Source organism: Micromonospora chalcea (genome assembly GCF_028768405.1).
Classification (GTDB): Bacteria; Actinomycetota; Actinomycetes; order Mycobacteriales; family Micromonosporaceae; genus Micromonospora; species Micromonospora chalcea.
The window spans coordinates 595,001-652,193 of record NZ_CP118233.1 but is presented as its reverse complement, the minus strand read 5'-3'; the positions used below and the strand labels follow the sequence as shown (position 1 = coordinate 652,193).

53 protein-coding genes, 1 tRNA gene, 2 rRNA genes and 1 pseudogene (2 of these 57 cut by a window edge) are annotated in these 57,193 nt (G+C 71.8%); 16 read left to right on the top strand and 41 right to left on the bottom strand.

Annotation, left to right across the window (positions count from 1 at the left end; genetic code table 11):
- The 5 genes in view from PVK74_RS03045 to PVK74_RS03025 are tightly spaced (at most 50 nt apart) and all read left to right on the top strand, a layout consistent with a single transcriptional unit that may run on beyond the window.
- Positions 1–840: the 3' portion of an SDR family NAD(P)-dependent oxidoreductase gene (locus PVK74_RS03045; RefSeq protein ID WP_210872147.1), read on the top strand. It extends 36 nt beyond the left edge of the window; 840 of the gene's 876 nt are visible here — the last part of the coding sequence; the start codon falls outside the window, past its left edge; it ends in the stop codon at positions 838–840.
- Positions 837–1,973 carry a TIGR03617 family F420-dependent LLM class oxidoreductase gene (locus PVK74_RS03040; RefSeq protein WP_219996741.1) on the top strand — a complete coding sequence of 379 codons (1,137 nt, stop codon included), beginning with the start codon at positions 837–839 and terminating at the stop codon, positions 1,971–1,973. Before PVK74_RS03045 ends, PVK74_RS03040 begins: the two co-directional genes overlap by 4 nt.
- Positions 1,970–2,860, top strand: a complete 891-nt coding sequence (locus tag PVK74_RS03035; RefSeq protein ID WP_274478103.1) for a TIGR03619 family F420-dependent LLM class oxidoreductase — start codon at positions 1,970–1,972, stop codon at positions 2,858–2,860. Before PVK74_RS03040 ends, PVK74_RS03035 begins: the two co-directional genes overlap by 4 nt.
- A gap of 50 nt (positions 2,861–2,910) precedes the next feature.
- Complete coding sequence (locus PVK74_RS03030; protein WP_274478102.1) at positions 2,911–3,429, top strand: nuclear transport factor 2 family protein; 519 nt, start codon at positions 2,911–2,913, stop codon at positions 3,427–3,429.
- Positions 3,430–3,433: 4 nt separating this feature from the next.
- Positions 3,434–4,303 carry a TIGR03619 family F420-dependent LLM class oxidoreductase gene (locus PVK74_RS03025; protein WP_274478101.1) on the top strand — a complete coding sequence of 290 codons (870 nt, stop codon included), beginning with the start codon at positions 3,434–3,436 and terminating at the stop codon, positions 4,301–4,303.
- A 48-nt stretch (positions 4,304–4,351) separates the two neighbouring features.
- Here the strand turns inward: PVK74_RS03025 and PVK74_RS03020 are convergent, their stop codons facing one another.
- The 6 genes from PVK74_RS03020 to PVK74_RS02995 all read right to left on the bottom strand — a co-directional run bounded on the left by PVK74_RS03020 (position 4,352) and on the right by PVK74_RS02995 (position 8,275).
- Entirely contained in the window at positions 4,352–5,182 is an 831-nt protein-coding gene (locus PVK74_RS03020; RefSeq protein WP_043324845.1) for an SDR family NAD(P)-dependent oxidoreductase, read from the bottom strand.
- Complete coding sequence (locus PVK74_RS03015; RefSeq protein WP_274478099.1) at positions 5,179–5,655, bottom strand: nuclear transport factor 2 family protein; 477 nt, start codon at positions 5,653–5,655, stop codon at positions 5,179–5,181. The genes PVK74_RS03020 and PVK74_RS03015 overlap by 4 nt, the downstream gene beginning before the upstream one ends.
- Entirely contained in the window at positions 5,652–6,575 is a 924-nt protein-coding gene (locus PVK74_RS03010) for an NAD-dependent epimerase/dehydratase family protein (protein WP_274478098.1), read from the bottom strand. Before PVK74_RS03010 ends, PVK74_RS03015 begins: the two co-directional genes overlap by 4 nt.
- 150 nt (positions 6,576–6,725) lie before the next feature.
- Complete coding sequence (locus PVK74_RS03005) at positions 6,726–6,908, bottom strand: hypothetical protein (RefSeq protein WP_113974442.1); 183 nt, start codon at positions 6,906–6,908, stop codon at positions 6,726–6,728.
- Between the two features lie 113 nt (positions 6,909–7,021).
- Positions 7,022–7,492: a UPF0158 family protein gene (locus PVK74_RS03000; protein ID WP_274478097.1), complete on the bottom strand. Its 471-nt coding sequence runs from the start codon at positions 7,490–7,492 to the stop codon at positions 7,022–7,024.
- A gap of 66 nt (positions 7,493–7,558) precedes the next feature.
- Positions 7,559–8,275 carry a DUF998 domain-containing protein gene (locus tag PVK74_RS02995; protein ID WP_166456569.1) on the bottom strand — a complete coding sequence of 239 codons (717 nt, stop codon included), beginning with the start codon at positions 8,273–8,275 and terminating at the stop codon, positions 7,559–7,561.
- Between the two features lie 117 nt (positions 8,276–8,392).
- On the opposite strand from PVK74_RS02995, the gene PVK74_RS02990 reads away from it, so the two are divergent.
- A complete protein-coding gene (locus tag PVK74_RS02990) occupies positions 8,393–8,995 on the top strand; it encodes a TetR/AcrR family transcriptional regulator (protein ID WP_082930948.1) in 603 nt (200 codons plus the stop codon).
- A 181-nt stretch (positions 8,996–9,176) separates the two neighbouring features.
- Here PVK74_RS02990 and PVK74_RS02985 read toward each other — a convergent pair whose 3' ends face one another.
- Positions 9,177–9,545, bottom strand: coding sequence for a winged helix-turn-helix transcriptional regulator (locus PVK74_RS02985; protein WP_104113336.1), 369 nt, complete (start codon positions 9,543–9,545; stop codon positions 9,177–9,179).
- A 64-nt stretch (positions 9,546–9,609) separates the two neighbouring features.
- Here PVK74_RS02985 and PVK74_RS02980 point away from each other — a divergent pair, with 64 nt between their 5' ends.
- Complete coding sequence (locus PVK74_RS02980) at positions 9,610–10,233, top strand: NADPH-dependent F420 reductase (protein ID WP_069090056.1); 624 nt, start codon at positions 9,610–9,612, stop codon at positions 10,231–10,233.
- 170 nt (positions 10,234–10,403) lie between these two features.
- Here the strand turns inward: PVK74_RS02980 and PVK74_RS02975 are convergent, their stop codons facing one another.
- The 3 genes from PVK74_RS02975 to PVK74_RS02965 form a co-directional block, all read right to left on the bottom strand.
- Positions 10,404–11,312 (bottom strand): zinc-binding dehydrogenase, encoded by a 909-nt coding sequence (locus PVK74_RS02975; RefSeq protein ID WP_274478095.1) that lies wholly within the window; start codon positions 11,310–11,312, stop codon positions 10,404–10,406.
- A 92-nt stretch (positions 11,313–11,404) separates the two neighbouring features.
- Complete coding sequence (locus tag PVK74_RS02970; protein ID WP_274478094.1) at positions 11,405–11,938, bottom strand: flavin reductase family protein; 534 nt, start codon at positions 11,936–11,938, stop codon at positions 11,405–11,407.
- Between the two features lie 34 nt (positions 11,939–11,972).
- A complete protein-coding gene (locus PVK74_RS02965) occupies positions 11,973–12,659 on the bottom strand; it encodes a DUF1684 domain-containing protein (protein WP_274478092.1) in 687 nt (228 codons plus the stop codon).
- A 654-nt stretch (positions 12,660–13,313) separates the two neighbouring features.
- Here PVK74_RS02965 and PVK74_RS02960 point away from each other — a divergent pair.
- Positions 13,314–14,498, top strand: coding sequence for a Cmx/CmrA family chloramphenicol efflux MFS transporter (locus PVK74_RS02960; RefSeq protein ID WP_274478091.1), 1,185 nt, complete (start codon positions 13,314–13,316; stop codon positions 14,496–14,498).
- Positions 14,499–14,647: 149 nt separating this feature from the next.
- Here the strand turns inward: PVK74_RS02960 and PVK74_RS02955 are convergent, their stop codons facing one another.
- The gene (locus tag PVK74_RS02955; RefSeq protein ID WP_274478090.1) at positions 14,648–15,577 is read right to left on the bottom strand and encodes an NmrA family NAD(P)-binding protein; all 930 of its coding nucleotides are present in this window, start codon (positions 15,575–15,577) and stop codon (positions 14,648–14,650) included.
- 92 nt (positions 15,578–15,669) lie between these two features.
- Between PVK74_RS02955 and PVK74_RS02950 the strand changes: the two genes are divergently transcribed.
- From PVK74_RS02950 to PVK74_RS02935, 4 genes are all read left to right on the top strand, one after another.
- Positions 15,670–16,254: a TetR/AcrR family transcriptional regulator gene (locus PVK74_RS02950; protein ID WP_113974451.1), complete on the top strand. Its 585-nt coding sequence runs from the start codon at positions 15,670–15,672 to the stop codon at positions 16,252–16,254.
- A gap of 231 nt (positions 16,255–16,485) precedes the next feature.
- Positions 16,486–17,700, top strand: coding sequence for an IS110 family RNA-guided transposase (locus PVK74_RS02945; protein ID WP_420800514.1), 1,215 nt, complete (start codon positions 16,486–16,488; stop codon positions 17,698–17,700).
- Positions 17,701–18,074: 374 nt separating this feature from the next.
- The gene (locus PVK74_RS02940) at positions 18,075–18,947 is read left to right on the top strand and encodes an SDR family NAD(P)-dependent oxidoreductase (RefSeq protein ID WP_064446367.1); all 873 of its coding nucleotides are present in this window, start codon (positions 18,075–18,077) and stop codon (positions 18,945–18,947) included.
- 19 nt (positions 18,948–18,966) lie between these two features.
- Positions 18,967–19,293 carry a MerR family DNA-binding transcriptional regulator gene (locus tag PVK74_RS02935; protein ID WP_274478089.1) on the top strand — a complete coding sequence of 109 codons (327 nt, stop codon included), beginning with the start codon at positions 18,967–18,969 and terminating at the stop codon, positions 19,291–19,293.
- A 403-nt stretch (positions 19,294–19,696) separates the two neighbouring features.
- Here PVK74_RS02935 and PVK74_RS02930 read toward each other — a convergent pair whose 3' ends face one another.
- From PVK74_RS02930 to PVK74_RS02915, 4 genes and pseudogenes are all read right to left on the bottom strand, one after another.
- Entirely contained in the window at positions 19,697–20,734 is a 1,038-nt protein-coding gene (locus PVK74_RS02930; RefSeq protein WP_274478088.1) for a DUF808 domain-containing protein, read from the bottom strand.
- 206 nt (positions 20,735–20,940) lie between these two features.
- A pseudogene (locus tag PVK74_RS02925) lies at positions 20,941–21,033 on the bottom strand (IS5/IS1182 family transposase); the annotation flags it as partial.
- 350 nt (positions 21,034–21,383) lie between these two features.
- Positions 21,384–21,818 carry a DoxX family protein gene (locus PVK74_RS02920; RefSeq protein WP_043324855.1) on the bottom strand — a complete coding sequence of 145 codons (435 nt, stop codon included), beginning with the start codon at positions 21,816–21,818 and terminating at the stop codon, positions 21,384–21,386.
- A gap of 375 nt (positions 21,819–22,193) precedes the next feature.
- The gene (locus PVK74_RS02915) at positions 22,194–22,823 is read right to left on the bottom strand and encodes a hypothetical protein (RefSeq protein ID WP_124778910.1); all 630 of its coding nucleotides are present in this window, start codon (positions 22,821–22,823) and stop codon (positions 22,194–22,196) included.
- A 654-nt stretch (positions 22,824–23,477) separates the two neighbouring features.
- Here PVK74_RS02915 and PVK74_RS02910 point away from each other — a divergent pair.
- Entirely contained in the window at positions 23,478–24,260 is a 783-nt protein-coding gene (locus tag PVK74_RS02910; RefSeq protein WP_043324857.1) for an IS5/IS1182 family transposase, read from the top strand.
- Positions 24,261–24,496: 236 nt separating this feature from the next.
- Here PVK74_RS02910 and PVK74_RS02905 read toward each other — a convergent pair.
- From PVK74_RS02905 to ald, 9 genes are all read right to left on the bottom strand, one after another.
- Positions 24,497–24,570, bottom strand: a tRNA-Pro gene (locus tag PVK74_RS02905).
- 159 nt (positions 24,571–24,729) lie between these two features.
- A complete protein-coding gene (gene der / locus PVK74_RS02900) occupies positions 24,730–26,112 on the bottom strand; it encodes a ribosome biogenesis GTPase Der (protein ID WP_274479242.1) in 1,383 nt (460 codons plus the stop codon).
- Positions 26,113–26,132: 20 nt separating this feature from the next.
- Positions 26,133–26,813, bottom strand: coding sequence for a (d)CMP kinase (cmk, locus tag PVK74_RS02895; RefSeq protein WP_064446391.1), 681 nt, complete (start codon positions 26,811–26,813; stop codon positions 26,133–26,135).
- A 170-nt stretch (positions 26,814–26,983) separates the two neighbouring features.
- Positions 26,984–27,754 (bottom strand): pseudouridine synthase, encoded by a 771-nt coding sequence (locus PVK74_RS02890; RefSeq protein WP_043324891.1) that lies wholly within the window; start codon positions 27,752–27,754, stop codon positions 26,984–26,986.
- Positions 27,741–28,745 (bottom strand): SMC-Scp complex subunit ScpB, encoded by a 1,005-nt coding sequence (gene scpB / locus PVK74_RS02885; protein ID WP_082930961.1) that lies wholly within the window; start codon positions 28,743–28,745, stop codon positions 27,741–27,743. Before scpB ends, PVK74_RS02890 begins: the two co-directional genes overlap by 14 nt.
- A 4-nt stretch (positions 28,746–28,749) precedes the next feature.
- Entirely contained in the window at positions 28,750–29,817 is a 1,068-nt protein-coding gene (locus tag PVK74_RS02880) for a segregation and condensation protein A (RefSeq protein ID WP_274478085.1), read from the bottom strand.
- 41 nt (positions 29,818–29,858) lie between these two features.
- On the bottom strand, positions 29,859–30,782 hold the full coding sequence (locus tag PVK74_RS02875) for a ParA family protein (RefSeq protein ID WP_013285595.1): 924 nt from the start codon (positions 30,780–30,782) through the stop codon (positions 29,859–29,861).
- 194 nt (positions 30,783–30,976) lie between these two features.
- Entirely contained in the window at positions 30,977–31,948 is a 972-nt protein-coding gene (locus PVK74_RS02870; RefSeq protein ID WP_274478083.1) for a tyrosine recombinase, read from the bottom strand.
- 11 nt (positions 31,949–31,959) lie between these two features.
- Positions 31,960–33,075, bottom strand: coding sequence for an alanine dehydrogenase (ald, locus tag PVK74_RS02865; protein WP_274478082.1), 1,116 nt, complete (start codon positions 33,073–33,075; stop codon positions 31,960–31,962).
- Positions 33,076–33,246: 171 nt separating this feature from the next.
- On the opposite strand from ald, the gene PVK74_RS02860 reads away from it, so the two are divergent.
- Complete coding sequence (locus tag PVK74_RS02860) at positions 33,247–33,618, top strand: TM2 domain-containing protein (RefSeq protein ID WP_082930962.1); 372 nt, start codon at positions 33,247–33,249, stop codon at positions 33,616–33,618.
- 66 nt (positions 33,619–33,684) lie between these two features.
- Here PVK74_RS02860 and PVK74_RS02855 read toward each other — a convergent pair whose 3' ends face one another.
- The 13 genes from PVK74_RS02855 to PVK74_RS02795 all read right to left on the bottom strand — a co-directional run bounded on the left by PVK74_RS02855 (position 33,685) and on the right by PVK74_RS02795 (position 49,657).
- Entirely contained in the window at positions 33,685–34,290 is a 606-nt protein-coding gene (locus PVK74_RS02855; protein ID WP_043324895.1) for an NUDIX domain-containing protein, read from the bottom strand.
- Complete coding sequence (locus PVK74_RS02850; RefSeq protein ID WP_043324896.1) at positions 34,287–36,017, bottom strand: CTP synthase; 1,731 nt, start codon at positions 36,015–36,017, stop codon at positions 34,287–34,289. Before PVK74_RS02850 ends, PVK74_RS02855 begins: the two co-directional genes overlap by 4 nt.
- Before the next feature lie 303 nt (positions 36,018–36,320).
- Complete coding sequence (locus tag PVK74_RS02845) at positions 36,321–38,729, bottom strand: hypothetical protein (RefSeq protein ID WP_113974874.1); 2,409 nt, start codon at positions 38,727–38,729, stop codon at positions 36,321–36,323.
- Positions 38,729–39,862, bottom strand: coding sequence for a glycosyltransferase family 4 protein (locus tag PVK74_RS02840; RefSeq protein ID WP_064446399.1), 1,134 nt, complete (start codon positions 39,860–39,862; stop codon positions 38,729–38,731). Before PVK74_RS02840 ends, PVK74_RS02845 begins: the two co-directional genes overlap by 1 nt.
- On the bottom strand, positions 39,859–41,556 hold the full coding sequence (murJ, locus tag PVK74_RS02835) for a murein biosynthesis integral membrane protein MurJ (RefSeq protein ID WP_043324898.1): 1,698 nt from the start codon (positions 41,554–41,556) through the stop codon (positions 39,859–39,861). The genes PVK74_RS02840 and murJ overlap by 4 nt, the downstream gene beginning before the upstream one ends.
- Position 41,557: 1 nt before the next feature.
- Positions 41,558–42,421 (bottom strand): hypothetical protein, encoded by an 864-nt coding sequence (locus PVK74_RS02830; protein WP_274478081.1) that lies wholly within the window; start codon positions 42,419–42,421, stop codon positions 41,558–41,560.
- A gap of 59 nt (positions 42,422–42,480) precedes the next feature.
- On the bottom strand, positions 42,481–43,419 hold the full coding sequence (locus PVK74_RS02825) for a copper transporter (RefSeq protein WP_069089175.1): 939 nt from the start codon (positions 43,417–43,419) through the stop codon (positions 42,481–42,483).
- Between the two features lie 28 nt (positions 43,420–43,447).
- On the bottom strand, positions 43,448–44,626 hold the full coding sequence (gene steA, locus PVK74_RS02820; RefSeq protein ID WP_030502674.1) for a putative cytokinetic ring protein SteA: 1,179 nt from the start codon (positions 44,624–44,626) through the stop codon (positions 43,448–43,450).
- 118 nt (positions 44,627–44,744) lie between these two features.
- Entirely contained in the window at positions 44,745–46,502 is a 1,758-nt protein-coding gene (recN, locus tag PVK74_RS02815) for a DNA repair protein RecN (protein ID WP_274478080.1), read from the bottom strand.
- Positions 46,503–47,103: 601 nt separating this feature from the next.
- A complete protein-coding gene (locus PVK74_RS02810; RefSeq protein WP_064446404.1) occupies positions 47,104–47,988 on the bottom strand; it encodes an NAD kinase in 885 nt (294 codons plus the stop codon).
- The gene (locus PVK74_RS02805; RefSeq protein ID WP_104115246.1) at positions 47,985–48,833 is read right to left on the bottom strand and encodes a TlyA family RNA methyltransferase; all 849 of its coding nucleotides are present in this window, start codon (positions 48,831–48,833) and stop codon (positions 47,985–47,987) included. Before PVK74_RS02805 ends, PVK74_RS02810 begins: the two co-directional genes overlap by 4 nt.
- Before the next feature lie 21 nt (positions 48,834–48,854).
- Positions 48,855–49,082 carry a hypothetical protein gene (locus PVK74_RS02800; protein ID WP_030502668.1) on the bottom strand — a complete coding sequence of 76 codons (228 nt, stop codon included), beginning with the start codon at positions 49,080–49,082 and terminating at the stop codon, positions 48,855–48,857.
- Positions 49,079–49,657 (bottom strand): phasin family protein, encoded by a 579-nt coding sequence (locus PVK74_RS02795; RefSeq protein WP_247301758.1) that lies wholly within the window; start codon positions 49,655–49,657, stop codon positions 49,079–49,081. Before PVK74_RS02795 ends, PVK74_RS02800 begins: the two co-directional genes overlap by 4 nt.
- 112 nt (positions 49,658–49,769) lie before the next feature.
- Between PVK74_RS02795 and PVK74_RS02790 the strand changes: the two genes are divergently transcribed.
- A complete protein-coding gene (locus PVK74_RS02790; RefSeq protein WP_043324901.1) occupies positions 49,770–50,105 on the top strand; it encodes an SCP2 sterol-binding domain-containing protein in 336 nt (111 codons plus the stop codon).
- 42 nt (positions 50,106–50,147) lie between these two features.
- On the opposite strand, the gene PVK74_RS02785 is transcribed toward PVK74_RS02790, so the two are convergent.
- Both PVK74_RS02785 and PVK74_RS02780 read right to left on the bottom strand, forming a co-directional pair.
- A complete protein-coding gene (locus PVK74_RS02785; protein WP_210872633.1) occupies positions 50,148–51,143 on the bottom strand; it encodes an HAD-IIA family hydrolase in 996 nt (331 codons plus the stop codon).
- A gap of 71 nt (positions 51,144–51,214) precedes the next feature.
- Positions 51,215–52,306, bottom strand: a complete 1,092-nt coding sequence (locus tag PVK74_RS02780) for a tetratricopeptide repeat protein (protein ID WP_420800513.1) — start codon at positions 52,304–52,306, stop codon at positions 51,215–51,217.
- On the opposite strand from PVK74_RS02780, the gene PVK74_RS02775 reads away from it, so the two are divergent.
- Positions 52,211–53,809, top strand: coding sequence for a hypothetical protein (locus tag PVK74_RS02775; protein WP_274478079.1), 1,599 nt, complete (start codon positions 52,211–52,213; stop codon positions 53,807–53,809). The genes PVK74_RS02780 and PVK74_RS02775 overlap by 96 nt on opposite strands.
- Before the next feature lie 94 nt (positions 53,810–53,903).
- On the opposite strand, the gene rrf is transcribed toward PVK74_RS02775, so the two are convergent.
- A 5S ribosomal RNA gene (gene rrf / locus PVK74_RS02770) occupies positions 53,904–54,020 on the bottom strand.
- Positions 54,021–54,094: 74 nt separating this feature from the next.
- Positions 54,095–57,193, bottom strand: a 23S ribosomal RNA gene (locus PVK74_RS02765) (it continues 10 nt past the right edge of the window).

Below are 57,193 nucleotides of genomic sequence, written 5' to 3'. Positions count from 1 at the left end.
GGCCCGCTCGCCGGCCGCGGCGCGCTCGTCATCGGCGGGGGCGGCGGCTTCGGCCGCGCCATCGCCGCCGCGCTGGCCGCCGACGGCGCCGCCGTGACGATCATGGGACGGACCGAGGCGACGCTGCGGGCGGCGGCCGGGACGATCGCCGCGGCCACCCCCGGAGGTTTGCCGGTACGGATCAGCGCCGGCGACTCCACCCGCGAAAAGGACGTGGCAGCAGCGGTACGCGCCGCCGACGAGACCCCGCTGGCCGCGGTCGTCACCACAGTCGGCGGCGGCACCTTCCGTCCCCTGCTCGCCCTCGACGCCGAGACCCTCGAACACGACTTCCGGCGCAACGTCACCACGGCGCTGCACGCCATCCGGTACGGCGGGCAGGCCCTGGCCGCGCGCGGCGGGGGTGCGATCGTGTGCACCTCGTCGAGCGCGGGCGGGCACTCCTTCCCGTTCATGCCGTCGTACTCGGTGAGCAAGGCCGCGCTCGAAGCGCTCGTCCGGGTCGCCGCCGACGAGCTCGGCCACCTCGCGGTACGGGTCAACGTGGTACGCCCCGGCATCGTCGCCACCGACGGCGAGAACCCGGGCCGGCTGCTGGCCGACCCCGAACTGGCCGCCGCGACGGTCGCCGAGAAGCCCCTGTCGCGGATCGGGCGCGCCGAGGACGTCGCCGCCGCGGTCCGCTTCCTGTGCGGTCCCGGCTCCTCCTGGATCACCGGCGCGTGCCTGCCCGTCGAAGGCGGGGCTCACCTGCGGCGCGCGCCCCGGCTGGAGAAGCTCGCCCGGATCGTCAACGGCGACGAGGTCGTCGACGCCACCCTGGCGGGCCGCATCCCGTGACGGCGTCACAGACACCCGCCACCCGGATGGAGCTGACCACGACGCTGCCGCCGACGACGGCGCTGCGCGAGGTGCCCGCGGTCGTGGCGCGCATCGAACGGCTCGGCTTCGACACCGTGCACATCCCCGAGACGACGCACGACTCCCTGGCGGTCGCGCTGCTCGCGGCCGAGCACACCAGCCGGATCACCGTACGCACCAGCATGACGCTGGCCTTCCCCCGCAGCCCGATGGTGACCGCGTACGCCGCGTGGGACCTCGCACGGTTCTCCGAGGGCCGCTTCCAGCTCGGTCTGGCCACCCAGGTACGCGGCAACATCGTCGGGCGGTTCTCGGTGCCGTGGGAGCGGCCGGTGGAGAACCTGCGCGACTACCTCGCCTCGATCCGGGCGATCTTCGCCGCGTTCAGCACCGGTGAGCCCCTGGAGCACGAGGGCAGCCACTACCGCTTCACCCGGCTGCAGCCGTACTTCAATCCCGGCCCGCTGCCGACCGCGGCCCCGGCGCTCTACACCGGCGGGGTCAACCGGCGCGTCTGCGAGGTGGCCGGCGAGCTCGCCGACGGCTTCGTCACCCACGCGACGAACTCGCACCCGAGTCACCTGCGCACGGTCGTACTCCCCGCGCTGCGCGCCGGGGCCGAGCGGGCCGGACGCGCCGGGATCCCGCGGGTCGTCGTGGTGTCCAAGTCGATCACCGGTCCGACGCCGGCCGCGCTCGCCGCGAGCCGCGACTCCGCCCGCCAGGAGCTGGCGTTCCTCTTCTCCACTCCCGCCTACCGCACCACCCTGGACCGGCTCGGCCTGGGCCGGGTCGGCGAACGGCTCGCCGCGATGGCCGCCTCCGGGCGCTGGACCGGACTCGCCACCGTCCTCGACGACGAGACCCTGGCCGCTCTCATCCCGCACGGCACCTACGCCGAGCTGCCGGACGTGCTCGGGCAGGCGTACGGCGGCATCGCCGACGGGCTCGGGCTCGGGCTGCCGCTCGACCCGGACGACGACGAGGACTTCGGCGCGTTGCTCGAACGCCTCCGGCTCATCCCGACCAGTGCCGCGGCCACCATCCCGCCCGCGAACGCCGGCCCCACCAGCGCGACGCGCGGCGTCGCCGGATCGGAGACCCTGTCATGACCGCACGCATCGGGCTGCTCACCCCGGTCGTCGTCCAGCATCCGCGCACCGCGGCCGCCTGGGAACGGGACGTCCTGTCCGGCCCCGACGTCGGCGGCGCGCTGCTGGCCGTCGCCCGCGCCGCCGACGACCTGGGCTACCACCACCTGACCTGCAGCGAGCACGTCGCCGTCCCCGCACCGATCGCCGCCGAGCGGGGCGCGACGTACTTCGACCCCGTGGCCACGCTGTCGTTCCTCGCCTCGGCGACGCGCCGCGTCCGGCTCGCGACGAACGTCGTCGTCATCGGCTACCACCATCCGCTCGCCCTCGCCAAGACCTACGGCACCCTCGACCTGCTCAGCGGCGGCCGCGTCGTCCTCGGGATCGGGGTCGGCAGCCTCGAAGAGGAGTTCGACCTGCTCGGCGCCGAGTTCGCCGGGCGCGGCGCGATCGCCGACGAGGCGATCACCGCCCTGCGCGCGGCGTGGGGCAGGGCCGTGCCGCACCACGAGGGGGCCCGGTTCACGTTCACCGACTTCGTCGTCGAACCGCACGCGCCGCGCACCACGGTGCCGATGTGGATCGGCGGGCGCACCCGCCGCTCGCTGCGCCGCGCCGTGACGTACGGCACCGGATGGGCGCCGTTCGGCCTCGGACCGCGGGAGCTGACCCGCATGTGGGAATCCGTGGAACGCCCGGACGGCTTCGACCTCGTGCTGCAGATTCCGCCGCTGGACCCGCTCGGCGACCCGGACGGCTCCCGCGCGCACCTGCGCACGGCCGACACCGTCGGGGCGACCGCTGTCAACGCGAGCCTCGTGGCCACCTCGGCCGCCCACCACCTCGAGCAGATGGCCGCGCTGCGCGAGCTCGCCCCGGAACGCTTCGAGACGAACCCGGCCTGACCGGCCGCCGACCGGTCCATCCGACGAGACCCGATCGAAAGGAACCCACCATGAGCGACTCGCAGCCCGACCGGCTCGCCCTGCTCGAGGCTCGCCTCGAACAGGCCGAACGGCGCATCGCCGCAGCCGAGGACCAGCTCGCCCTCTGGCGGATCGTGGCCAGCTACGGCCCCGCCGTGGACAGCGGCTCAGCCGAGATCACCGCCCAGCTGTGGACCGAGGAGGGCGTGTACGACACCTTCCCGGTCGTGCTCAACGGCCGGGACGCGCTGCGCGGCATGGTCAACGGTGAGCGGCACCAGGCCCTGATCAACAACGGCGCCGCCCACCTCATGGGGCTGCCGCACATCGTCGTCGACGGCGACCGGGCCGTCGTGACGAACTACTCGCAGCTCGTGCTCAGCGCCCCCGACCAGAACGGCTACCGGATCTGGCGTACCGGCTCCAACCGGTGGGAGTTCACCCGCACCGACGAGGGCTGGAAGGTGACCCACCGCTGGAACCGCCAGCTCGACGGCACCGACGAGGGCCGCGACCTCCTCGCCCGCGCCGTCGAATCCGAGGCCTGAGGCCGTGCGCATCGGCCTCAGTTCCCCGGTCCTGGCCGACTCCGGGCCCCGGCCCCCGTGGGAGGCCGAGGCCGGGGTCGCCGAGTTGCGCACCGTCTTCACCACCGCCGACCGGCTCGGGTACGAGTTCTTCACCTGCCCGGAGCACGTCAGCGTGTCACCGGGGCTGGCCCGGGGTGAACGCTTCTACGACCCGGTCGCGACGTTCTCGTACCTCGCGGCGATCACCGAGCGGATCCGCTTCCTGCCGTACGTGCTCGTGCTCGGGCTGCACCATCCGCTGGAGTTGGCCAAGCGGTACGGCACGCTCGACCACCTCAGCGGCGGGCGGGTCGTCCTCGGCGTCGGCGTCGGCAACCTGGAGGAGGAGTTCGCGCTGCTCGGGCGTCCGTTCGCCGACCGTGGGCCACGGGCCGACGACGCCCTGCGGGCGCTGCGGGCGTCCCTGTCGGTACGGCTCGCGACCTACCACGGGGAGTACTACCACTTCACCGAGCAGGTGATCAGCCCGCACGCGGTTCAGCAGAAGGTCCCGATCTGGGTCGGTGGCCACAGCAGGCGCGCCCTCCGGCGTGCTGTCACCCTGGGCGACGGGTGGGCGCCGGCCCCCGTCACGTATCGCGGGCCGGACCTGGAGACGCTGCCGCGGATGCTCGCCGAGCACGACCTGCCGGACGGGTTCGACGTCGTCATCACGCCTCCGGCCCGCCTCGACCCGACCGGCGCCCCCGAGGCCGCGCTGGACCTCGTCGGCCGGATCGGCGAGGCGGGCGCCACCGTGGTCAACCTCGTCGTCCGGCACCGTGACCTGGCCGAGTACCTCGACCAGCTCGCCGCGGCAGCGGAGCTCTTCGGTCTCGACCGCCGCGACTGAGCACTGCCGTGGACGCCGGGACCCGTCGACGAGCCCCGGCGTCCACGGTCACGCCTCGTTCGGCATGTTCGACCAGCCCTTGCGGTCGGCACGCGCGTACCAGCCCGATGCGGCCAGGGTTCCTCCATCGACGGGGATCGTGTGCCCGGTGACGAAACGGGCGTCGTCGCTGGCGAGGAACTCGACCACGGCGGCATAGTCGTCGGGCTCGCCGAAGCGTCCGACGGGGATCCACGTACGAATCAGCTCCGGGTCGCGTCCGCGCAGCATCGCCGCGGCCGGTGTCTGGGGCGTGTCGGCGAGGTCGGGCGCGATCGCGTTGACCCGTACCCCGTGGCCGGCGACCTCGACGGCGAGGCTCCTGGTAAAGGCGCTGACCCCGGCGTTGTAGGCGGAGTACGGGGCGCACGCCGGAATGCCCCGGAAGGCCTCGACTGTCGAGTTGTTGACGATGGCGCCACGGCCCCGATCGACCATGCCGGGCAGCAGCGCATGCGTCATCGCGAGCACGTGCCACAGGTTGATCTCGTAGAGCGCCTGCCACTGCTGCGGGGTCGAGTGCAGGAAGGTCTTGGCGGCCGGGCGGAAGTCGCCGACGTTGTTGACGAGCACGTCGACCCGCCCCGAGTCGACGGCCGCAGCGGCGGCGACCGCGGCGGCGACACCGTCGGCGGTGCGTACGTCGGCGAGGACCACCTCGACCTCGCCGCCGGCGCTCCGGATATCGGCGGCGGTGCCGGTGGCGGCCTCCCCGTCGATGTCGACGAGGACGACGTGGGCGCCAGCGGCGGCGAGACGGCGGGAGATGCCGCCGCCGATCCCGAGGGCGCCGCCGGTGACGACAGCGATCCGGCCCTCGAGCCTGCGGGTGGCGCTCATCTGCCGGTTCCTTCCTCGTCGGCCCGGGTCACGGAGACGCGGTGGCGTTCGATCCAGTTGACGGTCACCGCGCGACGGGTGAAGGCCCATCCTTCGCCGGTACGCGCGTACTCGTCGTCGTAGTGCAGGAACCAGACCACGTCCGAGGGCCCGTCGCGACCGGGGACCAGGTGGTGGGCCGTGCCGCGAACCCGGCCACGGGCCCCGGTCGACGTCGGCAGGTAGCGCGCCCCGGCCACCACGTGAGTCGTCGCCAGGGTGCCGGCGAGCGCCCCTAACGCGGCCACGACAGCGGCGCGGCCGACGTGGGGCACGTGCGGGCCGAGGTGCGCCGGCGGCTCGGGAACCACCAGGACGCCGTCCGGGACGAACAGCGCGCCGATCGCTGCCGCGTCGCGGTCGTCGGCCGCCGCGGCGTACGTCTCGGAGAGCGCGCGCAGCGCGGTGAGGTCGGCCGCGCCGAGGCCGGTCACGCCGCGCGAGCGGTCGCCGCGCGCACGACCTGGACAAGCTCGGCGACGGCGCGCTCGCAGTCGCCGCGGGTGTAGCCGAGCAGCGCGGTCTCGGCCGGATCCGGCTCGTAGGCGAGGACGTTCCCGCGACCCTGGACGATCATCGAGTCGGGCATGAAGGGGTGCGGCTCGTCGCGCTCGGCGATGGTGCGGTTGCCCCCGGCCGCGTCGACCAGCAGCTGGAAGAACTGCGTGAACGTCAGGTTGGCGTCACCGACGAGGTAGGCCGCGCCCGCCGCGCCACGGTCGAGCGCGCCGCCGATCGCCTCGGCCAGGGACCGGGCCGACATGTAGTTCGTGCCGCCGGCCGGGGCGTGATCGGGGATCTGCGGCTCGTTGCCGGCCGCCCAGGACACCATGCGGCGGTAGCGCTTTGCCGTGACGCCGGGGATGGCACCGATGATCGAGGGCGGGTTGAGGGTGCAGACCGTGAAGGAGTCGTCAGCCAGCGCCCGGGCGCCCTCGTCGGCGTCGCGGCGGGCGGCGACGTAGGCGCTGGACTCGGCCAGGTCGGGTCGCAGGTGGTGGTAGTAGCTGCCGACCTGGACGAAGCGGGAGACGCCCGCGCTCTTGGCGAGGGCGGCGAAGGCCGGCACCCCCGCGCTCTGGGTCTCCTTCCAGAACGTGGCCTCGTCCGCGTCCCGGGGCAGGTGACGCACGTCCTGCCCGGCCGCGAAGACGACCGCGTCGAAGGGGGCCAGGTCCTGGCGGGTGAAGGTCTGGCGGGCGTAGTCCCCGCGGAGGACGGGCAGGCCGGCGACGGGTGAGTCCGCGTCGACCGTCCCTCGGGCGGCGACGGTGACGTTGTCTCCCCGGTCCCGCAGGTGAAGGGCGGTGTGGACCCCGATCATGCCGGTTCCACCGACCACGAGTACCTCCATCGCGAGGTCTCCTTGCGTAGTGAGGCGGCTCCCCCGGCGTGCGTTTGGGAGCCGGCATGACGTCCGTATCAACCAACCAAGCGATTGGTAGGTTAGCACGAGCAGGCGCTCACCGCGCCAGGCGTCGCCGCGCCGACATCGACCTGCGACTCAGCCGCCCGCGACTTCCTCGACATCGATGCCGCCATCAGCGGCCGGTACACCCTCGACCAGCTCTGCGACCTCGCGCACGCCGCCGACGACGGATTCGACCGGAGCGTGTTCGCCGCAATGCTTCGCCACGTCGACCGCTTCGACGACGAAGACTTCACCGACTACGGTCTGGCATCGCATGAGGTCGCCGACATGCGAGCTCGCGTCCCTGCAGGGCGGACCGCCCTGCTCCGAGAAGTCGAATAGGCTCGATCAACCTGCTCTGCTGCCCCCGTCTCCTCGGCCTGTTCGACTCACGGCACGTCCGGGTCAGGGTGCTCGGTCCGGCAGCGGCTCGCGGCAGCGTCATCGATCAGGCATCTGTCGAGCAGCCAGTCAATGGCCCGGCGGGCTGCCCGAGCCTGGCGGAAGGCATGCCAGACCGTCAGCAGGTGCGGATACTCGTCGTGCAGTTCGTCCCTGAACCGACGGAAGGCACCCCTGCCTTGGACGGCCCGTAAGAGCCTGCGGCCCGCCTGCTCGTCGCTGACCCGCTGGGCGAAGTCGACCATGTCGCGGTGCCAGACGGAGGGCGACAACGCCTCGATCGGAACCAGATCGAGTTCATTGAGGTCGACCGGCGTCTTCCCGTCGATGCCGCCGTCAGCCGTCCACATCCTGATCTCCCCGCTGGCCGGATCGATGAGCCAGCGGTACTCGTACGCGCTCTGGTCCTGCAGCGCCGCGGCGATCTCTTCGAGATCGAGGTGGCGTACGTCGAGCATGATGTCCACTCCCGTTGCCGTGGTCGCCGGCGACCACGGCAGGTGCTCTTCCCTCTCGGCCGCGAACTAGAGCGCGGCAGTGTCCCGGTAGCTGCGGCGACAGATGGACACCCCTGCGGAGATGAGGCCGATGAGGATCGGGTAGACGGCGCAGCGCTCGACGAGGCCGACCAAGACGTTGGCCCCTGAGCCGGCGACGGCGAGGAAAGCCGCCGTGGAGACGAGTCCGAAGGCGCCGAGCATGACCATGGCCTTCCCGGGCTTCCTGCCGATGCGGAGGTCTCGGTACATGCGCCCGAGCACGATGATCAGAATGTTGCCGCCGACGATGGCGGCCATGGCGCCCAAACCGTGGAAGTCGACAGTGCCCTGCCGGTCGGCTTCGCCGTCGCCGGGGAAGAGCGCCAGCACGACGCCGCCGGCACCGACCAGGGTGGCCATGCCGAGCAGGACCCCCCGGCGCCAGCCTCGCAGGCCGTTGAGCAGGGCGACACCGATGAACACCAGGACTCCGAAGAGGAAGAAGCCGGTGTTCATGACCCACCAGAGGGGCGAATACATGTACTGGCCGAACGCGGTCAACGGGCCGTGGACTCCGAGGTCGCTGATGTAGTGGTAGGTGTAGCTGTAGGGCGGGCTCCGCCAGGCCGCGGCGGCGACGAACTCGAGCAGCAGAAAGATCGCTGCTGCGGCGGCGAGCGCTGCCCCGGCGGGCTGGCGCTGGCCGCTCCGGTACGCCGCAGAGACGGTTGCCTTCGGCGTTGCCTTCACCAGTTGTGTCATGGCCGGGAGCCCTTCGGCGAGGTCGGCAGGGGCAGAGGAGCCTGGTATCACTACGGAAGTGTAGTGATACCAGTTTTGGTGTCAATACCATCATGGTCAGAGTTGTACGATGACGGCATGGCAAGGGAGCCGAATCGAACTGGGCGGCGCGAGCGCAAGAAGGCCATGACCAGGGCCGCGATCCTGCGAGCTGCGCAGGAGCTGTTCCTCGAGCGCGGCTTCGACGCGGTGAGCGTGCGGGAGATCGCCGACCAGGCGGACGTCTCCCCCACCACTGTCTTCGCCCACTTCCCCCAGAAGGAGGCACTCCTCTTCCACGAGGAAGACGCGCAACGCGAGCGACTCGTCGCCGCCGTGCGCGAGCGGCCGGCCGGCCTCTCGATCTCGGAAGCGCTGAAGGCCCACTACCGCTCCGAATTCGTCGCCATGTGGTCCGGCGAGGAAGCGCCGCTCCGCCGCCGGGTCATGTCGCTGATGGAAGCCACACCGGCCCTCCAGGAGTACGCCTCCCGGATGTGGCTCCGCCATGAGGACGCACTCGTCGCAGCCATCACCGAGGATCTCGGCCTGTCCCAGCCGAGCGACGACATCCGGATCTACGCCCGGTTCGCCCTCCAGATCCAGCTACTCGTGACGAGTGACACCGATCCGATGCTCGACGCGGGATTCCGGATCCTCGATCAGGGCTGGAGTGAGCACGACCCGGCGCGAGGCACGTAGCGTCCACGCCAATGGGCGTATGGAAACCTCACGGCCCCGTCACAGTGACGGGCTTCCCGTTGAGTCCTGGCCCACGTCACCAAAGAGCGCATTGAACCGCCGGTTGAGGTCATCGCCGACCCCGACGACTCCGGGCGGTTCAGTGGGTGGGGTACGCGAACGGCCCGGGCCGTTCGCGGTGCTACGACGCGCTGAGCCGCTCCTGCGCCTCGAACAGTTCGTCGCCATGCTCGGTGACCCAGGCGCCCAGCGCCCGCATCGGGCCGTCGGCGAAGCTGCGGCCGAGATCGGTGAGCGCGTAATCGACCCGGGGCGGCGCCTGGGGGAAGAACCGCCGCTCGACCAGGCCGTTGCCGACCAGCCTGTGTACGGCCTCGGTGAGCGCCTTGTCGCTGATTCCTCCGATTCGTGCCCGCAGTGAGCGGCGGCGGAGGGCGCCCTCGGCCAGCGCGGCCAGCACGACCGCATCCCACGTGTGCGCGAACAGGTCCGTCGCCATCCGCATCCGGCAGTCAGCCACGAGTTCCTCGCAGAGGTCGCCGTCACCCATGCGCCCATCCTGGCACGCCCGACATGCACCATCCGGTGCGCGTCGGCCTGCCTAGCGTGACGGTATGCGGATCGGAATCCTCGGCACCGGCAACCTCGCCACGGCACTGGCCACCGGCTGGGCCCGGGCCGGACACGACATCATCATCGGGGGTCGCTCGACGGCCGCCGCCGAAGCGATCGCGAACCGGATCGGCGGCACCGCGCGGCCCGTACCGACGGTCGCCGCCGGCGCCGACGCGGTTCTGCTCGCGGTCCACTGGGACGGCGTCACCGAGATGCTGACAGCGGCCGGCGGGCCCGCCGGCGCATTGGCCGGCCTCGCCCTGATCGACCCGACGAACGCCGTCGAGCACGGTGTCGGCACCCTCCGGACGGAACCCGCCCGGTCGGCCGCCGGCCACATCGCCGCCCTCGCACCCGGCGCGCACGTGGTCAAGGCTTTCCATCTCTTCCCGGCCGAGCGGTGGGTGACGCCCGATGCCGGACCGGTCACGGTCGCCATGTGCGGTGACGACGAGCGCGCACTCGATGTCGTCGGGTCGCTCGTGCGAGACGTCGGTGGAGTTCCCGCGGTCCTCGGAACGCTCGACCGGGTACGACAGTTGGAGGAGGTCGCCGGCTTTGTCATCGGGCTGGCGTTCGCCGGGGTCGACCCGCAGTCGGCGATTCCGTCGGTTCCCCGCTGACATGTGTCCGACAGGCCGCTCGTGGAGGCGGACGGTCCCCGCCGGGAGCGCCGTCTGCTCTCCCACCCGTCGATCTCCCACTTGCCCGATCCGAATGTGTCCGGCGGGTCGACCTGGACCCGCTCCGGGCCGGGACCGATCCGCCGGGCACTCACCGCTGCGCGTCACAGTCAGTCCAGATCGAGCAGGACCTTGCCCGGCACCCGTCGTTCCCGCAGCGCCTCGATCGCGCCCCCGAGGTGACGCAACGATCCGCGCCAGCCGATCGGCGCCCGCAGCGCCCCCTGAGCCACGAGGTCCACCAGCAGCGCCAGATCGGCGGCCGGGGCGGTGGTGTCGCCGAAGGACCGCAGCGTCCGGGACGCGCCCGGGGCGAAGGTCGAGTTCACCGGAAAGACGGCCGGTTCACCGGAGGCCCAGCCGATGCTGTGCAGCACCCCGCCCGGCGCGAGCAGACCCCACGCGGCCACCAGGTGGGCGCCTCCCACGGTGTCCAGCACCACGTCGACCGGGCCGCCGACACCCTTCAGGCCGACCACCACCTCGTCGGCCCCCAGCGCCGCCAGCCCGTCGCCCCGGGACGCCGACCCGACCGCGGCGATCACGTACGCGCCCCCGTGCCGAGCCAACTGGACGGCAACTCGGCCCACTCCCCCGGACGCCCCGGTGATCAGTACGCGACGCCCGGGCAGCGGACCGGACTCACGCAGCGTCCGCAGCGCGGTGAGGCCGACCATCGGCAGCGCGGCAACCTCGGACAGGTCGACATCGGGGGGCACCACCGCGACGCTGTCCAGGTCGAACACCGCGAGTTGGGCCCACGCGCCCGGTCCGAAGGCGAGCACCCGGTCGCCCACCCGGGGACCGGGGCCACTCTCGGCGGCGCGCAGCACCTCGCCGGCGGCGTCGTGCCCGAGCACCTGTCCGGCCGGCCAGAGGTCGAGGTGACGGATCTCGCCGTTGTTGACGGCGGCATGCCGCACCTCGACCAGCACCTGCCCCGGCCCGCATTCGGGCTCGGGGACATCGGTCACCCGGAACCCGTCGACGGTGCCCGGAGCGGCGACGATCGCACGCATACGACCTCCTTCGGTCCTCGCCAGGTTCCCGACAGGTGGCCCACAGTGGCGACCCTGTCGACGACGACCGGCGCAAGACGCCGGCCCGATGGTCAGGCGGCGGCGCGACGGGCCGTGCCGTCCGGAGCGTCCGCGAGACCGGCGTAGCGACCCCGGTGGTAGAGCAGCGGGGAGCCGACATCGGCGTGCCGGAGCAACTCCGGCTCGGCCAGCACGACCGCGTGATCGCCGACGACCACCCGGTCGACGACCCGGCACGCCAGCCAGGCCAGGGCGCCGTCGAGGATCGGCAGTCCGTTCGGCCCGGGCCGCCAGCGGGTCGGAGCGGCGAAGCGGTCGATGCCGCTCGTGGCGAAGATCTGGGCCAGCTTGTGCTGGCCGTGTGCGAGCAGGTGCACCGCCACGTGCCGGGCCTGCGCCAGCGTCGGCCACGTGGACGAGCCGAGGTTCAGGCAGAACGAGACGATCGGCGGCGTCAGCGACACCGACGTGAACGATGTCGCGGTGAAGCCCACCGGCGGCGCACCGGGGGCGGTGACCACAGTGACGGTGCTGGCCTGGTGGCGCAGCAACCTGCGTAGCGCGTCGGCGTCGGCGTCCATCGGGTCGTCGGCGGACGAGGTCATGGGCGTTCCTCCCGAGTGGTGTGGGCGCGGAGCGCTAGGAACGGGCGGCGGGGTCGGCCGCCAGCCGCTCGTACGGAATCTTCTCCCCGGCCTCGACGGCGACCGGCAGCCGGTTCTCCGTCGGTGGCAGCGGGCACGTCGCGAAGTCGGTGTACGCGCATGGCAGGTTGACGGCCCGGTTGAAGTCCAGCGTCACCCGGCCCTGCTCGTCCGGCGTACCGACGGCCAGCGACACCGACAGGCTGCCGGACGTCACACCGTTGAACGCGGTCAGGCTCAGCGGCAGCCCGTCGACGCAGAACTCGATCCGGCCGGGCGCGTCGTAGATGTGCTGGAGCCCCTCCACGGCAGCGCCGACCGTGGTGGGCCGGGGACGCTCGAACGGCACGAACCGCCCCTGGAGCACCCACCGCTCGGCGGGCGGGAAGGTGGCGGTACCCCGGTAGCGCGTCCGCAGCGGGTGGTCGGGGCGTCGGGGTCGGAGGATGTCGCGCCCACCCCGCCGGGCCACCTCGAGGACACCACCGTCGATCTCCACGGTGATCCCGGCGCGCTCGGCAATCACCCCGAACTGATGCCTCTCCCGGATGCGCCGGCCGTCGACGACGATCTCCTCGTCGTCGGCGAGGGTCACCACCGGCCCGTCCGTCCCGGTGCGCCACTCCCCGGGCACACCGGGGAACCGCTGCGGCTCCGCGGTGAGCCAGTGCAGTCCGGCCACGGCGAGGAAGCCGTGGCGGTCCGCCCTCGCCTCCTCGTGCCGGCGGTGCCACTCCTGCCAGTCGTCGGCGAACGCGCGGGTGGGTCGTGCGGCGTCGGGGGTGCGGGTTCACTGTTCATGACGGATCCCTCTCGTTGACGTGCGGCCGCTCGGAAACGGGCGCGGAGGTGCCGGACGCGAGCCGGCGGGACGAGGACCGAGAGGCAGCGAGCGCCCGCTCAGGCCGGAAGGGTCGCCACGCGACAGAGCTGCGCGGCGACCCGCATCAGGTCGACGACCCGGCGGGAGGTGAACAGCCGAACAAGCAGCATGGATCAATTTTCCTACTGAGCGAGTAGGATTTCAAGCCCCGGAGCCACTCAGCATCGCGTGGCCATCGCAACGTCTACCGGAATGGGCCGAACCAGGCAGCTGTCGCGCGGCCTGCCTCATCGAAAATGGATGTGCGGGAGCCGGGCAGCCATCGGTAAAGTGGCGTCCATGTCGAGCCCCGAGTCGGACACTTCGGGGGCTTTCGGCCACGCCGTCAGCCCCTGAACCACTGAGGTTCCAGCCTCCCGCCCACTACCGCATACGTGTGGGCGGTTGTTCGACCCCCGGGTTGGCCGTGGTGACGAGACGCCTTCTGTCCGTTTCATGCCTCGGAGCAACTCGATGCCTTTCGCTCTCCATCTTCTTGCCCTCGCCGTCTTCGCCATGGGCACCTCTGAATTCATGCTCGCGGGCCTTGTGCCCGACATCGCCACGAGCCTCGATGTCTCCGTCGGGTCCGCCGGACTGCTCACCTCCGCCTTCGCGGTCGGGATGATCGTCGGCTCACCCCTCATGGCTGCCTTCGCACGTCGGTGGCCGGCACGGACCACGCTCCTTGGATTCGTGGCGATCTTCACTCTCTGCCACGTCGTCGCCGCGACAACCCCGTCCTTCTCCGTGCTGTTCGCAACCCGTGTCCTGGCTGCGGTTGCCAACGCCGGCTTCCTGGCCGTCGCCCTCACCACCGCGACCGGTCTCGTGGCCCCGAACCAGAAGGGGCGTGCCTTGGCGGCCCTCCTTTCCGGTACGACGATCGCTGTCGTCGCAGGCGTGCCGGCGGGCGCGCTGCTCGGCACCGCGATGGGGTGGCGAGCGACCTTCTGGGCAGTCGCGCTGCTGTGTGTCCCCGCCGCTGTCGGCATCCTCGCGGGGATCCGGCCCCGCTCGGAGCCGACAGCGGAAGGGCCCGCCGCCGGCGCGTCTCTGGCCTTCGAACTCGCGCAACTCCGAAAGCCCCGACTGCTCGTGGCAATGCTGCTCGGAGCGTTTGTCAACGGCGGGACCTTCGCGGCGTTCACCTTTCTTGCACCCGTCGTCACCGAGACCGCAGGACTGGACGAGGTGTGGGTACCGCTGGCCCTGGTCGTGTTCGGCATCGGATCGTTCATCGGCGTCACTGCCGCCGGGCGGCTCTCCGACCGGCGCCCTCGTCCGATTCTCGGAGTGGCCGCTCCCCTCCTGTTCCTGGGGTGGCTGGCACTCGCACTCGTCGCCACACACCCCGCACTGCTGCTGATCCTCGTCTTCGTCCAGGGCATCCTGGCTTTCGCGGTGGGTAGCACGCTCATCGCGCGGGTGCTCTACGCAGCATCCGAAGCGCCCACCATGGGAGGTTCCTACGCAACCGCCGCGCTCAACATAGGAGCCGCCGCCGGCCCGGCAATTGCGGCCCTGACACTGTCGGATTCCAGTGACCTCGGTCCCGTGTGGGTGGCCTCTCTCCTGACTGGGCTTGCCCTGCTCATGCTGCTTCCATCGGTGGGGCTGATCGCGCCACGGAACCGGAGCGGGGAGGTCGTCCGGTGACTCACGCGAATGCTCCGCGCAACGTCGACGGCCGTCGGCGGCTCGCCGACGATGTCGAACTCGACCGATCGCTCACGTCGCGGCCGACAAACTCGCCGACTTGGACCGGACGGCGTGTCCATGGGCGTGACAATGACCAAGCCTTGGCGTCAGCCCTGACGGAGGGGGCGCAGGTGGCGGTCGGCCCACTCAGCGAACGAGGTCAGGGGGATGCCGAGGGCGCGCGCGAACTCCGGCCGGGCCGGCTGCCCGGCGACGTTCAAGAACTCGTGGGAGGTGGTGGCCCACGGCGGCATGCCGGCGGCAAGCGCTTCCGCCTCGGTCATGTCGGGAGCGGTGCCGTCGATGCCGAGCGACTCACCGATGATCTTCGCGATTTCCGTCATCGGCAGGTGGTCGCCGGCCAGTTCGAGTTCGACGCGGTGGAAGCGGTCGGGGTCGGCGACGGCAGCTGCGGCCGCGCGACCGATGTCGTCGACGGCGACCAGCGACAGGTGGGTCTGCGGCCGGAGGACCGTCGCGAGCCCGCCCGCGATGCCCCGCGGCAGCAGGTAGGCCAGGTCGGGCAGGAAGTTCTCCATGAAGAAGCCCGGCTTGATCAGCGTCCACCGGTCGAAGCCGGCGGCCCGGACGCGTTCCTGCATGCCGGCCTTGGGCAGGAAGACGCGCTCCATCGCGGCCCAGCGTCCGTCGGTCCAGCCGGGGGCGTCCTCGTGCCGCCCGGCGCCGGACACCGAGGTGTGCACGAACTGCGGGACCTCCGCGGCCAGCGCGGCCTCGATCAGGTTGACGCCCTGGGCGAGTTCGCTCTCGAAGTCCCAGGTGTCGCCGCGCAGCTCCGGCATCTGCACGGAGAAGACGGCGCGGGCGCCCCGGGCGGCCGGGACCAGCGATGCGGGGTCCCGGAGATCGCCGGTGACCAGCTCGGCGCCGAGGGCGGCGACTTCGGCGGCCTTGGCGGCAGCAGGGTTACGGACCAGGGCGCGCACCGGGACGCCGGCGGCGAGCAGGGCGCGGGCGGTCGCCCCGCCCTGCTGGCCGGTAGCACCGGTGACCAGTACTGGTGCTCGATCAGACATGGACACTCCTCGACCCAGGAAACGGCGGGGCCCGCCGTTTATGCTTGCTAAGATACGGCGGACCCCGCCGCTTAGCAACGCCGAGGTGAGACATGCGAGCAGACGCACGCCGCAACTACGAACTTCTGCTCGCGGTGGCAGCGGAGGCGGTTGCCGAGCACGGGGCCGACGCGTCGCTGGAACAGATCGCCCGGACCGCCGGGGTGGGCTCCGGCACGGTCCGCCGCCATTTCCCGACCCGCCACGCCCTGCTCGAAGCCGTCTTCCGGGAGCGCATCGACGCCCTCTGCGCCCGCGCGGGCGAACTAGTGGGCAAAACGGACCCCAGGGCCGCGCTCGTCGAATTCCTGATCGAGATGACGCGGGCCGCCGCCACGATCCGGGGCCTGGCCGAGGCGCTGAACCGCGGCCGCGTCGAAAGCGTCTACTGCGCGTCCGACCAACTGTCCGAGGCGGGTGAGCCGCTGGTACGCCGGGCCGCCGAGGCCGGAGTGCTGGCGCCCGACGTCACCTTCGGCGACCTGTCGACGCTGGTCACCGGGATCGCCCTGGCGACCGAGAACGACCGCGACCCCGGTACCACAGCGACCCGCCTGCTCTCGCTGGCCATGACGGGGTTCACGGTGACACCGCAGGAACCCGCACAGCACAGCCCGCTTCCGAATTCAGGTGCCTGACCACGCCCGTTACCTTTTTGATCGTCCCCAGCCGGGGACCCTCGGTTGCCCGGCCCGGTATGACTTCCTGCCCCTGTCGTTTCGATGATCCGGGGGGTGTTGTCGCCGGGTCGGGTGGCGTTGGCGGACCGCTGATAGGGACACGGCCACCCGTGTTGGGGTAGGTCTCTTCGTAACGTGGCTGCCGGCAGTCCGACGCTCAGACCAGCGGCCGAGGCCACGATGAGATACGTGGAGGCAGGTGCGGTGCACGACGGATACGGCGTCTACCTCGGCTTGGACGTCGGCAAAGAGGGTCACCACGCGGTCGGGTTAGCTCCTGGCGGAAAGCGGCTGCATGACGCGGCGCTGCCGAACACCGAGGCCCGCCTGCGGCAGCTGTTCGACAAGCTGGCCCGCCACGGCACGGTCTTGGTGGTGGTCGACCAGCCGGCCTCGATCGGCGCCTTGCCGGTAGCGGTGGCTCGGGCGTGTGGTCATCAGGTTGCTTACCTGCCCGGCCTGGCGATGCGGCGCATCGCTGATCTGCATCCGGGTGCGGCGAAGACCGACGCCCGCGATGCCTACGTCATCGCTGATGCCGCCCGCACCCTGCCCCACACGTTGCGACGGGTCGACGTCGGCGACGAGGCCCTGGCCGAGCTGGAAGTCCTGGTCGGCTTCGATGACGACCTCGCTGGCGAAGCCACCCGCGTGTCCAACCGGATCCGTGGCTTGCTGACGCAGATCCATCCCGCTCTGGAACGAGTCCTCGGCCCCAAGGTCCACCACAAGGCGGTCCTTGAACTGCTGTCCCGCTGCGGTGGCCCCGTCGGACTGCGCAAGGCCGGCCGCCGCAAGCTGCTCTCGATCGTCGCCGTCCACGCACCACGCATGGGCGAACGACTGGTCGAGCAGATCATGACCGCCCTCGACGAGCAGACCGTCACCGTCCCCGGCACCCAGGCGGCGGAGACGATCCTGCCCCGCCTCGCCGACAGCCTCCGCGATGTCCTGCGCCAGCGCGGCCAAGTCGCCGGCGAGGTCGAGAGGATCCTCGATGCTCACCCTCTCGCCCCGGTCCTGACCTCGATGCCCGGCATCGGCGTCAGGACCGCCGCCCGGATCCTGCTCGAAGTCGGTGACGGCACCGCGTTCCCCACCCCCGGCCACCTCGCCGCCTACGCCGGCCTGGCCCCCATCACCCGACGATCCGGCAGCAGCATCCGCGGCGAGCATCCGCCCCGAGGCGGGAACAAGAACCTCAAACGCGCCTTCTTCCTCGCCGCCTTCGCCGCCCTAGCCGACCCCGTGAGCAGGGCCTACTACGACCGCAAACGCGCCGAAGGCAAACGCCACAACGCCGCCCTCATCTGCCTCGCCCGACGCCGCTGCGACGTCCTATACGCCATGCTCCGCGACAAGATCCCCTACCAACCACGCCCCACCAGCCCCGTCCCCGCTTGACCAAACCCATAGGGACACCCCCCGGGCCACGGCCTGATCGCAAGCCGTAGCTCGGGCCGGCTTCGCCGGACCAGATAGCGGTCCGAGCCACGGCTCGCGGGCCTACCCTGCGCCGTCGTGGTCGGCGAACCTCACCGCGCCTTCTACGGCAACCAGTTCAGTCTCACTGTGCCGACCCAGCCGACAAGGCCGAGGTCTACCGACAACTCGGTTTCCAGCCTGAAACGCAAACGGTGCGCGGTGCGCTCCCCGGCGTGCACAGCGTCGAAACCGAGATCGTCGCGCAGAGGATCAAGCGGGCGGGACCACTCGTCGCCTCCGGAGCCTGAGCGCGGCTTGCTTTCAAGCGCGCTCGAAGCTCTAGTGTCGGGGCCGTGACCACGACAGCCGAGACGAGAACATGGATCATCACGGGCGCGAGTTCCGGCCTCGGTCTGGGGCTCGCCGAGGCGGCACTCCAGGCTGGCGAGCATGTGATCGGCACCGCGCGACGGGCCGACCGCTTTGACGGGCTCAAGGCGCGGTACGGGGATGGGCTCCTCGCCGTCGCGCACGATGTGCGCGACACGGCCGGAGCGGCCGGGGTCGTGCAGCGGGCGCTGGAGGTGTTCGGGCGCGTCGACGTGCTCGTCAACAATGCAGGCGCCGGACAGGTCGGCGCCGCCGAAGAGATCACGGACGCTGCTCTGCGGGCCATGCTCGAGCAGCACCTGTTCGGCCCGGCCGCCTACGTGCGTGCCGTGCTGCCCCACATGAGGGAACGTCGCTCTGGTGCGGTCGTGCAGATGAGCAGCCAGGGCGGGCGGATGTCGTTTCCCGCCGTCGGCAGCTACTCAGCCGGCAAGTTCGCGCTCGAGGGCTGGTCGGAGGCGCTGGCGGGCGAGGTCGCACCGTTCGGCATCCGCGTCCTCATCGTCGAGCCCAGTCGATTCCGCACCGCGTTCAACGCCGCGGACGTGCTCAACACAGCGCGGCAGAGCTCGATCTACGAGGGGGTCACCGGTGCCGTGCGCGCGAACATGGAGGGAGCCGACGGCATCCAGGAGGGCGACCCGGCACGAGCCGCCCGGGTGATCCGGAACATGCTCGACACACCCGACGCGCCGCTCCGGCTCCCGCTCGGCGCCGAGGCGGTTCGCAACCTCACCCGCGCCTACCGTGCAGCGCTCGACGACGTCGAGAAGTGGGCGTCGGTGAGCGAGTCGGCGGACTTCCCAGGTATGCCGCCCGCGGTTCGCCCGTTCTGATCGCCGTACGCTGATGGCCGTGGCCACCGAAACGCTGATCGAACGCATCCTCGCTGCCGGCGACGGGCCGTCCTCGTCGACGATCGACGCGCTGCACGAGCTGCTCGACGACGCCACCATCGAGGCCTCGACGGCGCCCAGGGTCGCCTGGGCGGCCCGGCTTGTCGGCCTGTCGACGCACACCCTCCGCTACTACGAGCGGGAGGGGCTCGTGCGGCCTGCCCCGCAACGCCTCCGGGTACCGCGAGTACGCCGCCTCCGACCTGCGCCGCCTTATCTTCCTCGCCCGGATGCGCCTGTCCGGCATGACCATGACCGACCTCAAGCGCTACATCAAACTCGCTGAGCAGGGCCCGAGCACCGTCTCGGAACGCCGACGCATCATGCGCGACCAACACGACCGGATCACGCGGCAGATCCGTGATCAGACTGGCGCTGGAGTCCACCGAGTACAAGATCCGCGTCTACGACGGGCACCCGGAAGGCTGACCCACTCCAGAGCCTCGTCGACGCCGACCTCGTCGAGACGGCACTCTCAACGCCCGGCTGCGCCGACGTTGGGCCGCTTCCAGCATCCGGTCGAACCGGATGCCGAGTCGGTAGGTCACGATGGCGACGACGACACCAATACCGCGCCAAAACGGCCCACTACCAGCGAAGACTCCGACCCCACCAGGTGCGGCTGGAGTACCAAGCGCGGTTCAGCACCAGAACGCCTGACCCCGCAGTCGAGTGGCGATGATTTGCGGTCAAACGCGCGGCGCTCGGTCCGCAGGGTCGTCGCGACGCTGAGCTGCACGGCTCGGCTGGGCGGGGATGGTGCCGTCAGTACGAGTCGTGGCCGCCGCAGTCGCAGCCGCAGGCTTGGATTTGCGGCGGTGGAGCGTGAGGGTCATGACCAGCACGACCAGCGCTCCGACGATCAGCCCGAGGATCGCGCTGGCCACCGTGTTGACGAGCCAGCCGACGAGCCCGCCGAGCGCACCCGTGGAGTCGTGGGCGGCGACCTCCACGTGGTGCACGGCCTCGTACAGGAAGTGCAGGTTCAGCTCGTTCGTGCCTAGCAGCAGGATGTGCCCGCCCACCCACAGCATCGCCGCGGTGCCGACCACCGTCAGCACGGTGAGGACTACCGGCATCGCCCTCACCAGACCGCGGCCGAACGTGGCGACGGCGCCGGAACGTTGCGACAGGCGCAGCCCGGCGTCGTCCATCTTTACGATCAGGGCCACCACGCCGTACACCATGACGGTAATGACGACGGCGACGACCGCCAGGATCGCCAGGCGGGACCAGAACGCCTCATTGATCACCTCGTTGAGGCTGATGACCATGATCTCCGCCGAGAGGATCAGGTCGGTTCGTACCGCCCCGGACACCAGTGTCGTCTCATCCTGCACCTTTTCCTCGCCCGCGCCGTGGGCATCGTGATGGGCGATCTTGGCCCACACCTTCTCCGCGCCTTCGTAACAGAGGTAGGCGCCGCCGAGCATGAGGATCGGAGTGAGCAGCCAGGGCACGAACTGACTGAGCAGCAGCATGGCCGGCAGGATGATGAAGAACTTGTTGCGCAGCGACCCCAGGGCAATGCGCTTGATAATCGGCAACTCGCGCTCGGCCGCCAGGCTCCGCACGTACTGCGGCGTGACGGCAGCATCGTCGACGACGACGCCCGCAGCCTTGGCGCCGGCCTTCGCGGCGCCCGCCCCGATGTCATCGATCGACGCGGCAGCGGCTCGGGCCAGCACCGCCACGTCATCCAGCAGGGCTACGAGTCCACCGGCCAAGGGAGGGTCCTTCCAGGGTTGCGCAGAGTTCGAACTGGCCCATTCTCGCTCAGGTCCTGTGCGCGGCAAGCCACCGCCCGGCCGTATATCGGGCGAGAGCTCGAGGTGAGCGTCTATCGCGCTCAGCCGACGACCCGCCACCACCGCGCCCGGGTCATCAACCTGGCGCCAGCTCAGGCCGAGCCCGTCCGCCGCGGTCGCCGTTAGCCAGGGTCGGCGTAGATGCGTTTCGGTCGCTGTCCGGGTCGGCCGCGGATGCCTTTGATCGGCGGGATCTCGTCGACCAGGGGCAGTAGACGGGCCGCCCTCGGCAGACAGCGACTGGAGCGACAATCCAGTTGCTGAGCAGCCTCGCGGCCTGGCGACACGAGGGGCGACGACAGGGCGTCACCAGATCCACGGCGCCACGGTCCCCCATCAACAGCGCACCCGTCAAAGTCCGGGGCGTCCACCCGGCCGCCGCAGTCGCGACGGTCGAGAACGGCCCACCCCCGTTCATCGTGACACGCTGCTCGCCGGCATGGGGGTTCGTGTCGGTGCGGCGACGGCATCTGGGCATACATGGTCGTCATCAGAGACGATCTGCAACTGGCGCCCAGGTAGCGAACGGCAGCCGGGCTGACGGATGCCGTTGGATTCGGTTCGTGTGTCAGGGGCTACGGCGCAGTGAGCGGAGCGCGGGAACCGCGTTGGTGGCGGCGAGCGCCCAGAGTACGAGCAGCGGCTGGAAGAGCAGGCGGACCGCCCGTGCCGCGTCGGTGTCCAGGCCGAATCCGTCACGCCCTTCGGTGAACTGAGCGATGTTGCCCGGGAAGACCGCGACGAAGAAGGCGGCTACGACCGCTCCGGTGAGGCCGCGTACGGGCTGTCTCCAAGCCGCGAGCAGGGCCAGCCCGAGACAGATCTCGACCACTCCGGAGGCGACGACGACGAGATCGGCGTCGAGCGGGAGCCAGGAGGGCACCTGCGCCAAGAACTCCTGGCGCGCGACTGTCAGGTGGGCGATGCCGGCACCGAGCAGCATCGCGCCCAACGCGACCTGGCCGACCGCGCCCGTCAACCGTCGGGCAAACGTGGAGGTCATGGCACCTCTCCAGTGGCGTGAACGAGGGACCGACGGCCGGCCCGCTGCGGGGGGTGTCCCTATGGGTTTCGTCAAGCGGGGACCTCGACCTGGCGAGCCGTCGGGCTGGGGACATCCGACCATTGGCCGGCTTGATCGAGAAGCGGTCCGAGCTATGGCCGGCTGAGAGTTCGAGCTGCGGGGCGACGATCTCGGCCAGCAGGTCGGCGCGTGTCGCGGAGGGGTCGCGGCGCCCGGCGTTGGCCTTGCCGCCGGGCGGGCGACGCTGGCCGACCGGGCCAACCAGTACTGGTTCGTCGAGGAGCGGATGCGGACGGAACGCCGAACCCGAGTGACGTTGGCGACCAGGCCATCCTCCCACCCGAAGGCGGGTGCTCACCGGGGGACCCGATCGCGAAGCCGCGCGACCAAATAGTCGACCATCTGGGCCGCATCACCCTCGAATTCGACGCCGTCGTCGTCACCGAAGATGACAAACCGTCCGGGACGGCGGACGAACACCGCGACGAGAATGCCGTCGCTGTATTCGTCGACAGACAACGCGAAACGGTGGCCCAGGCGAGGAGAGAATCGATTGAGGACGCTGTCACGCGAGGCCAGGAGAACAAGGCCCCGGAAGATGTGATCCTCTTCTTCAACCGAGGCAAGTAGCGCAGCCCATTGGTACTCGGCAGCAGTCCCTCTCTCATAGGCGAGTTGAAGCCCGGAGAACTTGATGAACGGATGGTCGGCGGCGAGATCCTCTAGACCTGAACCTTCTACCCAGCGCCGTGCCGCGTCGGCGACGTGGGAGATGTCGGAGGTTTGCCCGTGCGCCTGCTGCCGCTCCTTCCAGTTGAATGACAGCAAGTATGAGCCATCGTTATCGATCACGTTTACGAATCGTTCCCCAACCGAAAGGACGGCTACTGCAGTGCCGGCCGAAGCAATGCCCACCGTAAATTTCAGCGCAAGGGAGTGATCCAACTCGCCGTTAAGCGCACCAACCAGATTCTTCTCAGACATTGGCGCATCCGTTCCCATTCCAGTACGCCTCGCATGGCCGAAGTGACATTCGAACCGTTCAGGTACCAAGTTATCCGGCCAGCAAGATTCGGATTTCGGAAGGATTTGAGCATAATCTGTCTCATTTCCCAGTCCGTACCCGCGTTGCCCCTCCAGCCTCCCGGCCCGCTCCCACGCCTTGCCGCCGCCTCGAAGATCTCTCTGGGACCCCAACCCGCCTTCGCGTCGAGCCCACCTAGGTCGACGGCGATGTTCATCCCATCATTACCGAGTGCATTCTGAACTTCGTTCACCCATTGCGGATTACCGTTCTCCCCGATGTTGGCGTATGCCTTGCCATTGAAATGGACTCCATTCAACTTCTCGGCGAGCGGGACTCCCAGCTCCGCTCTACCGAGAACAACCGTGTCTCCCACCTGCGGGTGGTATCCGGTGACAATGCCGGTATCTGCGCATGCGCATGCGCATGTCGCATCATGCCGAGGGCGAGAGCCACCGCAATTGTGCACCAGGACTGGATCATTGAGCTCTTTTCATCGTGATCAAGGGCGGTTGAGCAGGTAGGCGGGGGTGGCGTGTCGATTGTCCGGATAGGACGAAGCTCCCGGTAGGACAGCAGTCGACCAAGACGCACTGCCCAGCACGGGAGCTTCGTTGCTGACCTATCCTGCCAGCATCCCGCTGTCCACGCGCAGCCTGACCCGCCTGACCGAGCTGATCCGCGACCGCCGACGTGCGCTCGGCGGCCGCTGGCGCAGGCTGCCTGCGCAGCAGCAAGCGCTGATGGCCCTGGCCCACCTGCGCAACGGCGACACCCTCACCCGCCTCGCGGCCGGCTTCGAGGTGTCGGTGGCCACCGTGTGGCGGTACCTACGCGAGGCCGTCGACCTGCTCGCCGCCTGCGCCGACGACCTCACCGCCGCCATGCGTCGGGCTGCCCGGTTGGCGTACGCGATCCTCGACGGCACGCTGATTCCCATCGACCGGGTCGCTGACCAGCGGCCCTACTACTCCGGTAAGCACAAGCGCCACGGGGTGAACGTGCAGGTCCTGGCCGACCCGGCCGGGCGGTTGGTCTGGGCGTCGGCCGCGCTGCCCGGCGCGGTCCACGACCTCACCGCCGCCCGCACCCAGAGACTGATCGACGCGCTGACCAGCGCAAACGTGCTGACCTTCGCAGACAAGGGCTATCAGGGAGCCAGCGGAAGCGTGCGCACGCCGTTCAAGCGCCACCGATACCGACCGAATCTGTCCCGCCGCCAGCGGGCCGTCAACCGTGGTCATGCCCGGCTCCGCGCCCGCGGCGAACGAGCCATCGCCACGCTGAAGACCTGGAAGATCCTGACCAAGCTGCGTTGCTGTCCCCGCCGCGCTACGGCGATCGTGAAGGCCATCCTCGTCCTGCACAGCGCCGAGACCAGCCGCTACACAGGATGAAAACGGCTCACTACATCGCCAAGCCGGTACAAGCCCCAGACGTGTCCGGCATCCTCGAACGGCTCGGCAGCCACCCGAGCACCCAAGGATCGTCGCCAGGAGAGAACGATGCACACCGATGACGAACTTGGTTGCCGTACCGCGTAAACGGGGGGTTTTCGGGGGGCGGTTCAAATCTCCATAGAAGAAAATCAAAGCCCTGACCAGTGTTTCCGCTGGTCAGGGCTTTTTCTTTGTCGGGACGGCCGGATTCGAACCGACGACCCCTTGACCCCCAGTCAAGTGCGCTACCAAGCTGCGCCACGTCCCGATGCCCCCGCCGGGTCTCCCCTGCGGCAGCCGGTACAGCTTAGCGCAGGATCTTCGCACCGTGCGCAGAGGCCCCTCCCGCGCCGCGCGCCACACCCCCTAGAGCATCCTAGGAGGGTGGCGTGCGGCAGCAAAAAGCGGCAAGCAGGCCAGCGAACCGTCAGCCGTGGGCCTTGCCCCGGCCGCCGGGGCCGAGCTTCTTGCGCGGGCGTACGGAGATCTCGATCGGGCTGCCCTCGAAGCCGAACTCCTCGCGGAGCTTGCGCTCGACGAAGCGCTGATACCCCGCGTCGAGCGGGCCGGTGGTGAACAGCACGAACCGCGGCGGCGCCGCCCCGGCCTGGGTGGCGAACAGGATGCGCGGGGCGCGTCCGCCGCGTACCGGGTGCGGGGTGGCCTGGACCAGCGCGGTGAGCCACTGGTTGAGCTGCGCGGTCGGGATCCGCGTCTCCCAGCTCGCGAGGGCCTTGCGCAGCGCGGGTGCGAGCTTGTCGACGGCGCGGCCGGTCTTGGCGGACAGGTTCAGCCGGATCGCCCAGGGGATACGCCGCAGCTCGCGGTCGATCTCCTTGTCCAGGTAGTAGCGGCGGTCGCCGTCGACCAGGTCCCACTTGTTGAACGCGATGACCAGCGCCCGGCCGGACTCGACCACCATGGTGAGGATCCGCTGGTCCTGCTCGCTGATCACCTCGCTGGAGTCGATCAGCACCACGGCGACCTCGGCCGCCTCGATCGCCGAGGCGGTACGCAGGCTGGCGTAGTACTCGGTGCCGCTGGCCTTGCCGACGCGCTTGCGCAGACCGGCGGTGTCGACCAGCTGCCAGGTCTCGCCGCCGATCTCGACCAGGCTGTCGACCGGGTCCACTGTGGTGCCGGCGACCGAGTCGACCACCGCCCGCTCCTCGCCGGAGAAGCGGTTGAGCAGGCTGGACTTACCGACGTTGGGGCGGCCCACCAGCGCCACCCGGCGTGGGCCGCGCGGCCGGTTCTCCACGATCGCGGGCGCCTCGGGCAGCGCGTCGAGGATGGCGTCGAGCAGGTCGCCGGAGCCGCGGCCGTGCAGCGCCGAGATCGGGAACGGCTCACCGAGGCCGAGCGACCACAGCGAGGTCGCCTCCATCTCGATGGTGGTGTTGTCGGCCTTGTTGGCGATGAGGATCACCGGCTTGGCGCTGCGGCGCAGCATCTTCACCGCGGCCTCGTCCACGTCGGTGGCGCCGACCATGGCGTCCACCACGAACAGCACCACGTCGGCGGTCGCCACCGCGGTCTCGGCCTGGGCGGCGATGGCCGCGGCCCGGTCCTTGGCGTCGGGCTCCCAGCCGCCGGTGTCCACCACCGTGAACGTCCGGCCGTTCCACTGCGCGTCGTAGGGCACGCGGTCCCGGGTCACGCCGGGGATGTCCTCCACGACGGCCTGCCGGCGGCCGATGATGCGGTTGACGAGCGTGGACTTGCCCACGTTGGGGCGGCCGACCACGGCCACCACGGGCTGCGGGCCGGCCGGCTCACCGGAGTCGACCTCCGGCTCGCGCAGCTCCACCCAGCCTTCGAAATCCTGGCTCACGCGGCACCCCGCTCCGTGAGCATCTCGCGCAGGCGGGCCACTACCTCGTCGATGCCCAGCTCGGTGGTGTCCAGCACCACCGCGTCGGGGGCCTGCTGCAGCGGGTTGACCTTGCGGGTCGAGTCGAGGCGGTCCCGGCGGGCCAGGTCGGCGGCGGTCGCCGCGACGTCGGCGGCGTCCTCGGCGCTGCGCCGCTTCGCGCGCGCCGCCTCGGAGGCGGTCAGGTACACCTTCAGCTCCGCGTCCGGCGCGACCACCGAGCCGATGTCCCGGCCTTCGACCACGATCCGGCCCGCGTCGGCGATCACCCGCCGCTGCCGGTCCACCAGCAGCTCGCGTACGGCGGCGACGGCGGCCACCGCGGACACCGCGGCGGTCACCTCGGCGCCGCGGATGGCGGTGGACACGTCGGTGCCGTCGACCGTCACGGCGTACCCCTGGGGGTCGGTGCCGATGCGCAGGTCGGCCTCGGCGGCGACCTTGGCCACCGACTCGGTGTCGGTGAGTTCCACGCCGGAGCGCAGGACTGCCCAGGTCAGCGCCCGGTACATGGCGCCGGTGTCGAGGTAGCGGGCGCCGAGGCCCGCGGCCAGCCGCCGCGACACGGTGGACTTCCCCGAACCGGACGGCCCGTCCACAGCGACCACACATCGCCCGGCCGGTACGTTCTCCTCCACCGTTGTCCTCCTCAGCCCGTACCTCGCGGGTCGCCCGGATTCCCGGGCGCCGTTGAGCGGATGGTTCTGTCGTCAATCATGCCCGCGCCGCGCGGGCGTCCCGCCGGGCGGCACGCGCCGGCCCGCGGACCGCGTCGAAGCCTACCGGCAGCCGTACCCCGATCGGCGGGTCAGTCACCCACGGCCTTGAACAGGGCGGCGACCTCCGCGTTCGTCAGCCGCCGCAGCCGCCCGGTGCGCAGGTCGCCGAGCTTGATCGGACCGATCGAGGTACGGATCAGGCGGGACACCGGGTGTCCCACCTCGGCCATCAGGCGCCGGACGATGTGTTTGCGCCCCTCGTGCAGGGTCAGCTCCACCTGGGCGGTTTTGCCGAGCGTGTCGACCAGCTTGAACCCGTCGACCTTCACCGGCCCGTCCTCCAGCTCGACGCCGGCGGCGAGGCGCTTGCCCAGGTTGCGCGGGATCGGCCCGGCCACCTCGGCGAGGTAGGTCTTGAGCACCTCGTACGACGGGTGCATGAGCTTGTGGGCGAGGGTGCCGTCGTTGGTGAGCAGGAGCAGGCCCTCGCTGTCGGCGTCCAGTCGCCCGACGTGGTAGACCCGCTGCTCCAGCCGCGCGCCGATGAAGTCGGCGAGCTCGGTGCGGCCCTTCTCGTCAGCCATGGTGGTGACCACGCCGCGCGGCTTGTTCATCGCCACGTAGACCAGGCGGACGTCGGCCTGGAGCCGCTCCCCGTCGACGACGATCACGTCGCGGGCCGGGTCGGCCTTGTCGCCGAGCTGCGCCACCCGCCCGTTCACGGTGACCCGGCGCCGGAAGATCAGGTCTTCACAGGCGCGCCGGGAACCCACCCCCGCGGCGGCGAGCACCTTCTGCAGGCGCTCGGCGCCCTCGTACACGGGGGCGTCGGGCTTCGGGGCACGGTCATCGCGTCGCATCGGCAAGCTCTTCTACGTCGTCGGGAAGGAACGGGGCCAGCGGCGGCAGGTCGTCCACCGAGTTCAGCCCCAGCTTCTCCAGGAACATGGTGGTGGTCCGGTAGAGGTAGGCGCCGCTGTCCGCTTCGGTGCCGCACTCCTCGACCAGGCCGCGACCCACCAGGGTACGGAGCACCCCGTCGCAGTTGACACCCCGGATGGCCGAGATGCGCGAACGGGTCACCGGCTGCCGGTAGGCGACCACGGCGAGGGTCTCCAGCGCGGCCTGGGTCAGCCGCACGGACTGCCCGTCCAGTACGAACCGCTCGACGTAGGTGGCGTATTCCGGCCGGGTGTAGAGACGCCAGCCACCCGCCGCCCGGCGCAGGTCGAACCCGTGCCCGGCGGCGGTGTATCCGGCGGCGATCTCGTCGAGCATCGCGCCGACCCGTTCCGGGGACTGCTCCAGGACCTCGGCCAGGACCAGCTCGCTGACCGGCTGGTCCACCACGAGCAGGATCGCCTCCAGGGCGCCGCGCAGCTCCGCGTCGTCCAGGACCGGCGCGGGCACCGGTTCCGGCGCGGCCCGCCGCCGTCCCCGCTTAGCGGGTACGCCCTCAGCACCCGCTCCCCCACCCGCCCCCGGCGCCGCGTCCCGCGCGGGCAGGCCGACGTCTCCCCCGGCGTCGTCCGTCCCGGCCTCTCCCGAGATCTTGGTACGGTCCCGCCCTCCGAGGGGCGTCCCCGTACCAAGATCCCCCTGAACCGTGGCGATCTTGGAAGGAATGGGCCCCTCTGAGGGCCCTTCGCTTCCAAGATCCGCCGAGGAATCCGGTGTCGCGTCGAGATCTGCTTCCCGGGAATCGGTGGTGTCCGGGATGTCGGGGTCCGGGTGCTCGGCCGGTGCGTCGGAATCGTCCGGGGCTGGCCGGGGCGGGGCGGGACGCTCCCACGGGGGCACCCATGCGGCGGCCTGGTCGGCCAGGGAGTCGCGGCGTTCCTGGTCGCTCATCCGTTCACTCCTGCGTCGGTGCGTGTTCGTCCGCCGTCTTGCTGGGCACGGCGGCGTCGGATGCGGCATCTGCGGCGACGTCGCCCGGCACGGCGGCGTCGCTCACCCCGGCGCCGACGTCGGCCGGAGCAGCCGCGGCGTCGGCCGGTGCGGCGGGGACGGACGTGGTCGTGGGTTCGGGGCTGCCGGCGTACTCGTCGACTGTCAGCTCGGCCTCGCCGTCGACCGGGCCGGTCCAGCGGACGGTCAACTCCTCCAGCGCCTGCTCCTGCACGAACGCCACGAGACCCTGCCGGTACAGCTCCAGCAGCGCCAGGAACCGGGCCACCACCTCGAGCGTCATCTCACAGTCGGCGCAGAGCAGCGAGAACGTGGCGATCCCGGCGCGGCGCAGCCGGTCGGCGATGATGCCGGCGTGTTCGCGGACGCTGACCCGGACCATGTGCACGTGTGCGATGGACACCTCGGGCACCGGTTTCGGGCTCATCGCCTTGACCGCGAGCTTGCGCAGCCGCTCGGGACCGATGCCGAGCACCAGGTCGGGCAGCGCCTCGGCGTACCGGGGTTCGAGCGTGACCGCCCTCGGGTAGCGCCGTCCGCCGACCGCCTCCAGCTCGGCGATGTGCGCGGCGGCCTCCTTGTACGCCTTGTACTGCAGCAGCCGCGCGAACAGCAGGTCCCGCGCCTCCAGCAGCGCCAGGTCCTCCTCGTCCTCCACCTCGGCGGAGGGCAGCAGCCGGGCCGCCTTCAGGTCGAGCAGGGTGGCGGCGACGAGCAGGAACTCGCTGGTCTCGTCCAGGTCCCACTGGTCGCCCATCGCCCGCAGGTACGCGATGAACTCGTCGGTGACCTTGTGCAGCGCGACCTCGGTGACGTCCAGCTTGTGCTTGCTGATCAGCTGGAGCAGCAGGTCGAACGGGCCGGTGAAGTTGTCCAGCCGGACCGTGAAGCCACTGGTCTGCTCGCCGGTGCCCGCGTCGGCGGGCACCACACCGTCGACCTCGGCGGCCAGCTCCGCGGCTACGGCGGGGTCGCCGGCGCCGTGTGGCGGGTCGAGGGGCGGTGCGGTCACCGGGAAACCGTAGACGACGCGGCGGGCGGCCGGCGTGCGCCCTACCGGTCCGCCTGGGCGGCGATGACCTCCCGGGCCAGCTGCCGGTAGTTGCGGGCGCCGGAGGAGGCCGGGTCGAGGGTGGTGATCGGGGCGCCGGCCACGGTGGACTCGGGGAACTTCACCGTCTTGGTGATGACGGTCTGGTAGACCTTGTCGCCGAACGCTTCGACCACCCGCTGCAGCACCTGGCGGCAGTGGGTGGTGCGGCTGTCGTACATGGTGGCGAGGATGCCTTCGAGCTCCAGGTCGAAGTTGAGCCGCTCGCGCACCTTGTCGATGGTGTCCAGCAGCAGCGCGACACCGCGCAGGCTGAAGAACTCGCACTCCAGCGGGATGAGCACGCCGTGCGCGACGGTGAGCGCGTTGATCGCCAGCAGGCCCAGTGAGGGCTGGCAGTCGATCAGGATGAAGTCGTACTCCTTGCGGATGGTGCGCAGCACCCGCGCCAGGGCCATCTCCCGGGCGACCTCGTTGACGAGCTGGATCTCGGCGGCGGAGAGGTCGATGTTGGCGGGTAGCAGGTGCAGCCCGGCCACGTCGGTCTTGATCAGGACGTCCTCGGCGGTGACGTCGTCCTGCATCAGCAGGTTGTAGACCGACAGGTCCAGGTTGTGCGGGTTGACGCCCAGCCCGACGGAGAGGGCGCCCTGCGGGTCGAAGTCGACGAGCAGCACCTTGCGGCCGTACTCGGCCAGGGCCGCGCCCAGGTTGATGGTCGTCGTGGTCTTGCCGACGCCGCCCTTCTGGTTGGCCATCGCGATGATCCGCGCCGGGCCGTGCCGGTCGGTCGGCATGGGTTCGGGGATCGGCTTGCGCATGGTGTACGCGGCCGGGTCGGCGGGGCCGAGATCGGCGCCGAGCGTCGCCTGCTGCTCACGGAGCTCCGACGTCCAGGTCTCGGCACGGTCACCGTTTCCTGCCATGTCCTCGTTGCCCCCTCCCGACGACCACCCGGCGTCGGAGCCGTCCGACGTCCCTCGCGGCGCCGCTGCGCACCCCCGGTCCGTCGCACCTGGAGGCCCGCGCCGATGCCGACTGTACGCCACCGGCCAGCAGCGCGTTCGGTAGCGGGTCGGCGTGTCGGCGGCCCGTCGGCCAGGGCCGGCGACGTCGGCGCTCAGCGGGCGCGCGGATGCGCTGTCGCGTACACCTCGCGCAGTCGTTCCACGGTGACCAGTGTGTAGACCTGGGTGGTGGTCACCGACGCGTGGCCGAGCAGTTCCTGCACCACGCGTACGTCCGCGCCGCCGTCGAGCAGGTGGGTGGCGTACGAGTGGCGCAGCGTGTGCGGGGAGACCGCGTCGGGGCCGTCGACCGGCAGGCCGGCCCGGGCGGCGGCGGCGCGCAGCACGGCCCAGGCGCCCTGCCGGGTGAGCGGGCCGCCGCGGGCGTTGACGAACACCGCGTGGGTGCCGCGTCCGGCCGCGAGCAGCGCCGGGCGGCCCCGGACCAGCCAGGCGCGCAGCGCGTCGGCCGCGTACCCGCCGACCGGGACCAGCCGGGTCCGGCCGCCCTTGCCGCGCAGCAGCACGGTTCCGGCGTCCAGGTCGAGGTCGTCGACCGCGGCGCCGACCGCCTCGGAGATGCGCGCGCCGGTGCCGTACAGGAATTCCAGCAGCGCCCGGTCGCGCAGCGCGCGGGCGGCGGCGTCGCCGGTGCCGTCGGCCGGGCCGGCGGCCTCCAGCAGCCGCAGGACCGCGTCGACGGGCAGCGCCCGGGGCAGCCGGCGCGGCGGCGCGGGCGGGCGGACGTCGCGGCTGGGGTCGGCGCCGGTGAGCCCTTCGCGCAGCGCGAAGCGGTGCAGGCCGCGTACCGCGCTGGCGGCGCGGGCGGCGGAGGAGACGGCGAGCGGCGGGTGGTGGTCGTCGCCGGCGCGCAGCCGGGCCAGGTGGGCCTCGACCTGCGCGGGCCCGGCGGCGGCCAGGTCGTCCACCCCGGCGGCGGCCAGGGTGGCGAGGTAGCGGTCCAGGTCCCGGCGGTACGAGGCGAGCGTGTTCGCGGACAGCCCGCGCTCGACGGTGAGGTGGTCCAGGTACGTCCGGACCGCGCGGCGCAGGGCCGGCGCGGGTTCCGCGCCGGCCCTGCGCACGGCGGCGTCGGTCAGCTCAGCACCTCGTCCAGCGGCAGCACGTCCATGCCGTGCGCCTCGGCGACCGGGCCGTAGACGACCTTGCCGGCGTGGGTGTTCAGGCCCAGTGCCAGCGCCGGGTCGTTGCGCAGCGCCGCCTGCCAGCCCTGGCTGGCCAGTTCCAGGGCGTACGGCAGGGTGACGTTGGTCAGCGCGTAGGTGCTGGTGTTCGGCACCGCGCCGGGCATGTTCGCCACGCAGTAGAAGATCGAGTCGTGGACCTTGTAGACCGGGTCGGCGTGCGTGGTCGGGCGCGAGTCCTCGAAGCAGCCGCCCTGGTCGATGGCGATGTCGACGAGCACGCTGCCCGGCTTCATCCGGGAGACCAGCTCGTTGGAGATGAGCTTCGGGGCCTTCGCGCCGGGCACCAGCACCGCGCCGATGACCAGGTCCGCGTCGAGCACTGCCCGCTCGATCTCGTACGCGTTTGAGGCGACCGTCTGCAGGTGGCCCCGGTAGATGGCGTCGGCGGAGCGCAGCCGGGCCACGTTCTTGTCCAGCAGCAGCACCTCGGACTGCAGGCCCAGCGCGATGGCGGCGGCGTTGAGGCCGGACACGCCCGCGCCGATGACCACGGTCTTGGCGGCGTACACGCCGGAGACGCCGCCGGGCAGCACTCCCCGCCCGCCGCCGGTGCGCATCATGTAGAAGGCGCCCACCTGGGGGGCGAGCCGGCCGGCCACCTCGGACATCGGGGCGAGCAGCGGCAGCGACCGGTCGGGCAGCTCGACCGTCTCGTACGCGATGCCGGTGACCTTGCGGTCGACCAGCGCGTCGGTGCACTCGCGGGAGGCGGCCAGGTGCAGGTACGTGAAGAGCACCTGTCCCTCGCGCATCCGGTGGTACTCCTCGGCGATCGGCTCCTTCACCTTGAGGACCAGCTCGGCGGTGTCCCACACCTCGTCGGCGGTGGCCAGGATCTTCGCGCCGGCGGCGGCGAACTCGTCGTCGGTGATGCTGGAGCCGACGCCGGCGCCGGCCTCGACGAAGACCTCGTGGCCGTGGCGGGTGAACTCGTTGACGCCCGCGGGCGTGATCGCCACCCGGTACTCGTGGTTCTTGACCTCGCGGGGGATTCCGACCTTCACGATGCAGACACCTTCCTCCGGGGCTGCTCACCCCCGACTGCGCGGCGCCGCGCCGGCTCCGTTGCCGGCGCGGTACACCGGTCCCGCCGGCGGCAGTCTAGAGCCGTGGGAAGCCCACGGACGGCGACACTGTGACATCCGGTGCCCGCTGGTGCTGACGGTGTGTCAGGCATGGGCCAGGCTGGCCGGTGGAGACGTCATCAGCCGACAGGACAGAGTTCGGTAAATATCCTTCCACGACCGGGGTGCCGGGGCCGACAGGACGCGAGTCGATCACTATTGTGTCCGCTCATGACCACTCCTTACCAGCAGTACCCGCAGGGCGTCTCGGACAAGAGCAAGGTCGTCGCGGGTGTGCTCCAGATCCTCCTCGGCGGCTTCGGCATCGGCCGGTTCTACATGGGCGACACCAAGACCGGTGTCATCCAGCTCATCGTCACGCTCGTGACGTGCGGCATCGGCGCGATCTGGGGCCTCGTCGACGGCATCCTGATCCTCGTCAACGGCGGTGTCGACGGGCAGGGCCGCCCGCTGCGCGACTGACCACCGCAACGGAAAGGGGCCGCCCGGCGCACAGCGCCGCGCGGCCCCTTCGTCGTCGGTTCCCGATCAGCGCGGCAGCGGCGCCTCCGGCCGGCGCAGCTCGGTGAAGCCGGTCTCCCGCGCGCGGGCCGCGGCGAGCAGCCCGGCCACGCAGGACGCGTTGGTGATCTCACCGGCCAGCACCATCCGCACCGCCTCGTCCAGGTCCACGCGGACCACCTGGAGGTCGGCCTCCTCGTCGTGCCGGTCGTGCCGCTGCTCCGCCGGCACCTCGGCCAGCTCGCGGGCCAGGAACACCCGGACCACCTCGTCGGAGAAGCCGGGCGAGCTGTGCAGGTCCACGAGCACGTCCACGCGCGCCGCGGTCAGGTCGGCCTCCTCGGCCAGCTCCCGCAGCGCCGCGGCGGCCAGGTCCTCGCCGCCGACGTCCATCAGCCCGGCGGGCAGCTCCCACAGGTGCCGGCCGACCGGGTGCCGGTACTGGCGGATCAGCACCACCTGACCGGCGTCGTCGAGCGCCACCACGGCGACCGCGCCGACGTGCCGCACGTAGTCCCGGGTCGCCTCGCCGCCACCGGGCATGGTGACGTCGTCGCTGACCACGGAGAAGATCCGGCCGGACCAGATCTGGCGGCGCGCGGTCACCTCGTACCGGTGCTCGACGCCGCTCACTTGGCCTGGGCCTTGGCGCCGCCGCCGCGGCCGGCCTTCTTCGCCGCGCCGTCCAGGTCCACCGGCAGCTGGTCGGCCTGCGAGTACGCCACGGCGGCGCCGACGAACGCGGCGAACAGCGGGTGCGGGCGGGTGGGGCGGCTCTTCAGCTCCGGGTGCGCCTGGGTGGCCACGAAGAACGGGTGCAGGTTGCGGTCCAGCTCGACGAACTCCACGAGCCGCCCGTCCGGCGAGGTGCCGGAGATCGTCAGCCCCGCCTTGGTGAGCTGGTCCCGGTAGGCGTTGTTCACCTCGTACCGGTGGCGGTGCCGCTCGCTGACCTCGGTGCTGCCGTACGCCTCGGCGACGATCGACCCCTCGGCGAGCTTCGCCGGGTACGCCCCGAGCCGCATGGTGCCGCCCAGGTCGCCGCGGCCGGCCACGATGTCCTCCTGGTCGGCCATGGTGGCGATGACCGGGTGCACGGCCTCCTCGTCGAACTCCAGGGAGTTCGCGCCGTCCAGGTTGGCCAGGTGACGGGCCACCTCGATGGTCATGCACTGCAGGCCGAGGCAGAGGCCGAGCAGCGGGATGCCGTTCTCCCGCGCGTACCGGGCGGTGCCGACCTTGCCCTCGATGCCGCGTACGCCGAAGCCGCCGGGGATGACGATGCCGTCGACGCCGGACAGCGCGGCGGCCGCGCCGGCCGCCGTCACGCAGTCGTCGCTGGGCACCCACTTGAGCTTCACCCGGGCGCGGTGGCCGAACCCGGCCGCCCGGATCGCCTCGCTCACCGACAGGTACGCGTCGGGCAGGTCGACGTACTTGCCGACGAGCGCGACGGTGATCGTGTGCCGCGGCTGGTGCACCCGCTCCAGCAGGTCGTCCCAGCGGGTCCAGTCGACGTCGCGGAACGACAGGCCGAGCCGGCGCACCACGTACGCGTCGAGGCCCTCCCGGTGCAGCACCTTCGGGATGTCGTAGATGCTCGGCGCGTCCGGGGCGGCGGTGACCGCCTCCCGGTCGACGTCGCAGTACAGCGACAGCTTCTCCTTGACCTTGTCCGGGATCTCCCGGTCGCAGCGCAGCACCAGCGCGTCGGGCTGGATGCCGATGCTGCGCAGCTGCGCCACCGAGTGCTGGGTCGGCTTGGTCTTCAGCTCGCCCGACGGCGCCAGGTACGGCACCAGCGACACGTGCAGGTAGAAGCAGTTGTCCCGGCCCAGGTCGTGGCGGATCTGCCGGATCGACTCCAGGAACGGCAGCGACTCGATGTCGCCGACGGTGCCGCCGACCTCGGTGATCACCACGTCGGGCACCTGGCCGTCGGCGTCCGGGTCGGCCATGCCGCGGATGCGGGCCTTGATCTCGTTGGTGATGTGCGGGATGACCTGCACCGTGTCGCCGAGGTACTCCCCGCGCCGCTCCTTGGCGATCACCGCCGAGTAGATCTGGCCGGTGGTGACGTTCGCCTTGCCGGAGAGGTCCCGGTCGAGGAACCGCTCGTAGTGCCCGACGTCGAGGTCGGTCTCGGCGCCGTCCTCGGTGACGAAGACCTCGCCGTGCTGGAACGGGTTCATCGTCCCGGGGTCGACGTTCAGGTACGGGTCGAGCTTCTGCATCACCACGCGCAGTCCGCGCGCGGTCAGCAGACTGCCGAGGCTGGAGGCGGTGAGGCCCTTACCCAGCGAGGAGGCGACGCCCCCGGTGACGAAAATGTGCCTGGTCGTCCGTGCTGTAGGGGCCAAGGCCTGCTCCCGTGTCGTCCGTAGCGGTCGTGCGAACCGCCGTGCCGATCAGACAAGTGATCACGCGATCCACGGGATTCCACGGTAACACCATCCGGACCGTGAGCCGGCGTCGCACCCGCTGTCGGCGCACGTGAGGCCCGTGCCGGCCCTCGTGCGGCGCTCTTCCGTGCCCCGTCCGGGCCCTTGATCGACACCACCCCGCCGATGTGGTGCCTTCCACAGGGCCTTGACCCCGCCACCTCCCCGATCTGGCGAGGGCGCGGCGGGGGGCGGCACGCCCGCGCGGGCAGCGCGGGCCGGTCAGCCGGCGGGGACCTCCGAGGAGGCCGGGGTCGGCTGTGCGGGGACCCGCGCCCCGGCGCCGGGCGATGCGTTCGGCGTTTCCGTGCCGGCCGGGCCCTGCCGACCCGGTCCGGCCGGCTCCCCGGCCTCCCCCGGATCGCCCACACCGTCACCGGCCGGACCGTCGCCCGCCGACCCACCATCACCAGCACCGTCACCGGCCGACGGAGCACCGTCAGGCGGGCCGCCGGCAGCGGGGCCGCCTCGGGAAGGGCTGTCCGGGCCGCCCGGTGGTACCGCGTCCGTCTCGCCGCCAGGGCGGCCGCTGTCGGGCAGCGTACGGTCGGTGGAGTGGTCGAGCACCCGCAGCGCCGACAGCGCCGCCATGGGCACCACGAGCGCCGCCGCCGCGCCGGCCACGTCCAGCGCCGAGCCGCCCAGCACGCCGCCCAGCCCGACGGCCACGCCGGTGCCGGCCATCGCGGCCCGGATCGCCGGGTAGATGCCGAACAGCCGCATCAGGCCGCCCCACGGCTGCAGCAGCGCCAGCCAGACCAGCGCCGCCCCGGCCAGGGCCAGCACGGTGAGCGGGCTGTTCACCAGCGTCTGGATGTTGGAGTCGCCGGAGCGGTGCACGGTGAGCCCCCCGGTGCCGTCGCCGAGCGCGGCCAGGAACCGGCCCAGGCTTCCCCGCTCGTCGGCGGGACGGCCCAGGTCGACCAGGGCGAAGCCGATGGTGACCGCGAGCGCGGCCATGGTGGCCCAGGCCAGTCGGCTCACGGTGAGCCAGCCGCCGGTGCAGATGGCGGCGGCGACGCTGACGCCGGCGGTGAGCGCGATCGCGCCGATCGAGTCGGCGCCCAGGTACGGGCTGCCCACGATCACCACTGCCAGTCCGCCGACGGCCACCATCACCATCGGCCGCCAGCCCTTGCGGAACCGCTGGGCGAGCCAGCCGCCGCACAGCAGTGATCCGGCGACGAACACGCCCAGCCCGACGGTGCCGAGCCCGGCGTACCGGCCGCCCTCCAGCGCGGAGTAACCGACCACGCCGTTGAGCTGCAGCCGGGAGCCGGTGAGCACGTCCACGCCGACCACGAGCGTGGCCAGCCCGGCGACCGCGCCGAGCGGGCCGAGCGTGCGCTCGTGCCCGGGGCTGAACCGGACCAGGGCGGTGCCGCCGACGACGAGCAGCGCGGTCACCGAGGCGTACCAGACGCCGGCGTGGCTGCCGCGCCACCAGGGCACGGCGTCGGCCAGCAGCGCCGCGGGCACGGCCAGCGCCGCGGCGATGAGCAGCAGCTCCACCACGGCGACGACGCGCCGGGACACCGGTTCCGGTCCGTGCGGGCCGGCGAGGCGGCGGGCCCGGCGTAGCAGCGGCAGCACCGCCACCGCGAGGGCCAGCTGGGCGGCGGCGAGCAGGGTGAAGAACCAGCCGGCGACGCGCCGCTGGGCGGCGGCCTCCCGGTCCGCGTCGGCCGACGCCTCGATCGCGGCCCGCAGGTCGTCGGGCCGGTCGTCGGCGGTGACCGCGGGACGGCCGACGAAGGCCCGTTCCGGGGCCGGCCGGTCGAGTACGGCGAGCACGGTCGGGGCCAGGTCGACCAGTTGCAGGTAGCCGGATCGGGCGGTGCTCGGCGAGGTCAGCCAGCCGCCCGTCCAGCCGGGGCCGTCGGCGATCGCGACGTGCAGCCGCGCCGGGTTGTCGGTGTCGGAGACGCCCGCGACCAGCACCAGTGAGCGCGGCGGCCGGGCGGCGAGGACCCGGGCCAGCCGGGCGTCGGCCTGCCGCGCCTGGGCGGCCCGTACGGCCGGGTCGTCGTCGTCGACGGTGCCGGCGTCGACGATGCTCAGCACGCAGGAGCCGAGCAGTTCCGCCGGGTTCTCGGGCAGCGTGGGCGCGTACCTGTCGACCCGGCCGAACGGACGGGCGGCGGCCACGGCGGCGCCCGGCCCCACCGCCACCGAGCAGCGCACCGACTCGGCCAGCGCGCCGGGCTTGGCGCCCCAGGCGAGCTGTTCCTGGTTGTGCGCCACGACGCTGGGCTGGTCGGGCAGGTTCGCGCCGATGCCGTCGGGCCGTTCCACAGTCACGCCGGCCGCCGGGCAGCCACCGCCCGGACGGGCGCCCGGCCAGGCGGCGAAGTTCCCGGCGCCGAGGGTGAGCCAGCCGTCGACGGGGCAGGTGGGCCGGTGCGCGGACCGCACCGACAGGGAGCCGATCGCGCCCTGCTCGGCCATCCGCCACAGCGTCGGCGTGTTCTCCGGGTCGACGTCGTCCCAGCGCAGGCCGGCCGCGCCGACGAGGACCACGAAGTCGGCGCCGGGCCGGTCCGCGCCGCGGTCCGGCCGGGCGGCCAGCGCGGTGATGCCCAGCGCCACCACGACCAGGGTGAGCAGGACCGGGGTCAGTCGGCGCAGCATCAGCGGTTCCCGGCGGAGTGCTGCGGTGTCAGCTCGGCGTAGAGGTCGGCGAGCGCGGCCACGGTGTCCGCCTCGGTGGGCCAGGTCGCGGCCCGGGCCAGGCCGCGCCGGCCCACCTCGGCCCGGCGTACGGGGTCGTCGAGCAGGTCGCGCACCGCCGCGTCGACGGCGTCCACGTCCCCGGGCGGCACCAGCACGGCCCCGTCGCCGACCAGCTCCGGCAGCCCGCCGACGGCGGTCGCGACGAGCGGTACGCCGGCCCGCAGCGCCTCCTGGGCGAACAGCTGCCGGGCCTCCCAGTCGCTGGTCACCACGGCGAGGTCGGCGCCGGCCAGCAGGTCCGCCACGTCGGTGCGGTGCCCGAGCAGCGTCACCGGCGCGCGGGCGGCCGAGATCCGGGCGGCCAGCGGCAGATACGCGGGTCCGCTGCCGGCGATCACCACGACCGGGGCGGGGGTACGGGTGCGCCAGCGGGCGGCGGCGTCGATGAGCACGTCGTACCGTTTCTGCGGGTGCAGCCGGCCCACCGAGAGGATCAGCGGGCGGTCGGCGGTGACGCCGAACTCGGCGCGGACGGCGGCGCGGCGGCGGCCCGGCGGCGGCAGCGTGGGCGCGGCGACCGGGGCCAGGCGCGCGTCGGCGGCGCCCAGCGCGGCGGCGCGGTCGACCAGGTCGGCGGAGGCGCCCAACGCGACCCGCACGGACCGGGCGACGATCCGCTCGACCAGCCGGGACGCCGCGCCGCGCAGCCCTTTCGCGAGGACCGCGTTGTGCCAGGTGACGACGAGCGGCGCGGTGGGGCGGGCGAGCGCCGCGACCAGACCGGCGCGCAGCCCGTGCGCGTGCACCACGTCGACGGGTGTGTCCGCGAGCGCCCGGCGCAGCGCGGTGACCGCGCGCGCGTCGCCCGGCGTGGGGCTGGCCGGGATCTCCACCGGGGTGAACCGGGCGCCGACGCCGGTGAAGCCGAACTGCTCCTCGGTGGCGGCCGGTCCGCACACCAGCACCGACGCTCCGGCCTCGGTGAGTCCCCCGGCGATCGAGCGCACGTGCTGCCCGACCCCGCCGGTGCTGGAGGCGAGCACGAGGGCCACCGACCCGGGCCAGCGCGGTGCGGGCGAGGCGTCCGTCATGAGGAAACGGTCTCCTTTCCGTCGCCCCGCTCGCCGGGGTGCTGCTGCGCCGGCGGGCCGTCGTCCCCGCCGGCCGGGCGTCGCCGGCGCAGCCGGCGGGTCACGGTCGCGAGCAGCGGCCGCAGGTCGCGGGCGTCGGTCAGCCAGGCGACGGCGAGGAACAGGACACCGACCACGACCCCGGACAGCATGCCCTGCGCGAGGGCCTGCGGTGTCGTCGGGGTGCCGTCACCGAGCCCGGCGAGTCCCGCCGCGACGGCCGCCCCGCCCGCTCCGGCGACCACGGCGGCGAGCAGTCCGGCGGCGCCGGCCCGGCCGATCCCGGCGAGCGCCTCGCCGCCGGCGGCACGCCGGACCGCGACGATCAGCAGCGCGCCGAGCAGCACCATGCCGGCGGAGGTCGCCAGCGTCACCGCGAGGACCCGGTCGGCCAGCGGCAGCGCCTGGGCGAACAGGAGGGCGAACGCGGGCACGCTGAGCCATCCGAGCGCGGTCGCGACGGTGGCCGCGCGGGTCTCGCCGCGGGCGTACAGGGCGCGGGTGAGGACCGCGAACAGGCCGTAGCCGAGCAGGCCGGGCGCGAACCCGGCGATCCCGGCTGCGGCGGTACGCGCGTCCAGGGGGTCGGCGAAGAAGAAGTGCCCGACCGGGATCGCGGTGCCGACGAGCGCGGCGGCGCCGAGCAGGCTGAACAGCACCACGCCGCGTACCGCCGGGGCGAGCGTGTCCCGGTAGGCGCGCTCGTCGCCGGTGGCCCGGGCCGCGACGAGCGTCGGGTACGCGGCCACCGCCAGCGGCACGGCCAGCACCGCCCAGGGCAGGAAGTAGACGGTCTGGGCGAGGTTGTAGACGCCGACGTCGGCGGTCCGGCCGTAGGTGACCTGGTTGAGCGCTACCACCAGGGCGATCTGCTGGGCGGCGACGGTGACCACCCCGGCGACGGCCAGGCCGCCGACCCGGGCCCGGGCGTCGGCCGGGAACCGGTAGCCCGGCCGGATCCGGAGCTTCAGCCGGCGCAGCGGGATCAGCAGCGACAGCGAGAGCACCACCACGCCGAGTGTGGTGCCGGCGGACAGCAGCAGCTCGCCGCCGCGCCCGGCCTCGCCGATCGTGGCCAGCCGCCCCTCGGTCGCGGTGAAGGCGAGGTAGACGCCGATCACGCTGATGCTCGACAGCAGCGGCGCGATCACTGGCCAGGCGAACCGGCGGTGCGCCTGGAGCACACCGGTGAGCACGATGCCCACGCCGTAGAGCGGCAGCTGCGGCGCGAAGACGCGCAGCATCCGGGCCCCGGACGCCTGCTGCGCCTCGCTGAGACCGTCTCCGATCAGGCCCGGCAGCGGGTCGGCGAAGATCGCCACCAGGACCGCCAGCGGCACCAGCAGCGTCAGCGTCCAGGTCAGCAGCGCCCCGGTGGTGGCGGCCACCGCACGCCGGTCACCGGCCTCGACCGCGCCGGCCAGCAACGGTACGACGAGACTGGCCAGCGCCCCGCCCGCGACGATCTCGAAGATGAAGTTCGGGACGTAGTTGGCCACCAGGTAGGCGCCGCCGAGGTCGCTGGTGGACAGCGTCCAGGTGAACACGGCGGTGCGGCCGAAGCCGGCGAGCCGGCTGACCACGGTGAGCACGGCGATGAGGGCGGCCGCCCCGGCGACCCGGCCGGCGGCGGCGAGAGGAGCCGGTTTCGTCACGTCAGTCGGGCAGCCGGCCCAGTTCGTCGAGGTGCCGCAGCCCCGGTGTGGACGCGATGACCTGGGTGAAGCTGACCTTCTCGCTGGCGGCGGTGAGCGCGGCGAGCACGGCCAGCACGCCGGCGCGGCCCAGCGGCCCGGTACGCGCGGCCAGGCTCACGCCGAGCAGCGCGCCGAGCGCGTTCGCGCCGCTGTCCCCGACCATCACCCGCTCGCCCAGGTCGTCCCCGACCAGCGCGGCCGACGCGCCCACCGCGCCGGCCGCGATGCCGCCGTGCGGGCCGGTGGTCAGCGGCGCGCCGAGCAGCATGCCGGACTTCAGCGCCCGGCCGGGGCGCAGGTCGAGCAGGTTGACCAGGTTGGCGGTGCCGGCCACCACGCCGGCGCCGAGCAGCACGTCGAGCCCGCGGCCGACCGCCCCGGCGCGCCGGCGGCGCGGGTGCGCGGCGACCCGCCGGTCGACGGCGAGCAGCGCCGCGGCGGCGAGCCCGGCCACACCGACCCCGGCGACCTTCACCAGCCCGGCGGTGACCTGGCCCTCGCGCAGCGCGGCGAGGTGCCCGGCGAAGCCCTTGGCGGCCTTCTGCTCAGGGCGTGCGCCGACCACGTCGTCGTAGAGGCCGACAGCGCCCGCGCCCAGCCCGGCGACGAGCGCGGCGGCGCCGGCCGGTGCGCTGCCGGCGCCCAGCGCGCCTCCGGTCGCCGCGCCCACGGCGAGGGCCGGACCGGCGGCCAGGGTCACCGTGCGGCCCCGGTAGTTGGTGCGCTCCAGCGCCGGCCCGCCCGGCGACGTGCGCGTCTGGCGCAGCGTGTAGCGGGCGGCCAGCACCCCCGCGCCCACGGCGAGCAGCCGACCCAGTCTCACGGGACCTCCTCGATCCGGACTTCGAACGCGACGCGGCACGGACCGGGCGGCCCGAGCGGTCACCGGGGCAGTGTAGGCACCCGGGAGGCGGCGTTGTCGCCCACGCCGTACTGGCCGGTCTTCTTCTCGGTGAGCTGCTGCGCCAGGGCGAGGCTGGTGGCCAGCTGCCCCTGCACGGTGTTGGCGTTGTCGACGGTGGAGATGGTCTGCGACAGCACCGGGTCGCCGCGGACCACGGAGACCAGGTTCCCGCCGGTCGAGCCCATGCCGGCGACCACCAGCGCGCCGGCCCGGTCGAACTCCACGGCGATCTTCACCACCGACTCGTCCTTCTTGGCCGAGTCCTTGTCCACGTACGGCTGGCCGGTGACCATCACGACCGCCTCGGCGGCGGTGGAGATCTTGTCCGCCGGGGTGAGGTAGCCGGCGGTGGCGTACTGCTCCAGCACCGTGCGCCGGTCGGTCTCGCTGGCCGCCGGGGTGCCCGCGGGACGGTCGACCAGGACGTTCGCCAGCAACGCGCTCGAGGTCTCCACGCCGTGCCCGTTGCCGGGCAGGTTGATGGCGGGGGACGTGTTCGGCCGGGCGGTGACCGCCAGTTCCAGCAGGTTGTTGTTGCTGTCCGGGTTGACGAACTTGTCCTGCACGTCGATGCGGCCGGTGACGTCCGCGCCGGCGGTCTGCAGCATCTTCACCACGCCCTCGGCCTGGTCGCGGCCGCTGGGCAGGGTGAGCACCAGCACCCGACGGCCGGTCAGCTTGCCGGGCAGGACGAGCTGGGCCACCTCGGCGGCGAAGTCCTCCTCGGTCTCCAGCTGCTTCTGCATGCTGTTGACCGACTGGCGCATCAGCGAGTTGTCCTTGCGCAGGCCGTTGACGTTCTCCCGGAGCGAGTCGGCGACCGGCCCGTTGAGGGCGGCCGTGCCGACCACCAGGCCGATCGCCAGCGCCAGGAACACCGCGGTCAGGGACACCACGTGGTAGCGAAAGTTGATCACGCTTGCAGCCTCTTGATCGTCGGGGGAGCTAGAAGAGCTGGCCGAGCTGGAACACGAAATTGTCCCACCATTCGGAGACCACGCCCAAATACGCCTTCCCGACGGTGGAGACCGCCACCGCGGAGGCCATCGCGGCCACCGCCGACAGGACCAGCAACAGCAGCGACGAACCGGAGATGCTCTGCCGGTAGAGCCGGCTGACGCCCTTGGCGTCGACCAGCTTGCCGCCCACCTTCAGCCGGGTCAGGAACGTCGACGCCATGCCGCCGCGCCCCTTGTCCAGGAACTCCACCAGGGTGGCGTGGGTGCCGACGGCCACCAGCAGCGACGCGCCCTTCTCGTCGGCCAGCAGCATGGCGAGATCCTCGCTGGTGGCCGCCGCCGGGAACGTGATCGCCGGTACGCCGAGCCCGTTGACCCGGGCCAGGCCGGGCGCCCGCCCGTCCGGGTAGGCGTGCACGATCACCTCGGCGCCGCAGCGCAGCACGTCGTCGGTGACCGAGTCCATGTCGCCGATGATCATGTCCGGGGTGTAGCCCGCCTCGACCAGCGCGTCGGCCCCGCCGTCGACGCCGATCAGCACCGGCTTGAACTCCCGGATGTACGGGCGCAGCACGTCCAGGTCGGCCTTGTAGTCGTAGCCGCGCACCACGATCAGGCAGTGCCGGCCCTGGATCTGGGTCTGGATCTCCGGCACGCCGACGCCGTCGAGCAGCAGATCGCGTTCCTGCCGCAGGTAGTCCATCGTGTTGGCGGCGAACGCCTCCAACTGCACCGACAGGCCCTCCCGGGCGTCGGCCATCGACTTGGCCACGGTCTCGGCGTCCTGCAGCGTGCCGTGCGCGACCGGCTCCTCGCCGACGAACACGGTGTTGCCCTCGATGCGGACCCGGTCACCCTCGCGGACCTGCTCGAAGACGCTCTCGCCGAGATCGTCCAGCAGCGGGATGCCGGCCGAGATCAGCACCTCCGGGCCGAGGTTGGGATAGCGGCCGGAGACCGACGGCTTGGCGTTGAGCACCGCCGCCACACCCACCGCGACGAGCGAGTCGGCCGCCACCCGGTCCAGGTCGACGTGGTCGATGACCGCGATGTCGCCGGGGCGCAGCCGCCCGACCAGCCGTTTCGTCCGGCGGTCGAGGCGCGCGGTGCCGACGATGGAGCCCGGCTCCGGGTTCCGGCTCCGGCGCAGTATGGGTAGACGCATCGTGACCATCCTGGCATGTGAGGCAGGTTTTGCTGTCGCGACATGCCTGAGCAGGGCCGCCTACCCAGGGAAGCACACCGGAACCCGCGCCGGTGTGCTTGCGCTCACAATCGGGGTATCACGGACGCCTTTCCTTGGCCGCCACGGCCAGGAGCTCCTCGGCATGGGCGATACCCAGATCCGAGTCCGGCAAACCGGCGAGCATCCGGGCCAGTTCCCGGGCGCGCTCGGTGTCCTCCACCACGCGCACCCCGCTCGTGGTGACCGCTCCCCCGGTGTCCTTGGCCACCACCAGGTGCCGGTCGGCGAACGCGGCGACCTGCGGCAGGTGGGTGACCACGAGCACCTGATGACTGCGGGCCAGCCGGGCCAGCCGGCGGCCGATCTCCACCGCGGCCTGACCGCCGACACCCGCGTCGACCTCGTCGAACACCAGCGTGGGCGGGCCGCCGGAACCGGCGAAGACCACCTCGATGGCGAGCATCACCCGGGACAGCTCGCCGCCGGAGGCGCCCTTCTGCAACGGCAGCGCCGGCGCGCCCGGGTGGGCCAGCAGCCGCAGCTCCACCTCGTCGGCGCCGTCCGCGCCGACGCCGGTCTCGACGCCGTTGACCAGCAGGCTCGGCTCGGACCGGCCCGCCGGACGGGGCAGCACCGCCACCTCGATCCGGGCATGCGGCATGGCCAGCCCGGCCAGCTCGACGGTGACCTCCTCGGCGAAGCGGACCGCGGCCTCCCGCCGGGACGCCGACACCCGGCCGGCGAGGTCGGCCACCTCACCGGCGAGCCGGGTGGCCTCGCGGTCCAGCTCGTCCAGCAGTTCGTCGGAGGTGTCCAGATCGGACAGCCGCGTGCGGGCCCGCTCGGCCCACGCCACCACGCCGTCGACGTCGTCGGCGTACTTGCGGGTGAGCCCGCGCAACGCGGCCCGCCGCTCGTAGACGGTCTGCAGGCGGGCCGGGTCGGCGTCCAGCGCGGCCAGGTAGGTGGACAGCTCCGCGGCCACGTCGGTGACCAGCGTGGCGGCCTCCTCCAGCCGGGCCGCCAGCTCGCCCAGCGCCGGGTCGGTGCCGGCCTGCGCCTCCAGCGTGCGCCGCGCGGTGCCCAGCAGCGCCGTCGCGTCCGGCGCGTCGTCGGCCGCCTCGACGCCGCCGGCCACGCACTGCTGCGCCACCTGCGCGGCGGTACGCAGCCCCTCGGCGTGCTCCAGCCGCTGCGCCTCCGCCTTCAGCTCGTCGTCCTCCCCCGGCTGCGGATCGACCCGGGTGATCTCGTCCAGGCCCAGCCGCAGCAGGTCGGCCTCCTGGTTGCGTTCGCGCGCGTTGCGCCGCCGGTCGGCCAGGTCGTCGACGACGGTGCGCCACCTGGCGTACGTCTCGCGCAGCGCGTCGAGCAGCTTCTCGTGCTCGGGCCCGGCGAACCGGTCGAGCGAGGCGCGCTGCTCGGCCGGGCGCAGCAGCCGCAGCTGGTCGGACTGGCCGTGCACGGCCAGCACCTGCTCGCCGACCTCACCGAGCGTGGACACCGGCATGGCCCGCCCGCCCAGATGCGCGCGGGAGCGCCCCTCGATGGTCACGGTGCGGCTGAGCAGCAGCGAGCCGTCCTCGTCGGGCTCACCACCGGCGTCGAGGATGCGGGCGTGCACCGACTCGGCCACCCGCCCACCGAGGCGCAGCCGGCCCTCCACCACGGCGCGGCCCGGCTGGGCGCGCACCCGGCCGGCGTCGGCGCGGCCGCCGAAGAGCAGGCCGAGGCCGGTCACCACCATGGTCTTGCCGGCGCCGGTCTCGCCGGTGATGACGTTCATCCCCGCGGCCAGCGGCAGCGTGGTGTCCTCGATGACGCCCAGTCCGGTGATGCGCAGCTCTTCCAGCACAGCACCCGACAGTAGCCCCGCCGTGTGACAGTTGACCAGCCGGCAGGTCGAGCCGCGGGCACCCGACCCCGGACGAGGAGGAGCTCCACCGCAGCCCGGTACGGGCGGACACGGCCCGGGCCGGTGAGTTCGCGCAGCGGCTGGGCCACCGACCGGCCGTGGTGGACGGTCGCACCGCGACCTGCCCACTGGTGCACGGCGGCCGGCCGACCTGATGGCCGCCGCACCGGCGACATGTCGCCAGGTGGACACGAGCACAGCGCGGTAGAGGGCCGGGACGCCGGAGATCGCGTCGCCCAGCTCGCGCGCCGCCGCTTCCTCCGGCGGCGGCTGCACGACCTGTCCGCCCGACCGGGGTCGACACCCGATCGGGCGCGGCGCGCCGGTCCGCCCGCCGCGGCCGGCTACGACACTCCGGCGTCCCGACCGTCGCGGCCCCGACCACCCCCTGGCCGAGCCCGCGACATCCGGGCCACGCATCCGGAAGCGGCGGGCCTCACCGCCGCACCCGGACTCACCTCATCGCGGCCCGTACGCCCACCGTAACGTGCGCGGCGGCCCGGACCGGTGGTCCGAACGGAGGTTTCCGCTGATCCGTCGGTCAGCGACGGTTGCCCCGCCAGCCCTGGACGGGCAGGTCGAACTTGGCCACCAGCCGGTCGGTGAACGGACGCGCCCGCAACCGCACGATGCGCACCGGCAACGTGCCCCGGCGCACCGTGACCCGGGCGCCCGGCGGCAGGTCGTAGACACGCCGGCCGTCGCAGCAGAGCACCGCGAGGGTGGTGAACGGGTCGACGGTGATGACGAACGTCGACGTCGGCGCGGTCACCAGCGGGCGGCTGAACAACGCGTGCGCGCTGATCGGCACCAGCAGCAGCGCCTCCACCTCGGGCCAGACCACCGGCCCGCCGCCGGAGAACGCGTACGCGGTGGAGCCGGTCGGGGTCGCGCAGATCACGCCGTCGCAGCCGTACCGGGACAGCGGCCGGCCGTCCACGTCGACGAGCAGCTCCAGCATCTGGGCGCGCTCGCCCTTCTCCACGCTGATCTCGTTCAGCGCCCACGACTCGATGGTCGGCCCGCCGTCGAACTCGGCGGTGACGTCCAGCGTGAGCCGTTCGTCCACGCTGTAGTTACGCTCGACCACGTCACGTACCGCGGTGTCCAGGTCGTCGATCTCCGCCTCGGCGAGGAAGCCGACCTTGCCCAGGTTGATGCCCAGCAACGGGACCTTCGTCGGACGGGCCAGCTCGGCCGCGCGCAGGAACGTGCCGTCCCCGCCCAGCGCGAAGACGATCTCGGCGCCCTCGGCCGCCTCCGGGCCGGTCACCGGCACCACACCGGGCAGGTCCAGGTCGTCGGCCTCCTCGGCCACCACCCGCACCTCGAAACCGGCGGCGATCAGGTCGGCGGCCACCGCGCGCGCGTGCTCGGTGCTGCGTCGACGGCCGGTGTGCGTCACCAGCAGCGCGGTGCGGCTCACCCGGACACCTCCTCGGTCGTGGCCGCCGTGGTGGCGGCGCCCTGCGGGCCGGCGGCCACCACCGCGCGGACCCGCTCCGGGTCCGCGGCGGGCGCGTCCCCGCGCAACCATACGAAGAACTCGACGTTGCCGCTCGGCCCGGGCAGCGGGCTGGCCGCCACTCCGGCCAGGCCCAGGCCGAGCCCGGCGGCCGCGGCGGCCACGTCGAGCACCGCCTCGGCGCGCAGCGCCGGGTCGCGGACCACGCCGCCGGCGCCGACGCGCTCCTTGCCGACCTCGAACTGTGGCTTGACCATCAGCGCCAGGTCGCCGCCGGGGCCGGTGCACGCGGCCAGCGCGGGCAGCACCAGACGCAGCGAGATGAACGACAGGTCGGCCACCGTCAGGTCGACCGGGCCGCCGATCGCCTCCGGCGTGAGCGTACGCACGTTCGTACGCTCGAACACCCGGACCCGCTCGTCGGTGCGCAGCGACCAGGCGAGCTGCCCGTAGCCGACGTCCACGGCGACCACCTCGGCCGCGCCGCCGCGCAGCAGCACGTCGGTGAACCCGCCCGTCGACGCGCCCGCGTCCAGGCAGCGCCGGCCGGTGACGGTCAGCCCGCCGGGGGCGAACGCGGCGAGCGCGCCGGCCAGCTTGTGGCCGCCCCGGGAGACGTACTCGTCGGCCGGGTCCTCTCCGGTCACCAGCAGCGGATCGGCCGGGTCGACCATCGCCGCGGGCTTGCGTGCCCGCACTCCGCGCAGCTGGACGCGACCGGCCTCCACGAGCGCGGCGGCCTGTTCCCGGGAGCGGGCCAGCCCGCGCCGGACCAGTTCGGCGTCCAGCCGGGTACGACGAGCCATCAGGTGTGTCTCCGCCTCTGCTCAGGCCTGGTCGATGGTGGCGAGGGTCTCGCGCAGCGTCTCGTACGCCGCCTCGTACTGGGCGATCTGGTCGGCCGGGGCGAGCGCCTCGGCGTTGGCCATGCCGAGCACCGCGGCGTCCACCGCCGGGTGCCGCGCCTCGCCGACCTCCTCGGCCGGCGCGGGGCGTACCCCCGGGGGTGGTCCGGGCCGCGGGCCCGGCGGCGGACCGGGCCGCGGCGCGGTCACGAGCCGGCCGCCCGGCGGCCGGTGGCCTTCCTCGCCGGCCGGGCGGGCGCGGCGGGCGAGCCGTCGGCGGGGGTACGGGCCATGGTGGCGGGCGGCTTCTTCGCGATCGCCTTCTTGGCCACCGTCTTCTTCGCCACCGCCTTCGTCGGCGCCGTTGCCGCGGACTCGGCGGTCGGCGGCGCGGTCGCGCCGGACGGCGCGGTGGCGGTCCCGGCCGGCGCGGAGGCGGGCTCGGACGATCCGGCGGGCGGCGTCTCGCCGGGCCCGAGGTTGCCGCGCGCCTCGCGTAGCTGCCGCTCCAGGTCGTGCACCCGGCGGGTCAGCTCGGCGACCTCGTCGGCGGTGGCCAGCCCGACCGCGCCCAGCGCCCGGTCCACCTCGAAGCGGACCAGCTTGGTCAGCGACTCCCGGTTCGCCAGGCCAGTGGCCACCAGCTCCTCGGCGAGCGTCTGGATCTGGGCGGCGGTCGCGCCACCCTGACCGACGACGCGCATGACCGCGTCCTGTGCCTTCTTCCGGGGCGCCTCCGTCAGGCCCATGGCCAGCTCGAGGTAGGCGCGCCACGCGTCCTGCATGCCTGAGTCCTTCCGCGGGGCGAGGTGTGCAGGTGCCACGCTACCGGGCACCCCGGACGCCCCATTGCGGTACGGTGCCGGGAAACGGCGTGGTTCGTGGTGAGGAGACGATGTGGCCAGCGTGGACGAGTGCCGGCAGGCGTTGCAGGACCTGGCCGCGCGGCTGGACCGCAACGCCGAGGCGCAGGGACGCATCGACCTGGACCGCACGCTGGCCTGCCGGATCACCGATCTCGGCACCGCGTTCCACGGGCGGCTGGAGGGCGGGCGGCTGGTCGACCTGGCCGACGGCGACGACCCGAAGGCGAAGATCGCGCTGAGCACCGGCAGTGACGACCTGGTCGCGCTGGTGAACGGCCGCCTCGACGTGATGTCGGCGGTCGCGTCCCGGCGCGTCTCGATCAAGGCGAACCCGTTCGACCTGATGAAGCTCCGCAAGCTGCTCTAGCCGGTCCACCGCGACCGCGCCGCCGTCGGGGTGCTTCGCCGCTCAGCCGTCGAGGCCGAACGCGGCGAGCGCCTCCGCCGCCGCCGGGGACTGCGCCCGCACGCGCGGCCCGGCCGACGCCGACCAGGCCACCGCGCAGAGCGCGGCGAGCGCCTCCAGCGGCGGTCCCGCGCCGTCGAGCACGAGGTCCGCGCCGGCTTCCGCCACCGACCAGCCGCCGGCGGTCGCCCGGCCCGGCACCGTCACCACCGCGTCCGGGTCGAAGAGCCCCGCCAGGTCGAACGAGACGTACGCGGGGCGGCGCTCCTCGGGCGCGGCCAGCAGCTCGGCGGCGTCGCTTACCCCGGTGAGCACCAGCAGGCTGTCCAGCCCGGCCCGGCGGGCGCCCTCGATGTCGGTGTCCAGCCGGTCCCCCACCACGAGCGTGCGCCCGGCCCCGGCCCGGCGCGCGGCGGTGGTGAACAGCGCCGGCTCCGGCTTGCCCACCACCACGTCGGGGTCGCGGCCCAGCGCGGTACGCAGCACCGCGACCAGCGAGCCGTTGCCCGGCAGCGGGCCGCGCGGGCTGGGCAGGGTGCGGTCGGTGTTCGTGGCGTACCAGGGCGCGCCCGCGCGTACCGCCAGGGACGCCTCGGCCAGGTCGGACCAGCCGACCTGCGGGCCGTAGCCCTGGGCCACGGCGGCGGGCTCCTCGTCGACGGTGGACACCGGCCGCAGGCCGACCGCGCGCAGCTCGGCCCGCAGCGCCTCCGCGCCGACCACGAGTACCGGCGCGCCCTCGGGCAGCCGGTCCCGGAGCAGCTCGGCGGTGGCCGCCGCGGAGGTGAGCACCTCCGCCGGCTGCGCCGGGACGCCCATGCCGGTGAGCAGGTCGGCGACCTCGCTGGAGCGCCGGGAGGCGTTGTTCGTCGCGTACGCGACGGCGCGCCCCTCGGCGTGCAGCCGGCCGACCGCCTCGACCGCGCCCGGGATGGGCCGGTCGATCAGGTAGATGACGCCGTCCAGGTCGAAGACGACAAGCGAGTACGCGTCGACCAGCCGGCCGGCCGCTCCGGCGCGGACGGGTCGCCCCTGGTCCGCGCCGGTAGCGGTGCCCCCGCCGTACCCGGTCACCGGCGCTCCGCCGCCTCGCCCTCGCCGGACGCGGCGTCGCCCGGTGCGGGCCGGTCGGCGTCGGCCTTCTCGGCCGGGGTGACTTCGGTGGCGTCCGCAGCCGCGACGGTGCTGCCCGGCGTGGCGGTGTCCGCGGTCGACGTGGCGGTGTCCTCGGACGTCGTGACGGCGGTCGGGGCGCCGGTGGCGAGCGAGCCGGCCTCGGCGTCGGTCAGCTCGTCGTCGGTCAGGTCGCCCGCGTCACGGTCCCGGTAGCCGGCCCGTGCCGCGTCGCCGCCGGTGCCCGACACGACGTCGTCGCTAAGCCGCGCGTCGTCCTCACGGTCGTCGTCATCGTCGTCGTCATCGTCGTCGTCATCGTCGTCATCGTCATCGTCATCGGCCGACGCCTCGGACGTGTCCGCGTCGTCCTCGGGCTCGTCGTCGCCCTCGATGACCACGCCGTCCAGCTCCAGCAGCCGCTCGGCGGCGTCGGTCTCCCCCTCGGAGTCGACGTCGGCGGCCCGGGAGAACCACTCCCGCGCCTCCTCGCGCCGGTCCACCGCCAGCAGCGCGTCCGCGTACGCGTAACGCAGTCGCGCCGCCCACGGCTCGGTCGAGTCGCCGGTCAGTTCGCGGACCTGCAGCATCGCCACGGCCGCGTCCTTCTGCCCGAGGTCGCCGCGCGCGCCGGCGGCCACGATGAGCAGTTCGATCGCGACGGCCTGGTCGAGCTTGTCCCGGTCGGCGCCGCGGAACAGGTCGATCGCCCGCTCCGGCCGGCCCAGCGCCCGCTCGCAGTCGGCCAGCACGGCCAGGTGGCTCTGCAGACCGCTCATCCGGTGGTACGTCCGCAGCTCGGCGATGGCCGTCTGCCACTCACCGGCGTGGTACGCGGCCAGTCCGACGGCCTCCCGCACGGCGGCGATCCGCGACGCGAGCCGGCGGGCCGCCATGGCGTGCGCCAGCGCCAGCGTCGGGTCCTCGTCGATCAGCAGCCCGGTCGCGACCAGGTGCCGGGCAACCGTCTCCGCAACCGGCTTGGCGAGGGAGAGCAGTTCCGCCCGGACGGCCGAGTCGAGGTCGCTCGCGACGACCTCGTCCGGCAACTCCGGCGCCTCACCGGTACGCCCTTCGCCGCGCTCGTCCCGGCGCTCCCGCTGCGGACCGAAGTTGCCACGGCGGTCGTCGCCGCCCGGCCGGTCACCGTAGCCACGGCGCTCACCGTCCCACTCGCCCCGGAAGCCGCCCGGCCGACGGTCGTCACGACGGTCGTCGCGGCGGAAGCCACCCTCACGGCGCTCGCCGCCGCGGAAGCCGCCCTCGCGGCGCTCGCCGCCGGCGTAGCTCTCCCGACGGTCGCCACCCTGGTGGCCGCCTTCGCGGCGGTCGCCACCGCGGAAACCGCCCTCACGACGCTCGCCGCCTTCGCGACGGTCCCCGCCCCGGAAGCCACCCTCACGGTCGCCACCGCGGAAACCGCCCTCACGACGCTCGCCGCCCTCACGACGGTCACCACCACGGAAGCCACCCTCACGGTCTCCACCACGGAAACCGCCCTCACGGCGCTCACCACCGCGGAAGCCGCCTTCACGACGCTCGCCGCCCCGGAAACCGCCCTCGCGACGCTCTCCGCCGCGGAAACCGCCGTCACGGTCACCGCCGCGGAAACCGCCGTCACGGTCACCGCTCCGGAAGCCACCCTCACGACGGTCACCGCCGCGGAAACCGCCCTCGCGGTCGCCACCGCGGAAGCCACCCTCACGACGCTCGCCACCGCGGAAACCGCCTTCCCGACGGTCACCGCCGGCGAAGCCACCCTCACGGCGCTCTCCGCCGCGGAAGCCGCCGTCACGGTCGCCGCCCCGGAAGCCGCCTTCACGACGGTCACCACCGCGGAAACCGCCGTCACGACGGTCACCGCCGGCGAAGCCACCCTCACGGCGGTCACCGCCGCGGTAGCCGCCGTCGCGGGTGCCGGCCTCACGGCGGTCGCCGCCCCGGAAGCCGCCCTCGCGACGCTCACCGCCCCGGAAGCCGCCGTCACGGGCACCACCTTCACGGCGGTCGCCACCGCGGAAGCCGCCCTCGCGATCGCCACTGCGGAAGCCACCCTCACGGCGGTCGCCGCCACGGGCGCCACTGTCACGGTCGCCGCCCCGGAACCCGCCTTCGCGACGGTCGCCGCCCGGACGGCTTCCGCTCCGGAAGCCACCCTCACGGTCGCCACCACGGAAACCGCCCTCGCGACGCTCACCACCGCCGAACCCGCCTTCACGACGGTCGCCACCGCGGAAGCCGCCCTCGCGATCGCCACTGCGGAAGCCGCCCTCGCGGCGGTCACCACCACGGAAGCCACCTTCACGGCGGTCACCACCACGGAAGCCGCCCTCACGGCGGTCACCACCGCGGAAGCCACCCTCGCGACGATCGCCGCCACGGGCGCCACTGTCACGGTCACCACCGCGGAAGCCGCCCGGGCGGTCGTCGCGGCCACCCCGGTACGAGGGACGGTCATCGCGACGGCCGTCGCGGCCGGCGTCACCACGCCCCTGGCCACGGTCGGCGCGATCCTCGTAACGACGGGGGCGGTCCCCGCCCTGGGGTCCTGAGCTCACAGGTACATCCTTCCTGATGGCGTTTCCGCCGAGAACGCTAACGCAGTCGAGGGCCGCCCCTGCTGGGGCGGCCCTCGACTGGAAGATTGTCCGGCGGTGTCCTACTCTCCCACACCCTCCCGAGTGCAGTACCATCGGCGCTGGAGGGCTTAGCTTCCGGGTTCGGAATGTGACCGGGCGTTTCCCCTCCGCCATGACCGCCGTAACTCTATGAACATGTCAACCAACCCTGTGGGTGATCGTTTGTTCAGAGTTGCACAGTGGACGCGTAGCAGCTTGGTAGTCAAGTCCTCGGCCTATTAGTACCGGTCAACTGAACCCGTTACCGGGCTTACATTTCCGGCCTATCAACCCAGTCGTCTAGCTGGGGGCCTTACCCCACAAAGTGGGTGGGATACCTCATCTTGAAGCGAGCTTCCCGCTTAGATGCTTTCAGCGGTTATCCCTTCCGAACGTAGCTAACCAGCCGTGCCCCTGGCGGGACAACTGGCACACCAGAGGTTCGTCCGTCCCGGTCCTCTCGTACTAGGGACAGCCCTTCTCAAGTATCCTACGCGCACGGCGGATAGGGACCGAACTGTCTCACGACGTTCTAAACCCAGCTCGCGTACCGCTTTAATGGGCGAACAGCCCAACCCTTGGGACCTGCTACAGCCCCAGGATGCGACGAGCCGACATCGAGGTGCCAAACCATCCCGTCGATATGGACTCTTGGGGAAGATCAGCCTGTTATCCCCGGGGTACCTTTTATCCGTTGAGCGACACCGCTTCCACATGCCAGTGCCGGATCACTAGTCCCGACTTTCGTCCCTGCTCGACCTGTCAGTCTCACAGTCAAGCTCCCTTGTGCACTTGCACTCAACACCTGATTGCCAACCAGGCTGAGGGAACCTTTGGGCGCCTCCGTTACCCTTTAGGAGGCAACCGCCCCAGTTAAACTACCCACCAGACACTGTCCCTGAACCGGATAACGGTCCGAAGTTAGATACCCAAATCAACCAGAGTGGTATTTCAAGATTGCCTCCACCCATACTGGCGTATAGGCTTCACCGGCTCCCACCTATCCTACACAAGCTAATTCAGATACCAATGTCAAGCTATAGTAAAGGTCCCGGGGTCTTTCCGTCCTGCCGCGCGTAACGAGCATCTTTACTCGTACTGCAATTTCGCCGGGCCTGTGGTTGAGACAGTGGGGAAGTCGTTACGCCATTCGTGCAGGTCGGAACTTACCCGACAAGGAATTTCGCTACCTTAGGATGGTTATAGTTACCACCGCCGTTTACTGGCGCTTAAGTTCTCCGCTTCGCCCCGAAGAGCTAACAGGTCCCCTTAACGTTCCAGCACCGGGCAGGCGTCAGTCCATATACATCGAATTACTTCTTCGCATGGACCTGTGTTTTTAGTAAACAGTCGCTTCCCCCTGCTCTCTGCGGCCATACAACGCTCCACCCGCGCGGGGCTTCACGTCTCCGGCCCCCCTTCTCCCTAAGTTACGGGGGCAATTTGCCGAGTTCCTTAACCACAGTTCGCCCGATCGCCTCGGTATTCTCTACCTGACCACCTGTGTCGGTTTGGGGTACGGGCCGCTAAGAACTCGCTAGAGGCTTTTCTCGGCAGCATAGGATCACTGACTTCACCTGAATCGGCTCGGCATCACGTCTCAGCCCCATGTGTCGCGGATTTGCCTACGACACGGCCTACACGCTTACCCCGGCACAACCACCGGCCGGGCTCAGCTACCTTCCTGCGTCACCCCATCGCTTGACTACTACCCGCCAGGTTCCCACGCTCCCCACCTTTGGTCCGAAGACCGCCGGCAGTTCGGGTGGTTAGCACAACGAGGTTCGTCAGGGTCGCTCTTTCGCGGGTACGGGAATATCAACCCGTTGTCCATCGACTACGCCTCTCGGCCTCGCCTTAGGTCCCGACTCACCCAGGGCGGATTAGCCTGGCCCTGGAACCCTTGGTCATCCGGCGGAAGGGTTTCTCACCCTTCTTTCGCTACTCATGCCTGCATTCTCACTCGTGCCGCGTCCACAACTGGGTCACCCCGCTGCTTCACCCCCGGCACGACGCTCCCCTACCCATCCACACACCTGCACCTGGCATCAAGGCCAGGCGAAGTTAAAATGTGAATGCCACAGCTTCGGCGGTGTGCTTGAGCCCCGCTACATTGTCGGCGCGGAACCACTTGACCAGTGAGCTATTACGCACTCTTTAAAGGGTGGCTGCTTCTAAGCCAACCTCCTGGTTGTCTATGCGACCCCACATCCTTTTCCACTTAGCACACGCTTAGGGGCCTTAGCTGGTGATCTGGGCTGTTTCCCTCTCGACTACGAAGCTTATCCCCCGCAGTCTCACTGCCGCGCTCTCACTTACCGGCATTCGGAGTTTGGCTGATTTCGGTAAGCTTGTGGGCCCCCTAGACCATCCAGTGCTCTACCTCCGGCAAGAAACACGCGACGCTGCACCTAAATGCATTTCGGGGAGAACCAGCTATCACGGAGTTTGATTGGCCTTTCACCCCTAACCACAGGTCATCCCCCAACTTTTCAACGTTGGTGGGTTCGGCCCTCCACGCGGTCTTACCCGCGCTTCAGCCTGCCCATGGCTAGATCACTCCGCTTCGGGTCTAGAGCATGCGACTAAAAACGCCCTATTCAGACTCGCTTTCGCTACGGCTCCCCCACACGGGTTAACCTCGCCACATGCCACTAACTCGCAGGCTCATTCTTCAAAAGGCACGCCGTCACCCCGCAAGGCTCCGACGGATTGTAGGCGAACGGTTTCAGGTACTATTTCACTCCCCTCCCGGGGTACTTTTCACCATTCCCTCACGGTACTCGTCCGCTATCGGTCACCAGGAAGTATTTAGGCTTACCAGGTGGTCCTGGCAGATTCACGGCAGATTTCAGGAGTCCGCCGCTACTCGGGAACACCCACAGAAGACCAGCAACTTTCACCTACCGGACTATCACCGTCTACGGTCAGCCATTCCAGACTGTTCGACTAACCACTGGCTTTGTAACTTCTCGAACAAGTGTCAGCTTGCTCAGCAGGGTCCCACAACCCCGACCACGCAACCCCTGACAGGTATCACACGCAGCCGGTTTAGCCTCAATCCGCTTTCGCTCGCCACTACTCACGGAATCACTAAATTGTTTTCTCTTCCTACGGGTACTGAGATGTTTCACTTCCCCGCGTTCCCCCCACACACCCTATGTGTTCAGGTGCGGGTGACATCACATGACTGATGCCGGGTTTCCCCATTCGGACACCCTGGGATCACAGCTTGGTTGACAGCTCCCCCAGGCCTATCGCGGCCTCCCACGTCCTTCATCGGCTCCTGGTGCCAAGGCATCCACCGTTCGCCCTTGA

Bases quoted from the DNA above. Each gene is read 5' to 3' on its own strand.
- PVK74_RS03035 (WP_274478103.1), top strand. From the start codon at position 1,970: ATGACCGCACGCATCGGGCTGCTCACCCCGGTCGTCGTCCAGCATCCG.
- PVK74_RS03030 (WP_274478102.1), top strand. From the start codon at position 2,911: ATGAGCGACTCGCAGCCCGACCGGCTCGCCCTGCTCGAGGCTCGCCTC.
- PVK74_RS03020 (WP_043324845.1), bottom strand. From the start codon at position 5,182: ATGAGCGCCACCCGCAGGCTCGAGGGCCGGATCGCTGTCGTCACCGGC.
- PVK74_RS03010 (WP_274478098.1), bottom strand. From the start codon at position 6,575: ATGGAGGTACTCGTGGTCGGTGGAACCGGCATGATCGGGGTCCACACC.
- PVK74_RS03005 (WP_113974442.1), bottom strand. From the start codon at position 6,908: ATGCGATGCCAGACCGTAGTCGGTGAAGTCTTCGTCGTCGAAGCGGTC.
- PVK74_RS03000 (WP_274478097.1), bottom strand. From the start codon at position 7,492: ATGCTCGACGTACGCCACCTCGATCTCGAAGAGATCGCCGCGGCGCTG.
- PVK74_RS02995 (WP_166456569.1), bottom strand. From the start codon at position 8,275: ATGACACAACTGGTGAAGGCAACGCCGAAGGCAACCGTCTCTGCGGCG.
- PVK74_RS02990 (WP_082930948.1), top strand. From the start codon at position 8,393: ATGGCAAGGGAGCCGAATCGAACTGGGCGGCGCGAGCGCAAGAAGGCC.
- PVK74_RS02985 (WP_104113336.1), bottom strand. From the start codon at position 9,545: ATGGGTGACGGCGACCTCTGCGAGGAACTCGTGGCTGACTGCCGGATG.
- PVK74_RS02980 (WP_069090056.1), top strand. From the start codon at position 9,610: ATGCGGATCGGAATCCTCGGCACCGGCAACCTCGCCACGGCACTGGCC.
- PVK74_RS02975 (WP_274478095.1), bottom strand. From the start codon at position 11,312: ATGCGTGCGATCGTCGCCGCTCCGGGCACCGTCGACGGGTTCCGGGTG.
- PVK74_RS02970 (WP_274478094.1), bottom strand. From the start codon at position 11,938: ATGACCTCGTCCGCCGACGACCCGATGGACGCCGACGCCGACGCGCTA.
- PVK74_RS02960 (WP_274478091.1), top strand. From the start codon at position 13,314: ATGCCTTTCGCTCTCCATCTTCTTGCCCTCGCCGTCTTCGCCATGGGC.
- PVK74_RS02955 (WP_274478090.1), bottom strand. From the start codon at position 15,577: ATGTCTGATCGAGCACCAGTACTGGTCACCGGTGCTACCGGCCAGCAG.
- PVK74_RS02950 (WP_113974451.1), top strand. From the start codon at position 15,670: ATGCGAGCAGACGCACGCCGCAACTACGAACTTCTGCTCGCGGTGGCA.
- PVK74_RS02920 (WP_043324855.1), bottom strand. From the start codon at position 21,818: ATGACCTCCACGTTTGCCCGACGGTTGACGGGCGCGGTCGGCCAGGTC.
- PVK74_RS02915 (WP_124778910.1), bottom strand. From the start codon at position 22,823: ATGTCTGAGAAGAATCTGGTTGGTGCGCTTAACGGCGAGTTGGATCAC.
- PVK74_RS02890 (WP_043324891.1), bottom strand. From the start codon at position 27,754: ATGCGACGCGATGACCGTGCCCCGAAGCCCGACGCCCCCGTGTACGAG.
- scpB (WP_082930961.1), bottom strand. From the start codon at position 28,745: ATGAGCGACCAGGAACGCCGCGACTCCCTGGCCGACCAGGCCGCCGCA.
- PVK74_RS02875 (WP_013285595.1), bottom strand. From the start codon at position 30,782: ATGGCAGGAAACGGTGACCGTGCCGAGACCTGGACGTCGGAGCTCCGT.
- PVK74_RS02860 (WP_082930962.1), top strand. From the start codon at position 33,247: ATGGGCCAGGCTGGCCGGTGGAGACGTCATCAGCCGACAGGACAGAGT.
- PVK74_RS02845 (WP_113974874.1), bottom strand. From the start codon at position 38,729: ATGCTGCGCCGACTGACCCCGGTCCTGCTCACCCTGGTCGTGGTGGCG.
- PVK74_RS02840 (WP_064446399.1), bottom strand. From the start codon at position 39,862: ATGACGGACGCCTCGCCCGCACCGCGCTGGCCCGGGTCGGTGGCCCTC.
- steA (WP_030502674.1), bottom strand. From the start codon at position 44,626: ATGCGTCTACCCATACTGCGCCGGAGCCGGAACCCGGAGCCGGGCTCC.
- PVK74_RS02805 (WP_104115246.1), bottom strand. From the start codon at position 48,833: ATGGCTCGTCGTACCCGGCTGGACGCCGAACTGGTCCGGCGCGGGCTG.
- PVK74_RS02795 (WP_247301758.1), bottom strand. From the start codon at position 49,657: ATGCAGGACGCGTGGCGCGCCTACCTCGAGCTGGCCATGGGCCTGACG.